This is a genomic window from Variovorax sp. Root411 (assembly GCF_001425205.1).
Classification (GTDB): Bacteria; Pseudomonadota; Gammaproteobacteria; order Burkholderiales; family Burkholderiaceae_C; genus Variovorax.
This window is the reverse complement of sequence record NZ_LMDW01000012.1, coordinates 57,672-113,849: the sequence shown is the minus strand read 5'-3', so window position 1 is coordinate 113,849 and position 56,178 is coordinate 57,672. Positions and strand designations below refer to the sequence as shown.

The 56,178-nt window shown below is 69.6% G+C and carries 49 protein-coding genes (2 of these 49 running past the window's edge); 26 read left to right on the top strand and 23 right to left on the bottom strand.

The window, feature by feature from the left end; all coding sequences use genetic code 11:
* Both rpoN and ASC92_RS11520 read left to right on the top strand, forming a co-directional pair.
* Positions 1-1,171 carry the 3' portion of an RNA polymerase factor sigma-54 gene (gene rpoN, locus ASC92_RS11525; protein ID WP_056514988.1) on the top strand. The gene continues 407 nt to the left of window position 1, outside the view, so the window shows 1,171 of its 1,578 coding nt (coding positions 408-1,578); its start codon lies beyond the left edge, outside the window; its stop codon occupies positions 1,169-1,171.
* 10 nt (positions 1,172-1,181) lie between these two features.
* The gene (locus ASC92_RS11520) at positions 1,182-2,783 is read left to right on the top strand and encodes a phospholipase D family protein (RefSeq protein ID WP_056514984.1); all 1,602 of its coding nucleotides are present in this window, start codon (positions 1,182-1,184) and stop codon (positions 2,781-2,783) included.
* Between the two features lie 37 nt (positions 2,784-2,820).
* Here the strand turns inward: ASC92_RS11520 and ASC92_RS11515 are convergent, their stop codons facing one another.
* The 3 genes from ASC92_RS11515 to ASC92_RS11505 form a co-directional block, all read right to left on the bottom strand.
* Entirely contained in the window at positions 2,821-3,459 is a 639-nt protein-coding gene (locus ASC92_RS11515; RefSeq protein ID WP_056514980.1) for a YceI family protein, read from the bottom strand.
* Between the two features lie 71 nt (positions 3,460-3,530).
* Positions 3,531-4,121 (bottom strand): YceI family protein, encoded by a 591-nt coding sequence (locus ASC92_RS11510; protein ID WP_056514977.1) that lies wholly within the window; start codon positions 4,119-4,121, stop codon positions 3,531-3,533.
* Complete coding sequence (locus ASC92_RS11505; protein WP_056514975.1) at positions 4,118-4,699, bottom strand: cytochrome b; 582 nt, start codon at positions 4,697-4,699, stop codon at positions 4,118-4,120. Before ASC92_RS11505 ends, ASC92_RS11510 begins: the two co-directional genes overlap by 4 nt.
* Before the next feature lie 183 nt (positions 4,700-4,882).
* Between ASC92_RS11505 and ASC92_RS11500 the strand changes: the two genes are divergently transcribed.
* Complete coding sequence (locus ASC92_RS11500) at positions 4,883-6,121, top strand: THUMP domain-containing class I SAM-dependent RNA methyltransferase (protein ID WP_056514970.1); 1,239 nt, start codon at positions 4,883-4,885, stop codon at positions 6,119-6,121.
* On the opposite strand, the gene ASC92_RS11495 is transcribed toward ASC92_RS11500, so the two are convergent.
* Positions 6,107-6,571, bottom strand: a complete 465-nt coding sequence (locus tag ASC92_RS11495) for a surface-adhesin E family protein (RefSeq protein ID WP_056516328.1) — start codon at positions 6,569-6,571, stop codon at positions 6,107-6,109. The two genes, ASC92_RS11500 and ASC92_RS11495, sit on opposite strands and share 15 nt — an antisense overlap.
* A gap of 113 nt (positions 6,572-6,684) precedes the next feature.
* On the opposite strand from ASC92_RS11495, the gene ASC92_RS11490 reads away from it, so the two are divergent.
* Positions 6,685-7,113 carry a putative toxin-antitoxin system toxin component, PIN family gene (locus ASC92_RS11490; protein ID WP_056514967.1) on the top strand — a complete coding sequence of 143 codons (429 nt, stop codon included), beginning with the start codon at positions 6,685-6,687 and terminating at the stop codon, positions 7,111-7,113.
* On the opposite strand, the gene ASC92_RS11485 is transcribed toward ASC92_RS11490, so the two are convergent.
* On the bottom strand, positions 7,110-8,027 hold the full coding sequence (locus ASC92_RS11485; RefSeq protein ID WP_056514964.1) for a hypothetical protein: 918 nt from the start codon (positions 8,025-8,027) through the stop codon (positions 7,110-7,112). The two genes, ASC92_RS11490 and ASC92_RS11485, sit on opposite strands and share 4 nt — an antisense overlap.
* A complete protein-coding gene (locus ASC92_RS11480; protein WP_056514961.1) occupies positions 8,024-9,721 on the bottom strand; it encodes an FMN-binding glutamate synthase family protein in 1,698 nt (565 codons plus the stop codon). Before ASC92_RS11480 ends, ASC92_RS11485 begins: the two co-directional genes overlap by 4 nt.
* A 55-nt stretch (positions 9,722-9,776) precedes the next feature.
* On the opposite strand from ASC92_RS11480, the gene ASC92_RS11475 reads away from it, so the two are divergent.
* The gene (locus ASC92_RS11475) at positions 9,777-10,568 is read left to right on the top strand and encodes a UPF0149 family protein (RefSeq protein WP_056514958.1); all 792 of its coding nucleotides are present in this window, start codon (positions 9,777-9,779) and stop codon (positions 10,566-10,568) included.
* 277 nt (positions 10,569-10,845) lie between these two features.
* Here ASC92_RS11475 and ASC92_RS11470 read toward each other — a convergent pair whose 3' ends face one another.
* The 4 genes from ASC92_RS11470 to ASC92_RS11455 are packed head-to-tail and all read right to left on the bottom strand — an operon-like array spanning position 10,846 to position 12,747.
* The gene (locus ASC92_RS11470; protein ID WP_056514955.1) at positions 10,846-11,163 is read right to left on the bottom strand and encodes a GNAT family N-acetyltransferase; all 318 of its coding nucleotides are present in this window, start codon (positions 11,161-11,163) and stop codon (positions 10,846-10,848) included.
* Entirely contained in the window at positions 11,160-11,654 is a 495-nt protein-coding gene (locus tag ASC92_RS11465) for a nuclear transport factor 2 family protein (protein ID WP_056514952.1), read from the bottom strand. Before ASC92_RS11465 ends, ASC92_RS11470 begins: the two co-directional genes overlap by 4 nt.
* 29 nt (positions 11,655-11,683) lie before the next feature.
* Entirely contained in the window at positions 11,684-12,226 is a 543-nt protein-coding gene (locus ASC92_RS11460; protein ID WP_056514947.1) for a CinA family protein, read from the bottom strand.
* Entirely contained in the window at positions 12,220-12,747 is a 528-nt protein-coding gene (locus ASC92_RS11455) for a phosphatidylglycerophosphatase A (protein WP_082519594.1), read from the bottom strand. The genes ASC92_RS11460 and ASC92_RS11455 overlap by 7 nt, the downstream gene beginning before the upstream one ends.
* 173 nt (positions 12,748-12,920) lie before the next feature.
* Here ASC92_RS11455 and ASC92_RS11450 point away from each other — a divergent pair, with 173 nt between their 5' ends.
* Together ASC92_RS11450 and ASC92_RS11445 are read left to right on the top strand one after the other, a co-directional pair.
* Complete coding sequence (locus ASC92_RS11450; RefSeq protein WP_056514941.1) at positions 12,921-14,369, top strand: MFS transporter; 1,449 nt, start codon at positions 12,921-12,923, stop codon at positions 14,367-14,369.
* A 127-nt stretch (positions 14,370-14,496) separates the two neighbouring features.
* Positions 14,497-15,207 carry a DUF3053 domain-containing protein gene (locus tag ASC92_RS11445; RefSeq protein WP_056514938.1) on the top strand — a complete coding sequence of 237 codons (711 nt, stop codon included), beginning with the start codon at positions 14,497-14,499 and terminating at the stop codon, positions 15,205-15,207.
* Positions 15,208-15,227: 20 nt separating this feature from the next.
* On the opposite strand, the gene thiL is transcribed toward ASC92_RS11445, so the two are convergent.
* A complete protein-coding gene (gene thiL, locus ASC92_RS11440; protein ID WP_056516324.1) occupies positions 15,228-16,184 on the bottom strand; it encodes a thiamine-phosphate kinase in 957 nt (318 codons plus the stop codon).
* 122 nt (positions 16,185-16,306) lie between these two features.
* Here thiL and ASC92_RS11435 point away from each other — a divergent pair, with 122 nt between their 5' ends.
* Together ASC92_RS11435 and ASC92_RS11430 are read left to right on the top strand one after the other, a co-directional pair.
* On the top strand, positions 16,307-17,254 hold the full coding sequence (locus ASC92_RS11435; protein WP_157609047.1) for a hypothetical protein: 948 nt from the start codon (positions 16,307-16,309) through the stop codon (positions 17,252-17,254).
* Complete coding sequence (locus ASC92_RS11430) at positions 17,251-17,475, top strand: hypothetical protein (protein WP_056514929.1); 225 nt, start codon at positions 17,251-17,253, stop codon at positions 17,473-17,475. Before ASC92_RS11435 ends, ASC92_RS11430 begins: the two co-directional genes overlap by 4 nt.
* Positions 17,476-17,506: 31 nt before the next feature.
* Here the strand turns inward: ASC92_RS11430 and ASC92_RS11425 are convergent, their stop codons facing one another.
* The 4 genes from ASC92_RS11425 to apaG form a co-directional block, all read right to left on the bottom strand.
* Positions 17,507-18,724, bottom strand: coding sequence for a YbdK family carboxylate-amine ligase (locus ASC92_RS11425; protein ID WP_056514926.1), 1,218 nt, complete (start codon positions 18,722-18,724; stop codon positions 17,507-17,509).
* Positions 18,721-19,986, bottom strand: a complete 1,266-nt coding sequence (locus tag ASC92_RS11420) for a cation:proton antiporter (protein WP_056514923.1) — start codon at positions 19,984-19,986, stop codon at positions 18,721-18,723. The genes ASC92_RS11425 and ASC92_RS11420 overlap by 4 nt, the downstream gene beginning before the upstream one ends.
* Positions 19,983-21,974 carry a site-specific recombinase gene (locus ASC92_RS11415; RefSeq protein ID WP_056514921.1) on the bottom strand — a complete coding sequence of 664 codons (1,992 nt, stop codon included), beginning with the start codon at positions 21,972-21,974 and terminating at the stop codon, positions 19,983-19,985. Before ASC92_RS11415 ends, ASC92_RS11420 begins: the two co-directional genes overlap by 4 nt.
* A gap of 120 nt (positions 21,975-22,094) precedes the next feature.
* Positions 22,095-22,490, bottom strand: a complete 396-nt coding sequence (gene apaG / locus ASC92_RS11410; protein WP_056514918.1) for a Co2+/Mg2+ efflux protein ApaG — start codon at positions 22,488-22,490, stop codon at positions 22,095-22,097.
* A 59-nt stretch (positions 22,491-22,549) separates the two neighbouring features.
* Between apaG and rpe the strand changes: the two genes are divergently transcribed.
* Positions 22,550-23,245, top strand: coding sequence for a ribulose-phosphate 3-epimerase (gene rpe, locus ASC92_RS11405; protein WP_056514915.1), 696 nt, complete (start codon positions 22,550-22,552; stop codon positions 23,243-23,245).
* On the opposite strand, the gene ASC92_RS11400 is transcribed toward rpe, so the two are convergent.
* Positions 23,235-23,507: a hypothetical protein gene (locus tag ASC92_RS11400; protein ID WP_056514913.1), complete on the bottom strand. Its 273-nt coding sequence runs from the start codon at positions 23,505-23,507 to the stop codon at positions 23,235-23,237. The two genes, rpe and ASC92_RS11400, sit on opposite strands and share 11 nt — an antisense overlap.
* 160 nt (positions 23,508-23,667) lie before the next feature.
* On the opposite strand from ASC92_RS11400, the gene ASC92_RS11395 reads away from it, so the two are divergent.
* The 3 genes from ASC92_RS11395 (at position 23,668) to ligD (ending at position 28,252) form a co-directional block, all read left to right on the top strand.
* Positions 23,668-24,669, top strand: a complete 1,002-nt coding sequence (locus ASC92_RS11395) for a succinylglutamate desuccinylase/aspartoacylase domain-containing protein (RefSeq protein ID WP_056514910.1) — start codon at positions 23,668-23,670, stop codon at positions 24,667-24,669.
* Between the two features lie 73 nt (positions 24,670-24,742).
* On the top strand, positions 24,743-25,696 hold the full coding sequence (locus ASC92_RS11390) for a Ku protein (protein ID WP_056514908.1): 954 nt from the start codon (positions 24,743-24,745) through the stop codon (positions 25,694-25,696).
* Positions 25,697-25,711: 15 nt separating this feature from the next.
* A complete protein-coding gene (gene ligD, locus ASC92_RS11385; RefSeq protein WP_056514905.1) occupies positions 25,712-28,252 on the top strand; it encodes a DNA ligase D in 2,541 nt (846 codons plus the stop codon).
* Between the two features lie 142 nt (positions 28,253-28,394).
* Here ligD and ASC92_RS11380 read toward each other — a convergent pair whose 3' ends face one another.
* The gene (locus ASC92_RS11380; protein WP_056514902.1) at positions 28,395-29,210 is read right to left on the bottom strand and encodes a transglutaminase-like domain-containing protein; all 816 of its coding nucleotides are present in this window, start codon (positions 29,208-29,210) and stop codon (positions 28,395-28,397) included.
* Between the two features lie 225 nt (positions 29,211-29,435).
* On the opposite strand from ASC92_RS11380, the gene ASC92_RS29055 reads away from it, so the two are divergent.
* The 5 genes from ASC92_RS29055 (at position 29,436) to ASC92_RS11360 (ending at position 41,494) form a co-directional block, all read left to right on the top strand.
* Positions 29,436-29,585 (top strand): hypothetical protein, encoded by a 150-nt coding sequence (locus ASC92_RS29055; protein WP_200935974.1) that lies wholly within the window; start codon positions 29,436-29,438, stop codon positions 29,583-29,585.
* 35 nt (positions 29,586-29,620) lie between these two features.
* Positions 29,621-31,816, top strand: a complete 2,196-nt coding sequence (locus ASC92_RS11375; RefSeq protein WP_056516322.1) for a catalase — start codon at positions 29,621-29,623, stop codon at positions 31,814-31,816.
* A gap of 289 nt (positions 31,817-32,105) precedes the next feature.
* Positions 32,106-34,130, top strand: coding sequence for a CHAT domain-containing protein (locus tag ASC92_RS11370; RefSeq protein WP_235505795.1), 2,025 nt, complete (start codon positions 32,106-32,108; stop codon positions 34,128-34,130).
* A gap of 333 nt (positions 34,131-34,463) precedes the next feature.
* Positions 34,464-36,122: a ShlB/FhaC/HecB family hemolysin secretion/activation protein gene (locus ASC92_RS11365; RefSeq protein ID WP_235505794.1), complete on the top strand. Its 1,659-nt coding sequence runs from the start codon at positions 34,464-34,466 to the stop codon at positions 36,120-36,122.
* 2 nt (positions 36,123-36,124) lie between these two features.
* Positions 36,125-41,494, top strand: a complete 5,370-nt coding sequence (locus tag ASC92_RS11360; RefSeq protein ID WP_056514892.1) for a filamentous hemagglutinin N-terminal domain-containing protein — start codon at positions 36,125-36,127, stop codon at positions 41,492-41,494.
* Positions 41,495-41,504: 10 nt separating this feature from the next.
* Here ASC92_RS11360 and ASC92_RS11355 read toward each other — a convergent pair whose 3' ends face one another.
* Positions 41,505-42,137 carry an isochorismatase family protein gene (locus ASC92_RS11355; RefSeq protein WP_056514889.1) on the bottom strand — a complete coding sequence of 211 codons (633 nt, stop codon included), beginning with the start codon at positions 42,135-42,137 and terminating at the stop codon, positions 41,505-41,507.
* Positions 42,138-42,237: 100 nt separating this feature from the next.
* Here ASC92_RS11355 and ASC92_RS11350 point away from each other — a divergent pair, with 100 nt between their 5' ends.
* Positions 42,238-43,215, top strand: coding sequence for a GlxA family transcriptional regulator (locus tag ASC92_RS11350; protein WP_056514886.1), 978 nt, complete (start codon positions 42,238-42,240; stop codon positions 43,213-43,215).
* A gap of 26 nt (positions 43,216-43,241) precedes the next feature.
* Here the strand turns inward: ASC92_RS11350 and ASC92_RS11345 are convergent, their stop codons facing one another.
* The 5 genes from ASC92_RS11345 to ASC92_RS11325 form a co-directional block, all read right to left on the bottom strand.
* Positions 43,242-44,111 (bottom strand): FkbM family methyltransferase, encoded by an 870-nt coding sequence (locus ASC92_RS11345; RefSeq protein WP_056514884.1) that lies wholly within the window; start codon positions 44,109-44,111, stop codon positions 43,242-43,244.
* Positions 44,108-44,905, bottom strand: coding sequence for a hypothetical protein (locus tag ASC92_RS11340; RefSeq protein WP_056514880.1), 798 nt, complete (start codon positions 44,903-44,905; stop codon positions 44,108-44,110). Before ASC92_RS11340 ends, ASC92_RS11345 begins: the two co-directional genes overlap by 4 nt.
* A 19-nt stretch (positions 44,906-44,924) precedes the next feature.
* Positions 44,925-46,913, bottom strand: coding sequence for an ATP-binding protein (locus ASC92_RS11335; RefSeq protein WP_056514878.1), 1,989 nt, complete (start codon positions 46,911-46,913; stop codon positions 44,925-44,927).
* On the bottom strand, positions 46,910-47,941 hold the full coding sequence (locus ASC92_RS11330; protein ID WP_235505793.1) for an ABC transporter substrate binding protein: 1,032 nt from the start codon (positions 47,939-47,941) through the stop codon (positions 46,910-46,912). The genes ASC92_RS11335 and ASC92_RS11330 overlap by 4 nt, the downstream gene beginning before the upstream one ends.
* A 166-nt stretch (positions 47,942-48,107) precedes the next feature.
* Positions 48,108-49,997: a hybrid sensor histidine kinase/response regulator gene (locus tag ASC92_RS11325; protein WP_056514875.1), complete on the bottom strand. Its 1,890-nt coding sequence runs from the start codon at positions 49,995-49,997 to the stop codon at positions 48,108-48,110.
* 160 nt (positions 49,998-50,157) lie between these two features.
* On the opposite strand from ASC92_RS11325, the gene phnD (ASC92_RS11320) reads away from it, so the two are divergent.
* The 7 genes from phnD (ASC92_RS11320) to tssM all read left to right on the top strand — a co-directional run.
* Positions 50,158-51,192: a phosphate/phosphite/phosphonate ABC transporter substrate-binding protein gene (phnD, locus tag ASC92_RS11320; RefSeq protein WP_056514869.1), complete on the top strand. Its 1,035-nt coding sequence runs from the start codon at positions 50,158-50,160 to the stop codon at positions 51,190-51,192.
* Entirely contained in the window at positions 51,189-52,232 is a 1,044-nt protein-coding gene (phnD, locus tag ASC92_RS11315) for a phosphate/phosphite/phosphonate ABC transporter substrate-binding protein (protein WP_056514866.1), read from the top strand. Before phnD (ASC92_RS11320) ends, phnD (ASC92_RS11315) begins: the two co-directional genes overlap by 4 nt.
* 164 nt (positions 52,233-52,396) lie before the next feature.
* On the top strand, positions 52,397-52,885 hold the full coding sequence (locus ASC92_RS11310; protein WP_056514864.1) for a hypothetical protein: 489 nt from the start codon (positions 52,397-52,399) through the stop codon (positions 52,883-52,885).
* Positions 52,886-52,911: 26 nt separating this feature from the next.
* Complete coding sequence (locus ASC92_RS11305) at positions 52,912-53,187, top strand: hypothetical protein (protein ID WP_157609046.1); 276 nt, start codon at positions 52,912-52,914, stop codon at positions 53,185-53,187.
* A 157-nt stretch (positions 53,188-53,344) separates the two neighbouring features.
* Positions 53,345-54,676, top strand: a complete 1,332-nt coding sequence (gene tssK / locus ASC92_RS11300; RefSeq protein ID WP_056514858.1) for a type VI secretion system baseplate subunit TssK — start codon at positions 53,345-53,347, stop codon at positions 54,674-54,676.
* Positions 54,677-54,706: 30 nt separating this feature from the next.
* Positions 54,707-56,038: a DotU family type VI secretion system protein gene (locus ASC92_RS11295; protein ID WP_056514854.1), complete on the top strand. Its 1,332-nt coding sequence runs from the start codon at positions 54,707-54,709 to the stop codon at positions 56,036-56,038.
* Positions 56,035-56,178, top strand: partial view of a type VI secretion system membrane subunit TssM gene (tssM, locus tag ASC92_RS11290; protein ID WP_056514852.1) — the start only. The gene runs 3,459 nt beyond the window's last position; 144 of the gene's 3,603 nt are visible here — the first part of the coding sequence; its start codon is at positions 56,035-56,037; its stop codon lies beyond the right edge, outside the window. Before ASC92_RS11295 ends, tssM begins: the two co-directional genes overlap by 4 nt.

The following is a 56,178-nucleotide window of genomic DNA, read 5'->3' as shown; positions in this document are numbered from 1 at the left end:
CCTGGGCGACGACGAACGCGCCGACGCCACCGAACTCGCGCGCAGCCAGGAGTCGCTGCAGTCGTTCCTGCACCGCCAGGCGCTGAGCCTGCGGCTGAACGAGAACGACAGCGCTGCGCTGCGCTTTCTCATCGAATCGCTCAACGACGACGGCTACCTCGAAGACTCGCTGCCGGCTCTGGCCTCGGGCCTGGCCGGCGACGACAACGACCAGTTCGACGACCTCGTGCATCACTTCCAGGTGGCGCTCGGCCTGCTGCAGAGCCTGGAGCCCGCGGGCGTGGGCGCGCGCGACCTCGGCGAATGCCTGGGCATCCAGCTGCGGGCCATGGCCAGCGAGGACGAGACCGACGAAGAGGCGCTGGTCCGCAAGACCGCCATCACCGTCTGCAAGCAGCCGATGGAGCTGCTTGCGCGCCGCGATTTCAAGCGCCTGGCCACGCTCACCCGCAGCAGCGAGGAGCTGGTGCGCTCGGCGCTGCAGATCATCGCGCGGCTGGAGCCCAAGCCGGGCCGGCGCTTCGTCGACGTCGAGCGCAACATCGTCATTCCCGACGTGATCGTCACCAAGACCGGCCGCGGCACCAACGTGAAGTTCCGCGTCATGTTGAACCCCGAGGTGATGCCGCGCCTGCGCGTGCACGACATCTACGCCGGCGCGCTCAAGTCGCACAAGGGCGAGGGCAGCCAGGCGCTGTCGCAGCGGCTGCAGGAGGCGCGCTGGTTCATCAAGAACATCCAGCAGCGCTTCGACACCATCCTGCGCGTGAGCAATGCCATCGTCGAGCGGCAGAAGAGCTACTTCGTGCACGGCGAGCTCGCCATGCGCCCGCTGGTGCTGCGCGAGATCGCCGACGAGCTGGGCCTGCACGAATCGACCATCTCGCGCGTGACTACCGCGAAGTACATGTCCACGCCTTTCGGCACGGTCGAGCTCAAGTACTTCTTCGGTTCGGCGCTGGGCACCGAGACCGGCGGCAATGCGTCGAGCACTGCGGTGCGTGCGCTGATCAAGCAGTTCGTGAGCTCCGAGAGCATCAAGAAGCCGCTGTCGGACAGCCAGATCTCCGAGATGCTGAAAGAGCAGGGCATCGAGTGCGCGCGGCGCACCGTGGCCAAGTACCGCGAAGCATTGCGGATCGCGCCGGCCAACCTGCGCAAGGCACTCTAGAAGCCGGACGATGAAGAGCCGCCTGCTGTCTCGCTGTGGGCATTGGGCTTGCGTCATGGCGGCGGTGCTGCTGTTTTCCGGCTGCGCCACCCTGCCCGACGAGGCCCCGCGCGCACCCACCAAGGCCATGGGCGTCTCGGCCGACACCGCCCTCGGCAAGCTCGCGCTGGCTTCCCAGCCCGACCCCGACCTGAGCGGCTTTCGCTTGATGCCGGGTGGTGACTTTGCCTTCGACACCCGCATCCAGTTGGCCCGCCGCGCCCAGCGCACGCTCGACGTGCAGTACTACCAGATCGAGAACGACGAGACCGGCCGCTACCTGCTGCGCACCCTGCGCGACGCCGCCCAGCGCGGCGTGCGCGTGCGCGTGTTGATGGACGATCTCTACACCTCCGGTGAAGACGAGTTGCTGCTCGGCTTCGCCGCCACGCCCAACGTCGAGCTGCGCCTGTTCAACCCGTTCCCGGCCGGGCGCAGCAGCCTGCTCAAGCGCTTCACCGCCTCGCTGTTCGACTTCAGCCGCGTCAACCGGCGCATGCACAACAAGCTGTTCATCGCCGACGGCGCGATGGCGGTGGCGGGCGGGCGCAACATTGGCAACCAGTACTTCACGCGCACCGCGGGCGAGAATTTTCTCGACCTCGACACCTTCGTCACCGGCGCGCTCATTCCGCGGCTGGGCAGCCTGTTCGACCAGTACTGGAACAGCATCTACGTGCGGCCGATCCAGTCGGTGGTGCGCAGCGAGCTGTCGGCCGAAGAGCTGCGGCGCCGCTTCGACGTGGCCACCGGCCCCGACACCACGCCGCCGCCGCCGAAGCCCGCGCCCAACGACCTGCTCGGCTACAGCCCGATGGTGGAAGACCTGGACGCCGGCAAGCTCGACCTGATCTGGACCATCGCCGAGGCCTATGCCGATTCGCCCGAGCGCGTGATCGGCAAGACCGCCTCCTACGGCGGCGTGCCGCTGCTCGACGTCGACAGCGTGCGCTACAACGTGGTCGAGCAGATGCGCCGCGCGCGCTCCGAGGTGACCATCGTCTCGCCCTATCTGATCCCGGGCGCCACGGGGCTGGAGGTGATGCGCGAGATCCGCAACCGCAACGTGAAGATCAGCGTCGTTACCAATTCGCTGGCCGCCACCGACGAGCCGCTGGTGCACACCGCCTACCGCCGCTACCGGCCCGACATGCTCAAGCTCGGCGCCGACCTCTACGAGCTGAGCTCCACGCGCACCCGGCGCAGCGTGCGGTTGGGCCTGTTCGGCACGTCGGTGGGCAGGCTGCATGCCAAGTCGGCCGTGATCGACCGGCGCACGCTGTTCGTCGGCTCGATGAATTTCGACCCGCGCTCGGAGTCGGCCAACACCGAGATCGGGCTGATCATCCACAGCCCCGAGATGGCGCAGCAGGCGCTGAAACTCATCGACGTGCTCAAGCAGCAGGGCGCCTACCGGCTGCGCTTTGCCGAGGGCAGCAACGAGTCGCGCATCGAATGGGTCAGCGAGGACGCCGGCAAGATCACCGTGCTGACCGAGGAGCCCGACTCCGGCTTCTGGGACCGGACCATGCTCGAACTGCTGGCGCCGCTGACGCCGGAGAGCCTGCTCTAGCTGGCGCCCGTAGCGCCGGCGAGACCGGGCAGTGGTGTCATTGCACGTTGACCGCTTCGACCTGCACCAGCAGCTTCACCTTGTTCTCGAAGCCGAAGTTCAGCCCCCAGGTGATGCCCCAGTCGCTGCGCTCCACCGTGGTCTCGAAATCGCCGCCGCACACCTGGCGGTTGATCAGCGGACTCAGGTAGCAGTTGAAGCGCACGGCCTTCAGCGTCACCGGCCTGGTCTGGCCCATCAGCGTGAGTGTGCCGGGCACGTCGACCACCTTGCCGCCGCTGAAATCGATGCGGTCGGCCACGAAGCGGCCGGTCGGAAACTCGGCCACGTTGAAGAAGTCCTTGCTCTGCACATGGCGGTTGAGCAGATCGACGCCGGTGTTCACGGAGCTGATGTCCATCGTGATGTCGACCTTGCCGCTGGCGCCGGTGCCGTCGATCAGCACCGAACCGTCCTTGGTGCTGAAGCGTCCGCGGTTGGTGGTGGTGCCGTAGTGGCCCATCTCGTACATCACGAAGGTGTGCGTGGGGTCGACCACGTAGTTGGCGTTCTTCGCCGGTCCGCCTGCGGGCTTGGCGGCCACGGCCGGTGCGAATCCCGGTTGCTGTTGCTGCTGCGCCATGGCGCCGGTGAATGCGGCGGCCGACAGCGCCGTGGCGAGAAGAAGCTTTTTCATGGCGTTGGATGTGTGGGGCATGAAAGAGGGAAATGAGTGAGGAGAAGGAGAGGGCTGGCCAGCCAGGCGCTTCACAGTGCCCCGAAGCCCGCGAGCGTGAACTTGAAGCGCACCTGCACTTCGTTGCCGACCATGGAGGTGTCGGTCCATTCGCCGTCGCCCACCTTGTAGTCGAGCCGCTGGATCGTAAAGCTTCCGGTGGCCACCGCGTCCTTGCCGCCGGCCGCGGCGATGCTGACGGGCACCGTCACGTATTTGGCGATGCCCTTGATGGTGAGCTTGCCCGCCATCTCGAACTTGCCGTCGCCCAGTGCCTTGATGGCGCTCGACTGGAAGCTCGCCTGCGGGAAGTGCGCGGCGTCGAACCACGGCTGCTTGGGCAGTTCGGCGTCGCTCATCGGGACGCCGAAGCCGGCGCTGGCCGTGTCGATCTGCAGCGCGACGGTGCCGCCCTCGGGCTTCTTCGGGTCGAAGGCCACCTGCGCATCGAACTTCTTGAACGTGCCCTCCACCGGTACGCCCATCTGCTTGCTGACAAACACGATCTGGCTCTTGTCCGCCACGAGCTTCGCGGCCGCAGGCTCGGCGCCGGCCGGCAGCGCCGTGGTGGCGAAGGCCAGCGCCGCGAGAGACGGCGCGAGAGGGAAAAACAGGCGCTTCATTGATCGGATTCCTTGCGTGGCCCGGGCCACATGCGTTGCAGAAGATCGTCGCGGTCGATCCAGTGATGCTTGAGCACCGCCGCCACGTGCAGCAGCGCGGCGCCCGCCAGCACGAAGGCGCAGTTGCGGTGCAGTGGCTGCAGCACCGCTTCGGCGAAGGCGTGGTCGACCGGCACGAAGTCGGGCAGCGGCAGCACGCCGAACCACGCCACCGGCATGCCCATGGCCGAGCTGTAGGCCCAGCCGGACAGCGGCACCGCGAAGAACAGCAGGTACATCAGCGTGTGGCTGATGCGGTAGCTCGCCAGCTGGAGCGCCGACATGCCGGGCGGGAGCGCCGGTGGACGATGCCCGAGCCGCCACAGCAGCCGCAGCGCCGAGAGCGCGAGGATCGTGACGCCCGCCCACTTGTGCCAGCTGTAGATCTTCAGGCGCTGCGGCGAGAAGGGCAGACCCGTCATGTAGAGCCCGACGCCGAACGAGCCCACGATCAGGGCCGCGAGCAGCCAGTGCAGCGCCATCGCGAGCGGGTCGAAGCGCGGGGCGGCGAGGGGTGAGGAGGATGCGTCTGCGGACATCGGGAGACAGGGCGGGGCGGCCTGTGCGCGGAGCATATATCGGAAGCGATGACAGCACAGCACGGCCCGTGCCAGCCCGGCGCGGCCGGGGTTGCGGGGCGTTGGCAATCGACCCTATGGAGAAGGTGCCTGGCGCGGCGACAATGGAGGCCCGTAGTCGGGCTTCCCGATGGCCAGCTTTCCGTGAACGATCTCTCCTTCTTCCTGCCTTGCGCCGCCGGCGTCGAGGAATTCCTCGCCCAGGAGGTGCACGCCCTGACCGGCCGCGCCGGGCAATACCTGCTCACGCTGCGCGGCGGCGTGCGCGTGCGCGCCGATTGGCGCGACGCCCTCAAGCTCAACCTGCACTGCCGGCTCGCGCAGCGCGTGCTGGTCGAGCTGGCCCACGCGCCCTACCGCAGCGAGAACGACCTGTACGCCATCGCCAACGGCGTGGCCTGGGAGATCTGGTTCACGCCGAAGCAGACCTTCAAGATCGAGACCACCGCCCAGCACAGCCCGCTGCAGAGCCTGAACTTCGCCACCCTGCGCATCAAGGACGCCATTGCCGACCGCTTCCGCGCCAAGGCGAACGGCGTGCGCCCGAGCATCGAGACCCAGTGGCCCGACTGCCGCGTGTTCGCGCATCTGACCACCGACAGCTGCACGCTCTACATCGACACCTCGGGCGAGCCGCTGTTCAAGCGTGGCTGGCGCCAGGACAAGGGCGACGCCCCACTGAAGGAAACCCTGGCCGCCGCCATGCTGGCCGCCAGCGGCTGGTGGAACCCCGAGACTGGCGCCGTGTCGGAGCAGCCGCTGTACGACCCTTGCTGCGGCAGCGGCACCATCGCCATCGAGGCGGCGCAGATCGCGCGCGGCATCGCGGCCGGTTCGCTGCGGCGCTTCGGATTTGAAAAACTGCTGCCGTTCCAGGCGCATGTCTGGAACGCGATCAGGCAGGAGGCCGAAGACGCTGTACACGAAGGCAGCGTGGCGATCTTCGGTTCCGACGTGTCGCACCGCATGGTCGACTTCGCCGAACGCAATGCCGAGCGTGCCGGTGTCGCGCAAGCGGTCGAATTCCGCGGCGGCGATGCCTTGCAGCGCATGCCCCCGGCCGAGGGCGGCGTGATCATGCTCAACCCGCCGTACGGCGAGCGCATCGAGGTGGGCGGCGTGGCCGGCACGGGCCGCTCCGGCGCGCGCGAATCGGCGCAGACCGCGCAGGGCGAAGGGGGCGACGGCGGCGAGTTCTTCCCGCAACTCGCCACCCACTGGAAGAAGAACTACGCCGGCTGGACCGCCTGGGTGCTCACGCCCGACCTGAAGCTGCCCAGGCAGATGCGATTGAAGGAGTCGCGCCGCGTGCCGATGTGGAACGGACCGATCGAATGCCGGCTGTTCCGCTTCGACATGGTCGCGGGCTCAGCGCGGAAGTAGCGCGCCTTCGGCCCGCGGCTGTTCCCTGGCTTCCTTGGGCCGGACGGCGCAGGCCGCGTTGACCGTGCGCACGACGAGATCGCGCGCGCCGGCCAGCGTTACGGGATGGATGTCGTCCTCCTCGAAATGCCTCACCGCGACGGGCTCGCCGACGAAGTCCGGATGGCCGAAGTAGGTGGCGCTCACGTAGCGCGCGCTGCGGGTTTCGCAATCGACCCTGGCCCGCGCCTGGAAGGAGCGGAACCGGATGCCCTCGCGTTCCGTGCGGTCCTCCGGCAGGCTCATGCGCAGGCTCACGAGCCGGTTCGATCCTTCCACCTCGACGCTGGTCGGTTCCACCTGCACGTAGCTGCTGGCGGCATCGCCGGGCGTGCCCGACAGGGTCAGCCACTCGGCCCGCACTCCCGGGGACGCGAGCGCGACGAGGCAGATCAGCGGGAGACGTTTCATGAAGGAAGAGTGGAGGTGGGCAGGCAACCGGCTATTTTCGTCGGGCAGGCCGACAAGGGCCTGACTCCGGCCCTGCATGGTGCAACATCGGCGATATTCCCCCCGCACATTCCATGACGCTGACAGAATCCGGCCCCGTCGTCATCGACACCAACATCGCGCTTGACCTGCTGGTCTTCGAAGACCCCGCCTGGGGACCGTTGACCGCGCGCCTCGCCGCGGGCGAACTGCGCTGGCTGGCCACGGCCGCCATGCGCACCGAACTCGAACGTGTGCTGGGCTACCCGCTGATCGCCCGGCGCATGGCCCAGCGCGGGCTCGAAGTGCTGGCGGTGCTGTCCGATTTCGATGCACGGGTGCGCATGGTCCAAGGCGTTCCGCCGCGCGCGCCGTGCGTGTGCAGCGACCCCGACGACCAGGTGTTCATCGACCTTGCCGTGGCGCACGGCGCGCTGCTGCTGAGCAAGGACCGGGCGGTGCTGTCGATGAAGAAGCGGCTGGCACTGCGCGGCGTGGCGGTGCAGGCGGTGTTCGCGCCCTAGTTCGGGTGCGCGGAGGGCGCCAGGTGCCACTGCCCCAGTAGCCGCGCCACCGCGCGCACCCGCTGCGTATCCCGACCCCATCGGCGGCTCGCGGGCAGCTTCTGCGCCCACTTCATGCGCCGCGCCGCGTTCGCGATGCGCTCGCGCACCTCTTCGTTCACGCCGGCCAGCGCCGCATGCCAGTGCTGCCCCGCGGCCTGCGGCGCGGCGGCTTCCAGCATCATGGCCGTGGAGTGCAGGTAGCTCAGCCAGTCGCGCGCCTGGCATTCGGCCAGCGTCATGACCTCGGCCGGGTCGTCCTCGAAATCGATGTAGCCGATCACGCCGTCGGGGCACTGCACGAGGTTGCGGTCGAAGGCCTGGCTCAGGTGCTGGCCGCACATGTGCACGGCGGCAATCGCGGCCAGTCCGTCGCGCCAAACGGCCAGCAGCGCGGCGGGGCCGGCGGCGGCGGCCTGGTCGAGCCGCTCCTGCAGCACGACCGTCGCGCGGCCGCTTTCGCCCAGGTCGGAGATCAGCAGGCCGTCCGCCTGCTGCGCCAGCACCAACGGCACGCGCAGGCCCGCGGCCGCGAGCTGCTTGAGCCGCCGTGCCTCGGTCGCGATGGCCGCTTCGCCGCCCGGGTTGGGCACCGGCTTGATGATGTCCAGCCCCGCCATGCGCGCGACCGCCGCCATCACGCGGTAGCCCCATTTGCCGTGCCGGGGCCCGGCCTTCTTGAGCCACACGCGTTCGCTGCCGAAGCGGTGGCTCGCCACGTTCTTCTCCTGCCGCGGCAGGGTGGTGCGCAGGAACTCCGCGTAGTCGCCGGGTGCCGGCGGGTTCGGCAGGAGCGCGTCGAGGGGCGCGGGCGCCGAAGCTGCGCCCTTGCGCGATTGCAGGCGCCCATTGGCGCCTCGTCTCAATGGGTTCATGCGGCCAATGCGAAGCCCGCCACCAGCCCTTGCGGGGCCTGCGTCGCGGGCTGGAAGCTCTCTGCGCTGGCCAGCGGCCAGTAGGTTCGGAAAACATTGTGCTGCTCGTCGAGCGGGCCGAGCAGGGCGCCCGGCTGCACCTGCATCACCAGGTTGCTCAACAGGCGCACTTCGGTGTCGGAAATGCGGCGCACGATGTGGTGCGCGGTGATCTGCTGCGGATGGTCCAGGCCCGCGGCCTGCACCAGCTCCTGCAGCGCATGCAGCGTGCTGCGGTGGAAGTTGCGCACCCGGTCGGCCTTGGTCGGCACCACCAGCGCCTGCTGGCGCAGCGGGTCCTGCGTGGTCACGCCGGTGGGGCAGTGGCCGGTGTGGCAGCTCTGCGCCTGGATGCAGCCCAGCGCCATCATGAAACCGCGTGCCGCGTTGCACCAGTCGGCGCCCAGCGCCATCATGCGGGCCACGTCGAAGGCGGTGATCACCTTGGCGGCGCAGCCGATCTTGATGCGGTGGCGCAGGTTCACGCCGATCAGCGTGTTGTGCACCAGCAGCAGGCCTTCCTGCAGGGGCGCGCCCACGTGGTCGCTGAACTCGACCGGCGCCGCGCCGGTGCCGCCCTCGGCGCCGTCGACCACGATGAAGTCGGGCGTGATGCCGGTGGCCTGCATCGCCTTGACGATGCCGAACCATTCCCACGGATGGCCGAGGCAGAATTTGAAGCCGGTCGGCTTGCCGCCCGACAGCTCGCGCAGCCGGGCGATGAAATGCATCATCTCGGTCGGCGTGGAGAACGCGCTGTGCGACGAGGGCGAGATGCAGTCCACGCCCACCGGCACGCCGCGCGCGGCGGCGATCTCGGGTGTGACCTTGGGGGCAGGCAGCACGCCGCCGTGCCCGGGCTTGGCGCCCTGGCTCAGCTTGATCTCGATCATCTTCACCTGCGGGTCGCGCGCGTTGGCGGTGAAGCGTTCCTCGTTGAAGCTGCCGTCGCCGTTGCGGCAGCCGAAGTAGCCCGAGCCGATTTCCCAGATCAGGTCACCGCCGTGCACACGGTGGTGCTGCGAGATCGAGCCCTCGCCGGTGTCGTGCGCAAAGCCGCCCATCTGCGCGCCCTTGTTGAGCGCGAGGATCGCATTGGCCGACAGCGCGCCGAAGCTCATGGCCGAGATGTTGAACACGCTGGCGCTATAGGGCTGTGTACAGAGTTGCTCCGGGTTGGCGCCGACCGGCTGCGGCGTGCCGCCGATCACGATGCGGAAATCGTGGTTCGCGAGCTTCGTCGGCTGCATCGAATGGTTGATCCACTCGTAGCCCGCGATGGTCACGTTCAGCTGCGTGCCAAAGGGCCGGTTGTCGGGGTCGCCCTTGGCGCGCTGGTACACCAGCGAGCGCTGGGCGCGCGAGAACGGCGCGGCTTCGGAGTCGCTCTCGATGAAGTACTGCCGCATCTCGGGGCGGATGAACTCCAGCAGAAAGCGCAGATGGCCGATGACCGGGTAGTTGCGCAGGATCGCGTGGCGCGCCTGCCGCAGATCGTGCACGCCCGTACCTGTGAGTACCGCGAACACGGCCACGCCGGTCCAGGCCAGCCACAGGTGAGGCGACACCAGCACGAACGCCAGGCAGGCCGCCAGACCGGCCACGCACAGGGCGAAGGCGCTGTAGCGCGCCGGAAACGGAATAATCGTGGGCATAGAAGTAGTCTCGACCGGAGCCTGCTGCATCATAGAGGGCTGCCCCGAACTTGCCATGACGACCATTCCCGACCCCATTTCGCCCTCAGAGGCCACCTCCGCAGCCCCGCAACCCCTCGGCCCCGACGATTTCGATGCCCTCGACCAGGCGCTCGACGCCATGCGCGAGCACGACGAGGAAATCCCCCAGTGGGAGTTCTGCGAGGGCTTCATGGCCGCGCTGATCTGCACCCGCCGGCCCATCATGCCCTCCGAATACTGGCCCGTGCTGCTGGGCGACGGTTTCTCGTCCGCACAGCACATGGAGTTCGTCTGGAACTGGAAGCGCCGCTGGATCGAGATCGAGGAGGGCCTCGACGCCCCGGTCGAAACCCTCGACGACGAACGCAGCTGGCAGCCCGAGGTGCTCGACACCCGCGGCGCCATTGCCTCGCTGCCCGAGGAAGAGCGTGCCGAAGTCGCCGGCGAAGCCATTCCGTCCTTCGCGCAGGTCTGGGCGCTGGGCTTCATGTACGCGGTCGAGAACTGGCCCGAGGACTGGGCCACACCGCGCGACAAGGACGCCGCGCGCATGCTCGACGACGCGCTCGACAACATCGTCGCCCTGACCGAGGACGACACCGCCAAGCCCACGCTGTCGATGTACAGCGACGACGCCCCGCCCAGCGTGAGCCAGCAGCGGCTCGACGATTTCGGCGCCGCCATCTGGGCCGTGTACGACCTGCGCCAGCTCTGGAAGAGCCTGGGCCCGAAGGCCGAGACCATCCGCAAGGAAGCAACCCCGGGCCGCAACGATCCGTGCCCTTGCGGCAGCGGCAAGAAGTACAAGAAGTGCCACGGTGAGTGACCTGGGGGTTTCGACGGGCCTTTTTCGCGAATGTCCCCCGCTTCGCTCCTCCTTTATTTCGCGAAAAAGGTCACCGCATCGGCGTGATCGTTCAGAGCACTTGTTGATCGAGCGGAACGACAGCCGCGCCCATCGTGCTCAGGGCACCGGGTGCTCCCCGCAGCGAAATAAAGGAGGAGCGAAGCGGGGGACATTCGCGGAGGGGAGTACCCGGTGGCCTGTGCACACGCCCTGAACAAGAGCTCCCCGAACACAAACACCCAGGAGCGAGCCCTGTTCAGATCTTGAAGGCGCGTTGAATATCCGGCCGCACGAGGTCAGCGTACTCGCGGTGCTTGCGGATGTAGCCCGCAATGAACTGGCACACCGGAATCACATGCAAGCCCTTCGCGCGAGCCTCGTCGAGCACGTGCCTGGCGATGCCCGAGCCCACGCCCTTGCCCTCGTGCTCCGGCAGCACCTCGGTGTGCGTGAACATGATCGCGTCGGTCAGCAGGTTGTATTCGGCATAGGCCGCGAGCTTGCCGTCGAGCGTGGCTTCGTAGCGGTGCTGCGCTTCGTTGTTGGAAAAGGCGAGGGCGGTGTTGTTGCTCATGGCTGGCGTGCAAGAAAGGTGGCGAGGTTGGCTGCGGCGGTGGCGCGCACCTTGTTGCGCAGCATGGGTGTCCAGCCGAGCAGCAGGCCCGGCGCGCCGAGCGCCTGACGCGACCAGGTCCAGAACGGGAAGCTGTCGCGGTGCGTCGCGATCAGCCCCTCGGGCGTGAAGGTGAAGCGGGAGTCGATGCTGTTGTCGACGAGGCGGCCGGTGGCGCCGAAGCGGTAGTGCGCATCCCAGTGGGCGCTGCCGCTGGTGTCGTCGGCCTTCACGTCGCGCCAGCTCAGGCGCCACACGTCGGCACCCTTGGCCTGGGTGGCCGAGGTCAGCATGCGCCACATGCCGCTCACCTCGCGCCGTCCGCGCAGCGAGAAGGCCTCGTCTTCGAACACCGCATCGCTTGCATAGCAGGCCTTCATGGTGGCGGCGTCGAGCTTCGCGAAGGCGCTGTAGAAGCGCTCGATGGTCTGGGCATTGGTGGCTGCTGTCATGAGTCCTCTCGGGTTGGTGAAAAATCGGGTCAGCGGCCGAGCAGTTCGACCAGCGTCTGCAGTGCGTGCCGCACCGTGGCCGCGCGCACCGTGGCGCGGTCGCCGTCGAAGCGGCGGCGCTCGGTGCGCACGTCGCCATCGACCGACCAGCCGAACCACACCGTGCCCACCGGCTTGTCGGGCGTGCCGCCGGTCGGCCCCGCCACGCCGGTCACGGCCAGCGCCACGCGCGATGGCGGCGAATGCGCGATCGCGCCCGTGGCCATGGCGCGCGCCACCGGCTCGCTGACCGCGCCGTGCGCCGCGATCACCGCCGCGTCCACGCCCAGCAGCTCGGACTTGGCCTCGTTCGAATAGGTGATGAAGCCGCGCTCGAACCAGGCGCTCGAACCTGCCAGCTCGGTGCAGGCCGCGCCGATCAGCCCGCCCGTGCAGCTTTCGGCGGTGGATAGCATCCAGCCCTTTTTTTGCAGCAGGCCGGCCAGCGCCACGACCAGCGCGGGCGTGTCGTGGTCCGCGAGTGTCGGCAACGTCGAAGAAGAGGAGGAGGAAGAATCCATCGGGTTCACCATGCGCGCCAGAGTGCAATGACCAGCAGCGTGCAGAACGCCGCCACTAGGTCGTCGAGGATGATGCCGAAGCCCGCATGCCACCAGCGCACCTGCGCCGCGTCGCGCTGCTTGAACAGCGCGTCGGCCCAGGCCACCGGGCCGGGCTTGGCGGCGTCGAAATAACGGAACAGCGCAAAGGCGATGGCCTGCGCGAGGAGGCCGGCCGGCGTCACCAGCCAGAGCACGATCCAGAAGGCGATCACCTCGTCCCATACCACGGCGCCGGGGTCGGCCACGTTCATGTCGCGCGCGGTCACGGTGCAGGCCCACCAGCCGATGGGCAGCGAGGCCGCGATGATCCAGCCGATGGTGGCCGGCGTGAACCACAACTGCAACACCGAGAACGCGGCCCAGGCCCAGAGCGTGCCCACCGTGCCGGGCGCGATGCGCGGCAGCCCCGAGCCGAAGCCCAGCGCGATGAAGTGCGCGGGATGCGAGAGCAGAAAGCGCAGCGTGGCGCGGCGCATCGAGGGTTGGGGCATGGCGCCGGAGGTGGTGGTCGTGGAGGAAGAAGAAGCGGCTTGCATCGGGGCAGGAGTGTCGCGCATCCGGGCCGGCACCGGTTCGGCGCAGTTTCTATTTATCAAAGCAATAGCTTGTTTAATTGCCGGTCCTCGCCTAGCATCCGGGCTTCTTTCCGACTTTGCTGCCTGCCATGTCCTCCTCTTCCGCCGCGCTGCACCCCCCACCTTCCATCGCCGCCTGGAGCGAGCTGCTCAGCGGCCGCAACGGATGGCGCGCGCTCGCGCTGACCGGCGGCGTGGCGCTGCATGCGGTCAACGTGCACATCGTGACCACCGTGCTGCCCTCGGTGGTGCGCGAGATCGGCGGGCTCGACTGGTATGCCTGGAGCACCACGCTCTTCGTGGTCGGCTCGATCCTCGGCGCCACGCTGTCGGTGCGGCTGCTCGCGGTGCTGGGCCCGCGCGGCGCGTGCCTGGCGGCGCTGGCGGTGTTCGGCGCCGGTTCGGCAGGCTGCGCGCTCGCGCCGGCCATGCCGTGGATGCTCGCGGGGCGCGCGGTGCAGGGGTTGGGCGGCGGGTTGCTCGCGGCGCTGAGCTACGGGCTGATCCAGCTGGTGTTCGAGCAGCGGCTGTGGCCGCGCGCGGTGGCGCTGGTGTCGGGCATGTGGGGCGTCGCCACGCTGTGCGGGCCGGCCGTGGGCGGGCTGTTCGCGCAGGCCGGGCATTGGCGCTGGGCCTTCTGGCTCCTGCTGCCGGTGGCGGCGGCGCAGGCATTGCTGGTGCTCGTGCAATTGCGGCCCGGGATGGGCGTGGAGCATGCGCGGCCCCTCGTGCCGCCGCGTGTGCCGACGCTGCAGATCGGCCTGCTCGCGGCTTCGGTGCTGGTGATCGCAGCCAGCGGTTTGGGGTCCGACCTGCGCTGGCAGGCCGCCGGCCTGGCACTGGGCCTGGCCGTCGGCTTCGCGGCCACCCGCATCGACAGCCGCGCCGCCGTGCGCGTGCTGCCGCGCGGCGCGTATGCGATGAGCGCGCCGCTGGGCGCCATCTATGCGAGCGTGGCGCTGCTGCTGATCGGCACGGAAACCGAGATCTTCGTGCCGTACTTCCTGCAACTGCTGCACGGCCATTCACCGCTCATGGCGGGCTACCTCACGGCCGCGATGGCGGGCGGCTGGAGCGCGGGTTCGCTGCTGTCCTCGGGCCGCAGTGGCGCGGGCGCCGACCGCATGCTGCGCGCCGGCCCGGTGATCTGCACGCTGGGGCTGCTGGCGCTGGCGTGCCTGCTGCCGTCGCAGGAATTCCTCGGTGCCGGTTTCGAGACGCTGCTGATCGCCGTCGCGCTGGCGGCCGTCGGGCTCGGCGTGGGCATCGGCTGGCCGCACCTGATCACGCGCGTGATGTCGCTGGCGCCCAAGGGCGAGGAAGGCCTGGCCTCCGCCTCGATCACCACCGTGCAGCTCTACGGCATGGCCGTGGGTGCGGCAGTGGCGGGGCTGGTGGCGAATGCGGCGGGGCTCACCGTGCCGGGCGGTGTCGAAGGCGCGCAATCGGCGGCCGCCTGGCTGTTCGCGGGCTTCGCGCTTGCGCCGGCCGCGGCGGTGTGGCTCGCGTACCGCGCCATCGCGAGGCGCGGCTGGTGAACGGGCCGGTGAGGGTTCAGGCGACCACGCTTTCCCAGGCCAGCGCCCGCCGGCGCGCGCCTTCATCGATGCCGTGAAGCGCTCCCTATAATTTTTGCCACCACAACACGCGGGAGGGCCTCTGCCCATGAGAACTTTCATTCAACGTCTCGGGGCTCTGTCGCTCCTCATGGCCTTCAGCCTTGCACTGGTCGCCTGCGGCAACAAGGAGGCCGAGCAGCGCAAGGCCTTCACGGCCTTCCTGCAGACCCGCGTGCTCGACAAGCCCGGCTTGCGCGTGCCGATGCCCACGGAGGAAGAGAAAGCCTCCTTCGGCGACTACGCGAAGCACTACGCGGTGATCACCGATTTCAACGAAGGCATGAACAAGTCGGTGAGCCAGCCCATGACGCAGATCATGGCCAAGGGCGCGCTGCGTTCCATCGCCGACCTGGCCTCGCGCCGCGACGACCTCAAGGCCGCGAAGGATGGACTGAACGGCCTGCGCACCGCGCTCGACCAGCAGACCGCCAAGGCCGATGCCGCGCACGCGCAGCTCAAGCAGCCCGACGACCTGAAGCCGGTCTTCGACAAGGCCTTCGACAAGACCGTGACCGCGCCGGCAGCCACCTTCAAGGAAGTGTTCCCTGCGCTCGATACCGTGTTCGACAGCGCGCTGGCCATCGGCGACTTCCTGGAAAAGAACAGGTCGAAGATCCAGGTTTCGGGCACCACCGTCACCGTGAGCGATCCAGCCGTGCAGGGCGAACTCAACAAGATGCTGCAGCAGCTGAACGGGCAATCGGCTGCGATCAATGCTGCACAGCGAAAAATGCAGGCGATGGTGCAAGGCTCCTGAGCCGCGCGCGGCTCAGGGCTTCAGACGAAGTGGTCGAAAGAGCCGAAGCGCTGTGACACCGGCGCGCCGGCTGCATCGACGATGCGCAGGCCGGCAGCGGCCTCGATGCGGCCGATGCGCGTGACGCGCGTGGCGCTGCCCGCACCAGCTTGCGTGACGGCGTCGCGCGCCGATGGCGCAGCGGTGAAGACCAATTCGTAGTCGTCGCCGCCCGAAAGCGCGCAGGTGCGCAGGATCTCGGTGCTCAGGCTGGGGGCCTCCACAGCGATCAAGGCCGTCGCCGCATCGGCATCGAGCGTGGCACCCACGCCGCTCGAGGCGAGGATGTGGCCCAGGTCGCCGATCAACCCGTCGCTCACGTCCACCGCCGACGAGGCGATCCCGCGCAGCGCCAGCCCGAGCGCCACGCGCGGCGTGGGCTGCTCCATGCGCGCGCGGGCCGACTCGAAGGCTTCGGCCGGCAGCGCGACCGTGCCGCGAAAGGCTTCGAGCGCCAGCCGCGCGTCGCCCAGCGTGCCGCTTACCCAGATGTCGTCGCCCGCGCGCGCGCCCGAACGCAGCAGCGCCGCGCCGGCCGGCACTTCGCCGAACACCGTGATGCAGATGTTGAGCGGCCCGCGCGTGGTGTCGCCGCCCACCACCTCGCAGCCGTGCGCGTCGGCCAGCGCGAACAGGCCGCGCGAGAAGCCTTCGAGCCAGGGCTCGTCGACACCCGGCAGTGCCAGTGCGAGCGTGAAGGCCAGCGGCTTCGCGCCACAGGCCGCCAGGTCGCTGAGGTTCACCGCCAGCGCCTTGTGGCCCAGCCGCGCCGGATCGACGGTCGAGAGAAAGTGCCGGCCTTCGACCAGCATGTCGCAGGACACGGCGAGCTGCATGCCCGGTGCTGGTGCGAGCAGTGCGCAGTCGTCGCCCACACCGAGCGGGGAGCGCACGGCGGGGCGCTTGAAGTAGCGTGTGATCAGGTCGAATTCACCCATGCGGCGAGCATAAGCGGTGGCCGTGGCGCTGGCTTGCAGGCCGGCCGGCGGCGTTCGGGTAGATTCGCCGTGGCGCCCGCCTTTCACTGCCGAAGTCTTCTTTAGATAGAAAGTTCGCGACCATGGCTGAAACCCTTTCCGCGTCACCCGCCACCATGTCCACGACCGAGCGCGTCGGCGAGGCGATGCGCAGGGCCTTGCCCCTGCTGCCCGGCGAAGCGCGCCAGACCGTCGAGGCCATGCTGGAGCCGGCGGCGCTGGCCATTGTGGCCGCCACACTGGTCGTGTGGGCCGGCTCGCACTTCTTCGGTGTTGGCGAAGTGGTCGACGTGATCCTGCTCGTGGTGGGGTTCGCCGCGCTCGGCACGGCGGTGTTTTCGGGCGCCAGCGAGCTGTACGACTTCGCGCAGAAGTCGGTCAACGCCGGCTCCGACGCCGATCTCGACGAGGCCGCGAAGCACTTCGCCAAGGCGGTGATGCTGCTCGGCATCTCCACGATCCAGGCCCTGCTGCTGCGCGGCGCGGCCAAGCCGGTGATGGCCCGCGGCATGCCCAGGATCGAGCCGCTGCCCGATGTCGGCCTGCCGCCGCCGCCCGGCGGCCCCCGCCTGCAGCTGAGCCGCCCGCGCTCGCTGGCGGGCGGCGCGCTCGGCGGCACCGACATGTACGGCGCCGTCACCGTCGCGCGCAACCAGAGCCTGACCGAGCAGCGCATCACGCTGTTCCACGAACTCGTGCACCGCTACTTCGCACCGCGCACCGGTCCGCTGCGGCAATTGCGCGCGCAGCTGCGATGGAATGCCTATTCCAAGTCGGCGCTGCTGCGCTACCTCGAAGAGGCGATGGCCGAGGGCTACGGCCAGCTGCGCGTGCACGGGCTGGCGCAGGCGCTCGGGGCCTATCGCTTTCCGGTCCAGTTCGGCTATGTCACCGTCTCGCAGATGCAGGTCGAAGGCATGGCGATCGGCACCATCATCCTGGGCGGCACCAGCTTCTGGGTCAGCGTGAGCGACGGGCCGATCCCGCCGAACGCCGCGCTGCCACCACTGCCGCCACCGGGGTCGCGATGATCGACGAGAAAGACGCCATTGCTCTGGCGCGCGCCGCCGCCATGGCGGCTGGCTGGGCCTTCGTCGAGCCGGTGCAGGCACGGCTGCGCAAGCCCTGGTTCGGCAAGGGCGCGGCGCGTTGGGAGATCAACAGCAACGCGATGGCGTTCGGTGCGCGCGCGCGCTTCGTGATCGACGCGGTCGACGGCCGCATCCTCGACAAGGGATACATCCCGCGCTGAAGGCCGCGCGGCCGGTGCGGTGGGTTCGCGCTCAGGCCGCCGCGCCCCTGAACCGCAGCGCCGCCTGCCGCACCACCTCTGCCAGCAGCCGCTCCTTGCCCTGTTTCTCGCGCAGCCAGCGCGCATCGTTGCGGTTGGCCTCCACGCTGGTGCGCAGCTCGCCCAGTGCCTGCGTGGCGTTGAGCGCCTCGCTGTGCCATTCGAGCTGCGTCATCGTCATCAGGATGTGGTCGCGCAGCGGCATGTGCTGGCCGGTGGCGGGGTCGACGTACACCGCGTCGAGGCCGAAGCGGCAGGCCTGGAAGCGGTTGTAGGTGTAGACGAGGTAGTCGTCCTCGGTCGGTGCGAAGGGCTGCTCCTGCAGGAACCATGCGGCCAGCGACTGCACGTAGCCCGCGAGCGCGGCGGCGCGCTCCACCGTGAGCGGCGTGTCGAACACGCGGATCTCGATGGTGCCGAACTCGGGCTTGGGGCGGATGTCCCAGTAGAAGTCCTTCATGCTGCGCACGACGCCGGTGCGGGTCATGCGCTCGAAGTAGGCCTCGAACTCCTTCCAGCTCGTGGTGAAGGGCGCGCGGCCCGACAGTGGGAATGCGAACACCGAGTTCAGCCGCGCCGAGTCGAACTGAGTGTCCTGCCCCTGCACGAACGGCGAAGACGCCGACAGCGCGATGAAGTGCGGGATGTAGCGCGACATGCGATGCAGCATCAACAGCGCCGAGTCGGCATCGGGGCAGCCGATGTGCACGTGCTGGCCGAAGATGGTGAACTGCTTGCTCAGGTAGCCGTACAGCTCCGACAGCTCGCGAAAGCGCGGCTTGTCGTAGATGCGCCGCTCGTGCCACTGCTGGAACGCGTGCGTACCGCCGCCGACCACCGCGATGTTGAGCTTGTCGGCATTGCGGATCAGCGCCTCGCGGATCGGCGAGAGCTGCGTGATCACGTCCTGCGCCGAGTGGCAGATGTCGGTCGAGATCTCGATCATGCTCGACGTCATCTCGGGCACCACGCTGCCGGGCAGCGGGGTCTGCGCCATCAGCCGCAGCATGTCTTCGGCGTACGGGGCAAGGTCGTAGTCGTGCGTGTTCACGAGCTGCAGCTCGAGCTCCACGCCGAGCGACAGCGCCTCCGACTTGTTGAAGGGTTCGAGCTTGACCGCGCGGCTCTCGGGGTCCGATGGCAGCGGCGCCGAGCGGACGTCGTCGCTGTCCGGGTCGACGGGGATGTTGTTGTTGGCTGCGGCGCTCATCGCTGCGTGTCCTCGGTGATGCTGAAGGCCTGCGGCGCCCAGGGCACCGAACTCTCGCCCACCGCATGGATGGCCACCGTGGCGAGCACCGCGCCCACCACTTCCATCAGCAGGATCGAGGGCAGGGCCACCTGCGTGATCATGGTGCCCAGCAGCGGCGAGGCGGTGGCGAAGTTGGAGGCGATGAGCAGCGCGATCGACGACAGCGGCGACATCGCGCAGCCGACCCAGAAGGCCTGCTTCCAGCTCGCGCCGCTGCCCGGGTTGGCAATGGCCACGCCGGAGATCTTGGCCAGCAGGCGCACGCCGATCACGGCGATCACCACGCTGGCCACCGGCAGCGTCCAGTCGGCCTGCGCTGCCACGATCGACACCAGCACGAACATCAGCATGGTGAGCAGCGAGGCCGCCGTGCCCAGTTGCCGCTGCCAGGCCCAGGGCTTGGGGTTGAGGGTCTTGAGCAGCACGCCGCCGATCAGGGCCGCGAGCGGCGCCGAGCCGCCGACGTGCGCGGTGAGCGCAGCGCCCGCCGCGATGATCGCCAGCAGCAGGATCGACGTGTTCTCGCTCGACGGGCTCATCACCCGCAGCGCCGAGCGCAGCGCCAGCGCCATGATCGCGCCGACCACGAACGACAGGCCCAGCACCACCGCCACCGGATAGAGCTTCTGCAGCATCGTCTGCGGCGCGCGCTCGATCAGCCCGGCCTGCGCGTAGCCCAGTGCCAGCGCATAGAAGGTGTTCAGCGTGGCCAGCGTCATCGCGCGCTCGGTCACGGGGCCGGCAGCGCGCGTGTCGATGATCACGCGGCTCAGCACCGCGGGCGAGGCGACGATGGCCATCAGCGCGATCGGGTTGGCCACCGGCTCGGGCAGGCCCAGCAGCGTGAGCACCCAGTACACGCCGAAGTAGGTCAGCGTGGCTTCGAGCAGGCTCTGCACCAGCACCATCGGGTTGTGGCGGAACCAGCGCAACGGCAGCCGCCCGCCGGCCTCGAACAGCACCACGGCCACGCCGAGCTCGAGCAGGAAGAGGCTGATGCCGCGCAGCGGCCAGATCGCGCCTTCAAAGCCGGCGAAGCCCACTACCGCGCCCACCAGCGAATAGCCGATCACCTTGGGCAGCCCCAGGTAGCGCTGCACGAGGTGGCCGGAAGCCGCCGCCGCCGCCAGCAGCAGCGACCACAGCACGGTGGGCAGGCCCGCAGAGGGGCGAACCCATTCGGACCAGAAGCCCAGCAGATCGTTGAAGAAGCTAGTCAAATTCGTCCAGGAAGGAAAAAGCTCACCGGCCGGCTGCGCCAGCGGGCCCAGATCGCGCTGCGGATGCGCGCGCGGTCACCGAGGCTCACGCTGTGCGCGCGCAGCGCCAAGCGGAAAGCGAAGTAGAAACTCACGCTCACATTGAGCGCGCCAATGACCGGGATCGCCGCCACCGCCCACCACAGCGCAGGCTGCTGCAGCACCGCGAGGCCGGTGGATGCCGCCGCCGCGGCGATCTGTCCGGCCGATAGTGTCACGTGTCGCACGTCCAGGCCGAGCCCGAAGAAACCCGCGAACGCGGGCAGCAGCCCGAGCATGAGTCCCAGCGAGATGTTGGAGGCGAAGCCTGAAATGTTTGTGCGCATGAAATCGGCCCAGCGGCGAGCCCGTGCGGCACCAAGAAAGGCGCCGATGCGAGGGTTGTAACGCATGGCCGAGTCCATGCGGTGCAGGACAAAGGCATTTTCTGTCCATCCGGCGATGATGCTGGCCGAAAACAGCAGGATGCCGGTGATTGCCGCATAAAGCGCGGTCGGGCCGGCCAGCGACAACGATTTCAGCGTGGCCGCCGCGGGGGCTGCGTCGAGCAGCGGCCGACCCAGCGCAAGCTGCGCCAGCAGCGCGATGGCCGCCACCGCCGGCACCACCGCCAGCACGTTGCCCAGCACCGCCGCCACCTGCGAGCGCACGAGGTTGGCGACTTCGTCGACGAAATCGTCCACTGCCGCGTCCGACTTGATGTCCCGCAGCCGCGCCGCCATGGCGGGTGCCGTCATCGCGGGCTGCTTGGTGGCCAACGTCAGGTGCAGCAACTGGATCGCGACGAAGCTGGCCGCGTACATCAGCCCCGAGCCCAGCCCGCTCCAGAAGGCCGACAGGCCCAGCGCGTAGATGCCGAACTTCAGCAGCACCGTGATGGCCGTGAACGCGCCGCCGCCGGCCGCCTTCTTCACCATCTGCACGTAGCTGGCGCGGTCGCGGGTGATGTAGTGCTCGCCGGTCTCGGCGCTGCGCTCGGTCACCTTGGCGGCCAGCATCGACGAGTTGGAGGCGATCAGCGCGCGGATGCTATTGCGCTCGCCGCCGGCCAGCACCAGCCGGCCGACCAGCCGCGCCGCGCTGGGCCCCGGGGTGGGCGTCATCAGGCAGTCGAGCAGCTCGCGGATGCGCAGCACCCGCTCGCGCAGCTGGCGCAGCCGGAACACCAGGCCGACCGAGATGCCGTTGTCTTCCAGGTGCGTGTAGACCGAGGCGGCGCCGGCGCGGCAGGCGTCGAGCCGGTCGCGGAAGGCCACGAAGGCGGCCTGCAGAGCCTCTTCGTCGCGATGTTCTCCGGGGCGCTCGAACATCTGCTCGCGCAGTTCGTCGAGGTCGGCCATCAGCGAGTGGAAGGGGCGCGTCTCGCCCACTGCGTCGGTGCTCATGCGCAGGCGCAGTTCGGGCGAGAAACCGGCCGCCACCACCTGGCTGCTGCAGTACGTGACGGCGTCCATCACGGTGTGGCGCCAGCGCGGCGCGCCGTTGGCGTCCAGCGCAGCGTCGGCCAGCAGGGCGCCGATACGCGAGAGCTGCGTCTCGTCGAGCAGCGCGATCCAGCCCGCGTCGAACACGCCGGGCAGCACCATGCGGAACAGGTCCGACGCGTCGGTGGTTTCGGGCGTGCCGGGCAGGATCTTGCGGCGCAGCCGCTCGCCGAGCTCGCTCGCGAAGGCCGTGCGCGGGGCGAAGCCGTAGTCGGCCAGCAGCGTGGTCAGGTCGACCGTCTGCGTGAAGGTGCGCCACCAGGCGCGCAGCCGCTCGCGCAACTCGGGCCGTGCCTCGATGGCGTCGAGCAGCAGCTGCACGCGGCCGATGGCTGCCTGGGGCGAAGCGCGGTCGCCGCGCACCCAGTCGAAGAGGTTGATGAGCCAGATGTGGCGCTGCGCCACGTCGGCCGTCGGGTCGAGGCCGGCAAGCAGCCCCTGCAAGTCGCGCGATGCGGCAGCCATGGGTGTGAGTGGGGATCTATGCGGTGAACACCGCGGAACCGGCTTTGCCGGGCCGCCGGTGTTGCCCCCGGCTAGGGGGAAGGAGGAGCGACACGAAGTGCGCGAAGCCTGGGGGAGTACTCAATGCAGGACGCGGGAGACGGGGGCTCCTCCGATGTCTGCCTCGAGCACGAACATCGGGATCGGCACGTCGAAGCGATTGCCTTCCTCCGTCACCACGAAGTAGCTGCCGTGCATCGTTCCGCTGGGCGCCTGCAGGCGGCAGCCGCTCGTGTAGCGGAAGGATTCACCGGGCGCCAGCAGCGGCTGCTGCCCGATCACGCCCAGGCCCTTGACCTCCTGCGCATGGCCCGAGGCGTCGTTGATGAGCCAGTGGCGCGCGATCAACTGGGCGGCCACCGAACCCGTGTTCGTGATGGTGACCGTGTACGAGAAGGTGTAGATGTTGTCCTTGGCCGAAGACTGTTCGGCCAGGTAGCGCGGCTCTACTTGTACGCTGAAGGGGCTGTGCGGCATGGGCGCATGGTAACGGAGGCCTTTGGTCGGACTTGCGGCGGCTGCGAGAATCGGGGGTTATGAGCACCCCGTTCCGCATCGCGCCCTCCATCCTGTCCGCCGATTTTGCGCACCTCGGCAAAGAACTGACCGACGTGATCGCGGCCGGCGCCGACTGGATCCACTTCGACGTGATGGACAACCACTACGTGCCGAACCTGACCTTCGGCCCGATGATCTGCCAGGCGCTCAAGCCCTACGCCAGGAAGGCAGACGGCACCCCGGTGCCGGTCGACGTGCACCTGATGATCCAGCCGGTCGACGCACTGGCGGCCTCTTTCGCGCAAGCGGGCGCCGACTACATCAGCTTTCACCCCGACGCTTCGCCCCACACGCACCGCAGCATCCAGGCCATCAAGGCGGCCGGCTGCAAGGCGGGGCTGGTGTTCAACCCCGGGCTGGGGCTCGAATCGCTGGACTGGGCGATCGACGACATCGACCTGATCCTGATCATGAGCGTGAACCCCGGCTTCGGCGGCCAGAGCTTCATCGACTCGGCGCTGCGCAAGATCGAACTCGCCCGCAAGCGCATCGAGCAGAGCGGGCGCGACATCCGCCTCGAGGTGGACGGCGGCATCAAGGCCGACAACATCGCGCGCGTGGCCTCGGCCGGCGCCGACACCTTCGTGGCCGGCAGCGCGATCTTCAACGCCAAGGAATACGGCGCCGTGATCGCCGACATGCGCAGGCAGCTGGCCGGCGTCGTCAGCGCCTGACCTTCCCGCCGCCTTCGACGCTGTCGGCCTGCAGGCCGCGGTCCGTGTCGACCAGGCCGCGTTCGACGTCTTCATGGGCCTGACGGCCCACCTCGGGCGGACGGCCGTCCTGGGTCTGCTGGCTGTCTGACGACTGGTCGCGCTCGTGCGGCAGGCGCGGCGCCGATTCGCCGCCTTGCTCCACCTTGGTCTTGCCGCCACCGGCGTCCTTCAGGGGATCGGCCGGCGGGGTCTTGCTCTTGCTGCTCTTGCTGGGGGTCATGCGTGGCTCCTTCGATGAGGAACGAGCCTGCGTCGCGGCTGCCGCCGGGCCGGTAGGAAATACGAGGCAGCCCCTGTAGGTGCCCGCTCGGTGCTATGAGGCGCTATTAAATGGGTAGCGCCTTTGCGCGCATGGAAGGGCCTCCGCAATAATCCCCAGGATGTCCTCCGATCCTTTTGCCGGCGTGGCCACCGACAGCCTGCGCATCCACGCCTTCGCCTCGCTGAACCCCGGCCCCCGGCTGCTCGTGATGGGCGGCGTGCACGGCGACGAAATCTCCGGCACCCTGGGCATCGAGCGCATCCTGGCCGAGTTCGCTGCCGGCACGCTGCAGCTGCGGCGCGGTGAGCTGACGATGGTGCCCGTCGCCAATCCATTGGCCCGGCGCCGCATGCAGCGCGAGGGCGAGCGCAACCTCAACCGGCTGTTCCGCCCCTCCGAGGCGCCGGCCGACTACGAAGCCCGCATCACCAACGTGCTGGCCCCGCTGATCGCGCGCCATGAGGTGCTGCTCGACCTGCATTCCTTCCAGAGCGAGGGTGAGGCCTTCGCGATGATCGGCCCGCGCGACAACACCGGCACGCTGGAGCCCTTTGCACGCGCATACGAGGAAGGCCAGCTCGCGCTGCACATCGGCACGCCCGTTGTGGTGGAAGGCTGGCTCGACATCTACGCCGCCGGCCTCGCGCAGCGCGCGGGCGGCGTGCCGGCCGACGAGGCCGCGCTCGACTTCGGCCGCGGCACCAACGAATACATCCGCAGCCGCGGGGGCTACGGCGTGACGCTCGAATGCGGCCAGCACCTGGACCCGCAGGCGCCGGAAGTGGCATGGCGCGCCATCCGCCGCGCGCTCGCGCTGCTGGGCATGGCGGCGCTGCCCGAAGGCCTGCCGGGCGCGCCCGCGCAGCCGCCGAAACTGCTGCGCCTGGCCAGCGTGACCGACCGCCTGCACGAGGAAGACAGCTTCGTGCGCGACTGGGCCACCTTCGACGAAGTGCTGCGCGGCGAGCCCATCGGCATGCGCCACGACGGCACGCTGGTGAGCGCGCCCGACGACGGCTTCATCGTGTTTCCCAACGCGGTGGCGCTGCCGGGCGCCGAGTGGTTCTACTTCGCGCGCCCGAGCGAGCGCCAGCTCGGGCCGGCGACCGGCGCGGCCTGACGGCGCCTGGGGCCGCGCTCCTACATCGCCCGTCCATGGGCGGCGCACATTCCCAGCCTGAAGGAGTGCGCCCATGCCCATCTCGAAAAAATCCCCTGCGCCGCGCGTCCTCTGGAAGGGCGCCATCAGCTTCGGCCTCGTCCACATCCCGGTCGCGCTGTACTCGGCGACCACCGACCACGGCATCGACTTCGACTGGCTCGACAAGCGCACCATGGACCCGGTCGGCTACAAGCGCATCAACAAGAGAACCGGCAAGGAGATCGCGCGCGAGCAGATCGTGAAGGGCATCGAGTACGAGGACGGCGAGTACGTCGTGCTCAGCGACCAGGAGATCGCGGCGGCCTACCCCAAGACCACGCAGACCATCGAGATCGAGACCTTCGTGCCGGCCAACGGCATTCCCTTCGTGTACCTGGAGCGGCCGTACTACGTGGCGCCGATCAACCGTGGCGCGAAGGTGTATGCGCTGCTGCGCGAAACCCTGCAGCGCAGCGAGCGCGTGGGCGTGGCGCGCGTCGTGATCCAGACCAAGCAGCACCTCGCGGTGCTGGTGCCCGTCGGCCCCGGCCTCGTGCTGAACCTGTTGCGCTGGGGTGCGGACATCCGGCCGTGGGCCGACCTGCCGCTGCCCTCGGAAGATGCGAAGAAGGCCGGCCTGAGCGAGCGCGAGCTCAAGATGGCCGAGCAGCTGGTCGCCGACATGAGCGCCGAGTGGGACCCGGACGGATTCAAGGACGAGTTCAAGGACGAGATCCTGCGGCTGGTGGACAGGAAGGTGAAGGCCGGCCAGACCGAGACCGTGACGCAGCCCGAGCCCGAGGAAGACCAACGCTCGGGCGCAGGCAGCGGTGCCAAGATCATCGACCTGACCGAATTGCTGCAGCGCAGCCTGCGCAAGGGTGGCGGCAAGCCGAAGGACGACGAGGAAGACGAAGCGCCGCCGTCCCGGGCCGCGGCGAAGAAGCGCAAGCCCGCCGCGAAAGCCGCGCGCAAGGCCCCCGCCCGCCACCGCCGCGCGGCCTGACGCAGGCGAACCGCGATGGGCACCGCCACCGCATCGACCGCGCGCAAGGCGCTTGAGCGCTACCTCGGCAAGCGCGATTTTTCGCGCACGCCGGAGCCCAAGGCCGGCGGCCGGCAGGGCAGGGGCGTGCTGTCCTTCGTCATCCAGAAGCACCACGCGAGCCACCTGCACTACGACTTCCGGCTCGAACTCGACGGCACGCTCAAGAGCTGGGCCGTGCCGAAGGGGCCGTGCCTCGACCCGTCCGTGAAGCGCATGGCCGTGCACGTCGAGGACCACCCGATCTCGTACGCGGATTTCGAGGGCACGATCCCGCCGAAGCAGTACGGCGCGGGCACCGTGATCGTATGGGATCGCGGCGACTGGCTGCCCGATGGCGACGCGCGCAAGTCGCTCGCCGCCGGCAAGCTCAAGTTCGAACTGCGCGGCGAGAAGCTGCACGGCCACTGGACGCTGGTGCGCATGCACGGCAAGGGCGACGAGAAGCACGAGCCCTGGCTGCTCATCAAGGAACGCGACGGCGAGGCGCGGGCGATCGGCGAGTACGACGTGGTCGAGGAACAGCCGGCGAGCGTGATTACCGGGCGTGGCGTGGACGAGGTGGACCAGGCGCCGAGGAAAGTCGCCACCAAGGCGGCGCCCGTTAAAAAAGCAGAGAAAAAGACCACGAAAAAGTCCCCGCTGCCGGCCACCTTCCTGCCCCAGCTCGCCACGCTCGCGGCCTCGCCGCCTTCATCCCCCGGCGACTGGCTTTACGAACTCAAGTTCGACGGCTACCGCCTGCTGGCGCGCATCGACAAGGGCAAGGTCCGCTGCTTCACCCGCAACGGCCATGACTGGACCGCGAAGTTGTCGGCGCTCGAGGAAGCACTGGCCAAACTGCCCACGGCTTCCGCGTGGCTCGACGGCGAGATCACCGTCGAAGGCGAGAACGGTGCGCCCGACTTCCAGGCGCTGCAGAACGCCTTCGATCGCGGCAAGACCTCGTCCATCGTCTACTGGCTGTTCGACGCGCCCTTCCTCGATGGCGAAGACCTGCGCGACAGGCCGGTCGAGGAGCGCCGCGCGCGGCTCGCGAAACTGCTCGGCCGAAAGCCGCCCGCGCCGCTGCGCATGAGCGAGGCCTTCGACGCCTCGCCGCGCGACCTGCTCGCGTCGTCGGCACAACTCGGCTACGAGGGCATCGTCGGCAAGCGCAAGGGCTCGCCGTACGTGTCGCGCCGCTCGCCCGACTGGATCAAGCTCAAGAACCAGCAGCGGCAGGAATTCGTGATCGGCGGCTTCACCGCGCCGAAGGGCTCGCGCACCGGCTTCGGCGCCTTGCTGCTGGGCGTGCACCACGAGGCCACCGGCCGGCTGCGCTACTGCGGCAACGTGGGCACCGGCTTCGACGCGGACCGCCTCACCGACATCAAGGCCCGCCTCGACAAGCTGGTCACCGACGCCTGCCCCTTCGAGCCCGCGCCGCGCGGCGTCAGGGCGCAGTGGGTCAAGCCCACGCTCGTGGCCGAAATCTCGTTCGGCGAATGGACGCGCGAAGACCGCGTGCGCCAGGCCGTGTTCCAGGGGCTGCGCGCCGACAAGCCCGCGCGCGACATCCGGCGCGAGCGGCCGCAGCGGGCCAGGGAGATCGAGGCCGCACCGAAGCCGAACAACGAGCAAGCAAAGGCACCCATGACCCTGAAGATCACCCACGCAGACCGCGTGATCGACAAGCACAGCGGCATCACCAAGGGCGAACTCGCGGTCTACTACGACAGCGTTGCGAAGCTCATGCTGCCGCACCTGCGCGGCCGGCCGGTGTCGCTGGTGCGCGCGCCCGAGGGCGTGGGCGGCGAGCTGTTCTTCCAGAAGCACATGCAGAACAGCGAGATCGCCGGCCTGCGCCTGCTCGATCCCGCACTCGACCCGGGGCACGATCCGCTGCTGCAGATCGACACGAAGCAGGGCCTGCTCGGCGCCGCGCAGATGAACGTCATCGAGCTGCACACCTGGAACGCCACCTCGCGCGCCATCGGCAAGCCCGACCGCATGACCTTCGACCTCGACCCCGGCGAGGGCGTCGCATGGCCGCAGATCCAGGAGGCCGCGACGCTGGTGCGCACGCTGCTCGAGGAACTGGGCCTGCCCTCGTTCCTCAAGACCAGCGGTGGCAAGGGGCTGCACGTGGTGGTGCCGCTGCGGCGTCAGTACGACTGGGACACCGTCAGGGGCTTTTCGCAGGCCGTGGTGAAGCATCTGGCGCAGGCCATTCCCGACCGCTTCGCAGCCAAGAGCGGGCCGCGCAATCGCGTGGGCAAGGTTTTCGTCGACTACCTGCGCAACGGCTTCGGCGCAACCACCGTCAGCGCATGGTCTGCGCGTTCGCGCCCCGGGCTGGGCGTGTCGGTGCCGCTCGCGTGGGACGAATTGCCGGCCTTGACCAGTGCCGCGCAATGGACCGTCGCCAACGCGGCCGAACGCTTCGAGACCGGCAACAAGCCCTGGGCCGCCATGGAGCGCAGCCGCAAGGGGCTTGCTGCGGCGATGAAGCTATTGGGCTTCAGCAGCAAGTAGGCGTCCCCTTGCATTTCTCCCTCCCCTCCCGGGGGAGTGTCGGGGTGGGGGCACGACGGCCTTAAAAAAACGCAGCGCCTCATCGAAGGCCTGCCCCCATCCCAGCCTTCCCCCGGGAGGGGAAGGAGCAAACCCGAGGCCACTACAGCACTTCCTCGGTCGTCACCTCGAAGCGCTCCAGCGTGTTCGCGCCGAACACCATCGTGATCGGCACGTCCGCCGCGTCGCGCCCGCGCGCGATCACCACGCGGCCGATGCGCGGCGTGTTGTGGCGCGCGTCGAAGGTGTGCCAGCGGTTGCCCAGGTACACCTCGAACCATGCACTGAAGTCCATCGGAAAGGGCACCGGCGGAATGCCGATGTCGCCGAGATAGCCGGTCACGTAGCGCGCCGGAATGTTCATGCAGCGGCACAGCGTGATCGCCAGGTGCGCGAAGTCGCGGCACACGCCCGTGCCTTCGCGGAAACCTTCCAAGGCGGTGCGCGTGGCTCGCGCGCTCCCGTAGTCGAAGCGCAGGTGCCGGTGCACGAAGTCGCAGATCGCCTGCACGCGCGGCCAGCCCGGCGCCACGTTCGAGAAGTTGGCCCAGGCGAACTCCAGCAGTTCGCTGTCGACCTCGCAATAGCGGCTCGGCAGCACGAAGGGCAGCGTGTCCACCGGCAGGTCGGCCGCCGCGTGCCCGTGGGCACCGAAGTCCACCGGGTCCGGCCAGCCCGTGTCGTACACCACCGCGTGGTTGCGCAGGCGCACGCTGCCCACTCCCTCGGGGACGTGCACGCGCGCGCAGTGGTTGCCGAAGCCGTCCAGGTAATGGTCGGTGGGCAGCGGCGGGCCGAGGGTGATGTGCTCGCCGCCTTGCAGATCCCCGGCGCGCGAGGGGTGCACCTGCAGCATGTAGATCACGGCCGTGGGGGCGGTGACGCCGAGTTCGATGTCGAAGCCGATTCTGATCAACATGGTTTTCTTTTCTTTCTTCCCTGGGAGTTGACCCATGCTATGCGACGGCGCTCGCCGATCCCACGGCCTGGGCACGCGAAACTTCGTAGGCGGGCGCGATGTGCTGTCGGCGCGCTCCTACCTCGTCCGCGTGCCTTCTCCCACACCGGTGGAAGGGCGGCCACTACGGGGTGCGGGCGCCGCGAAACATAACCTTGCATTTCGCTTGCAGCCCCGGAGTGATTCATGGAGTTCTCATCGCTTTTCGACTCGTTCATCGGCACCTGGGGCGATGAAATCCTGTTGTGGACCGTCGCGGCCGCGGCGGGCTGCATCTGTCTGATCGCCCTGGTCAACGTGCTCGACATGTTCCTCGACACCAACGAACCGGGCTGAACGCCCACCCCATGAAAGACTCCAGCAAATCCGCGATGACGCCGCAGAACAAGGCCGCCGCAGGCCGCCGCGCCAGCGCTGCCAGGGCGGGCGATGGCAGCAACGCCAAGCAGCTGCAGCTCGAAGGCTTCACCGTCGAACACCCGACGACCCTCACCACCAACCAGGGCCTGCAGATACCGGACAACCACAACTCGCTGAAAGCGGGCGTGCGCGGTCCGACGCTGCTGGAAGACTTCATCCTGCGCGAGAAGATCACCCACTTCGACCACGAGCGCATTCCGGAGCGCGCCGTCCACGCGCGCGGCTCGGCCGCGCACGGCTACTTCCAGGTCTACAAATCGATGTCGCAGTTCACCTGTGCCGACTTCCTGCAGGAGCCGGACGTGAAGACGCCCGTCTTCGTGCGCTTCTCGACCGTGGCCGGCTCGCGCGGCTCGGCCGATACGGTGCGCGACGTGCGCGGCTTTGCCGTCAAGTTCTACACGCGCGAGGGCAACTACGACCTCGTGGGCAACAACATCCCGGTGTTCTTCATCCAGGACGCGATGAAGTTCCCCGACCTCATCCACGCCGTGAAGCCCGAGCCGCACCACGAGATGCCGCAGGCCGCGAGCGCGCACGACACCTTCTGGGACTTCGCCTCGCTGATGCCCGAAAGCACCCACATGCTGATGTGGGCCATGAGCGACCGCGCCATTCCGCGCAGCCTGCGCATGATGGAAGGCTTCGGCGTGCACACCTTCCGCTTCGTCAACAGCCGCGGCGAGAGCCACTTGGTGAAGTTCCACTGGAAGCCCAAGCTCGGCATCCATGGCCTCGCGTGGGACGAGGCGCAGAAGATCGCCGGCAAGGACCCGGACTTCCATCGCCGCGACCTGTGGGAAGCCATCGAGCACGGCGACTTCCCCGAGTGGGAGCTGGGCGTGCAGATGATCCCGCAGGACAAGGAGCACTCGCTCGGCTTCGACCTGCTCGACCCCACCAAGCTGATTCCAGAAGAAATGGTGCCGGTGCAGAAGATCGGCAGGCTGGTGCTCAACCGCAACCCCGACAACTTCTTCGCCGAGACCGAGCAGGTAGCCTTTCACCCCGGCCACGTGGTGCCCGGCATCGACTTCAGCAACGACCCGCTGCTGCAGGGCCGCCTCTTCTCGTACACCGACACGCAGATCTCGCGCCTGGGCGGCGCCAACTTCCACGAGCTGCCGATCAACAAGGGCGTGTGCCCGTTCCACAACTTCCAGCGCGACGGCATGCACAGGCAGACCATCGCGCGCGGCCAAGTGGCCTACGAGCCCAACACGCTGGGCAGCGGCACGGAGTTTCGCGTGGACGGCGGCAGCCACGGCTTCCAGTCGTTTCCCGAAGAGATCGAGTCGCCCAAGGTGCGCCGCCGCAGCCCGTCGTTCGACGACCACTTCACGCAGGCGCGCCTGTTCTTCAACAGCCAGAGCGCGGCCGAGAAGGAGCACATCATCGCGGCGTTCCGCTTCGAACTGTCGAAGCTCGACGTGCCGGCGATCCGCCAGCGTATGGTCGACAACCTCGCGCACGTGGACGAGAAGCTCGCGCGCCGCGTGGCCGAGCCGCTGGGCATCGGCGAGCCCGATGCCAAGGCGGCGGCCGGACGGGCGGGCTTTCGCGACCATCGCATATCGCTGCCGATCGACGAGTCGCCGGCACTGCGCATGGTCGACACGGGCGACGGTTCCATCCGCACGCGCAAGGTCGCGATCCTCGTGGCCGACGGCATCGATTCGGCTTCGCTGAAGCCGATTCGCGATGCGCTCGAACAGGCCGGTGCGCAATGCAAGACCGTGGGCCCGAAGCTGGGCACCGTCGCCAGCGCGTCGAAGCGCCAGATCGACGTCGACATGACCTTCGCCAACACGCCCTCGGTGATGTTCGACGCCGTGCTCGTGCCGGCCGGCCGCGAGAGCGCCGCCGCGATGTCGGGCATCGGCGACGCGGTGCACTTCGTGCTCGAGGCCTACAAGCATTGCAAGGCGATCTGCACGGTGGGCGAGGGCGTGCGGCTGCTGGCCACGCTCGGTATCGCGGCGGACACGCTGGCGGCCGATGCGCCGGCCGGCGTGGTGGTGGCCGCGACGCCGGTCACCAACCTGGGCGACGCGACGGCGGCGATGCAGGTGGCGAACGATTTCATCGCGGCCATCGCCAAGCACCGGCACTGGGACCGGGCGAATGTAGACGCGGTGCCCGCGTAGTCCATTTGCGCTAGACCGTATTGCGAATAGGCGCGGCAGGAGGCCGCTCCTAGACTTTCCCCCCGAGGCCTGAACGGCGCGCACTCTCGCGACGTCGATGGTCCGCTGACTGCGGGCTCACAGGGCCGCGCACGGGGGTCCAATGGCTTGGTTTTCGAGATGGGGATGGCAGCGCCCGGCACGTTGTCGTGCAGCTGTCGCGAGTGCTCTCGGTCTTGCAGGCACTCTTTTCCTGGGCTTCGGCCCTTCGGCATCGGCACAGCAGCAGCAACGTCCAGCAGCACCGGCGGTGTCGTCGAATGCCGAAGCCGCGGCCAGCAAGATGGAGCAGGCCCGCCTGGACGACACCGACACCTTGCTGGCATTGACGAGCGAGGGCGCGGTGCTCTACGGGCAGGACGCGGTCAAGCTCTCGGGTTACCAATACTGCAGCCAGGCCGTGGCGCTGGCCGAGGCCGGCGAGTTTCGCCAGAGCGTGCGTGCCGCGAGCAAGGCGCTGCACCTGGCCAACGCCACCAACGACCCGAACCTGATGGCCATGGCCAACCGCGACCTGGCCATCGTCTACAGCTACTCGGGCCAGCTCGAGAAGGCCGAGGAGTTCGCGCGCGAAGCGCTCAAGCACCAGGCGCGCGACCCCAGGCTGGTGGTCGGTCCGGCGCAGAAGGTGATCGGCGACGTGCGCACGCGCCGCGGCGATTTTTCCGGCGCAGTGCTCAGCTACGACGAGGCGCTGGCCAACAGCTCGCCGCGCTATGCGCCGCTGGTGCAGGCCTCGCTGGTCAATGCGCTGATTGAATCGGGCGACCCGGTGCGGGCGCGCGAAGTGCTCGGCACCATGGCGCCGCCCAAGGACGCACCGCTCACCGCGCAGCTCGACCGCACCCGCGCGCGGCTGCTGCTGGCCGAGAACAAGCCCGCCGAGGCGCGCGACATGTACCGCGCGCTCACCGCGCGGCAGGTCGGCGCCGACACCGAGTACTACCGCCTCTGGGCCTGGGACGGCGTGGCGCGCAGCGAACTTGCGCTGGGCCAGAAGCAGGCCGCGGCCGAAGCCGTGGGCCGCGCGCTCGGCGACGTCGACAAGGTGCGCGCCAAATTCCGCAGCGAGGAATTCAAGATGGGCCTGTTCTCGGACCTGCAGACGGTGTTCGAGCGCGGCGTGGCCATCTACAGCGACGCGGGCGATGCGCGCCAGGCCTTCGAGGTGAGCGAGCACAGCCGCTCGCGCGCATTGCTCGACGCGGTGCGCGGCCGCGCGAAGATCAACGAGCAGGCCGCCAACACCGTCGACCTCGCCGCACTGCAAGGCATGCTGGCACCCGACGAGCGCGTGGTGCAGTTTCACTCGCTGCCCGACCGGCTCGTGGTGTGGGTCGTGAGCTCCAGCAGCATCACCGAGAAGACGGTGGCCGTGAAGCGCGACGACCTCAACGAGCTGGTCGAGACTTTCCGCAACTCCATCGTGCGTGGCCGCCGCGCCGCCATCACCAACGCCGACAAGCTGGGCGCCGCGCTGCTCGGGCCGCTCGGCCTTGCGCCGGGGCAGCGGCTGATCGTGGTGCCGCACGGGCCGCTGCACTACCTGCCGTTCCAGGCGCTGCGGCTGGACGGCCGCTACGTCATCGAGACGCACCCGGTGGCCGTGGCGCCGTCGATCAGCATCGCGGTGCAGCTCGCGCAGCGCACGCCGCGCGTGAACGCATCGCTCACCGCCTTCGGCAATCCGCGCATCGAAGACAAGTACGACCTGCCCGGCGCCGAGACCGAGGTGAAGCAGCTCGCGCAGCTGTTCCCGCGCAACACGGTGTACATGGGCGCGGCCGCCACCAAGACGCAGTTCCGCGACGTGGCCGCGCGCTCGCCGCTGATGCATGTGGCGGCGCATGCCGAGGCCGATGCGGTCGATCCGCTGTACTCGCGCATCCTGCTGGCCAACGAAGGCGGCAAGCAGAATTTCCTGGAGGCGCACGAGATCCTCGGGCTGCCGATGGACGGCACCGCGCTGGTGACGCTGTCGGCCTGCGAGTCGGGCCTCGGGCGCATCGCGCAGGGCGACGAGGTGCTGGGCTTCACGCGCTCGTTCCTCTCGGCCGGCAGCTCCAGCCTGATCGCTTCGCTGTGGCCGGTGTCGGACGACGCAACCGCGGTGCTCATGAGCACGCTCTACGGCGAACTGGCCAAGGGGCGCGACATCCAGAAGGCCATGCAGGCCGGACAACTCGCGGTGTTGAAGGACCCCAAGATGTCCCATCCCTTTTTCTGGGCGCCGTTCAACCTGATCGGCAACTGGCGTCTTACGGTGGGGGGATGAGATGACTTGGCTTGTTTTTGAAGAGCGCTGTTCGGGGGGTGATCACGCCGACGCGGTGACCTTTTTCGCGAATGTCCCCCGCTTCGCTCCTCCTTTATTTCGCGAAAAAGGCCCCCGCATCGGCGTGATCGTTCAGNNNCAGGGCGTCGGGTGCTCCCCGCAGCGAAATAAAGGAGGAGCGAAGCGGGGGACATTCGCGGAGGGGAGTACCCGGCGGCCTGTGCACGCGCCCCGAACGAACCACCCAGAAGCATCCCGCAGCACAACGCAAGGTGGAGCACTGAGATGCGCGCCAGTCAACGGACTACACCGATTGCCTTCGCAGTCACAGCCATGGTCAGTGCAACCTTGCTGGTCGCAGCCCAACGCACGCACGCGGCCGATACCAACACTTTGCTGCCGACCCAGGACCCCTGCGGCACCTGCGACCGCCCGCTCGCGCAAGCCCCCACCGGTGCCGTTGCGCCGCAGAGCCTGCCCGCGCCCCCGCGCCCCGCCGGCTCGACGTTCAGGCTCAACGACCTGCGGCTCAACGGCGTCAAAGCGCTGAGCAACGAAGAGCTGCAGTCCATCACCGCCCCCTACATCGGCCGCGACGTCACCCTCGGCGACCTCGAAGAACTCGCGAAGGCCATCACTGCACGCTACAAGGAACGCGGCTACTTCCTCGCGCAGGCCGTGGTGCCCGTGCAGACCGTGCGCGACGGCGTCGTCGAGATCAGCGTGATCGAAGGCCGCCTCGGCAAGGTCGACGTCGTCGTCGCGCCCGATGCACCGATCAGCGAATCTCGCGTGCGCGGCTTCCTCGCGCCCCTGCAGCCCGGCGAGGCCGTGAGCGCGCCGGCCTATGAGCGCGCCATGCTGCTGCTGTCCGACCAGCCCGGCGTCAAGGTGTCCTCGGGCCTGCAGGAAGGCACGCAGCCCGGCACCACCGATCTTTCGGTCGAAGTGGCGGCCGCGCCGCGCTGGGCCTTCACGGCCGAAGCCGACAACCACGGCACCAAGGAGTCGGGCCGCTACCGCGTCGGCGGCACCGCGCGCTGGCTCAGCCCCTTCGGCATCGGCGACAACCTCGACATGCGACTGATGGTGTCCGACAGCAATGCGCTGCAGTTCGGCCGCATCGCCTACGAGGCGCCCATCGGCACCAGCGGGCTGCGCGCGGGCGTCGGGCTGTCGCGCGTCAACTACGAGCTGGGCGGCGAGTTCTCCGAGCTCGGCGCGCAGGGCCGCGCCGACGTGTTCGACCTCTCGCTCAGCTACCCGCTCATCCGCCAGCGCCAGCAGAACCTGTTCCTGCGCCTGGGCGCCGACATCAAGGACCTGACCGACGAGATCGGCGTGGCCGACGTGCGCGTGAAGAAGCGCGTGCGCGGCCTGGGCCTCGGCTGGACCTGGGAGCGGCGCGACGAAGTGCTGGGCGGCGGCTATTGGGCCAGCTCGGGCACGCTGTACCACGGCCGGTTGTCCATCGACGACCCGGCGACGCGGGAGGCCGACCAGGCCCTGGGCGGACGGCGCACCGAAGGCGGCTTCTCCAAGCTGAGCTTCCAGCTGTCCCGCCTGCAGGCCATCGTTCCCAGGCATTCGCTGTACCTGTCCGTCGGCGGCCAGTGGGCCAGCAGGAACCTCGATCCGTCGGAGAAGCTCGCGCTCGGCGGCGCACGCGCCGTGCGGGCCTACCCGTCGGGCGAGGTGCTGGTCGACCAGGGCGTGATCGGCACCGTCGAGTGGCGCTGGTCCTTCAACGAAGAGCTCACGCCCTTCCTGTTCTACGACGCCGCGCACGGCAAGCTCTCGCGCAGCCCCACGCCCTTCGACGGCAGCAACAGCCGCAGCCTGCGCGGCTACGGCGTCGGCGTGAGCTGGTCGCGGCCCGGCAACTTCTCGATCAACGCGACGCTGGCCTGGCGCGATGGCACGGCACCGGCGCAGACCGACGGCGGCGGGCGCAATCCGCGGCTGTACGTCCAGCTTCAAAAGGCGTTCTGACCATGACGCACCGCACACCCCCCTCGTTCCGGCTGCCGCTGCGGCCGCTGGCGCTCTCGCTGATCTGCGCAGGCGCGCTCCCCGCCATTGCCCAGACGCTGCCCACCGGCTTCCAGCCCATTGCCGGCAACGTCACGATGTCGCAGCTCGCGAACGTGATGACCATCAACCAGGGCCTTGCGCGCGGCATCGTCAACTGGACCGGCTTCTCCATCGGCGCGGGCGGCGTGGTGAACATCGCGCAGCCGGGCGCGTCGAGCGTGCTGCTCAACCGCGTGACGGGCAACGAGCTTTCCACCATCGCGGGCCAGCTCAACGCCAACGGGCGCATCGTGTTGGTCAACCCCAACGGCGTGCTGTTCAGCCAGGGCGCGGCGGTGAACGTGGGCGGCCTCATCGCTTCCACGCTGGCCATGACGACGAGCGACGCCGACTTCCTCAACGAAAACACCAGGCGGTTCACGTTCGAGCGCGCCGACGACAACGTCGCGACGGTGATCAACGCCGGACGCATCACCGCAACAGGCGGCGGCCCCGTGGTGCTGATGGGCGCGACGGTGGCCAACACCCGCGTGGGCGACGACGCCAACAGCGGCCGCATCACCGCCGACGGCGGCACCGTTGCGCTGGCGTCGGGCCGCAAGGTCACGCTCGACCTCGCGGGCGACGGGCTGACCAACATCGTCATTTCGACGGACACCATGGCCACCCATGCGAGCGTCGGCAACACCGGCACGCTGCAGGCCGACGGCGGCCGCGTGGCGCTCATGGGGCGGTCGGCCACCGTGGGCGAACTGGTCGTCAACCAGCGCGGCACGGTGCGTGCGCGCACGGTGGGCACGCGCAACGGCGAGATCTTCCTGGGCGGCGGCCAGGACAACGAGGTCCAGGTGACCGGCGGCACGCTCGACGCCACGGGCGCCGCGGCCGGCGAGCGCGGTGGCGACATCCGAATCACCGCCGGGAAGGTCACCCTGCAGGGGACGGGTGACGGCACCAAGGCGGTGGCCGATGCCAGCGGCGAGGCCGGCGGTGGCTCGGTCACGGTGCAGGGCTACGACGTGGCGCTGTCGGCCGGCTCGGTGCTGAGCGCCGATGCCAGGAGCGCGGGCGCGGGCGGCACGGTCAGCGTGGGCACGGCCGGCGGCACGGCCTTTCCGGGCGATGCGGAAAACCTCCTGCCGGTGCGCGAATCGCACCTGCAGGCCTTCGGTGAACTCACGGCACGCGGCGCCGGCAGCGGTGCGGGCGGCAACATCGCGACCTCGGGCGATTTCTTGCGCATCGACCCCGCGCGCGTGGACGCCGGCGGCGGCGCACAAGGCGGCGCCAACGGCCGCTGGACCGTGTCGACCAGCGCCGACCTGGGCGTGGACCAGACCCTGCCGGCCTACGACGGCGGCTACCCGCAGCTGTCTTCCAGCAATGTGAGCGCCGGCGCGGTGGGCGCCGCGCTGGGCCGGGGAACCGACGTCACGCTGGCCAGCACACGCACGGGCGACAACGCGGGCGTGACCTTCGGCACCGGCGCCCAGGTCGTGAAGAACGAAGGCGGCACCGCCACGTTGCGGGTCGACTCGGGCGGCGGCATCGCCATGGCCAGCGGCTCGGCCATCGACGCGCGCACCGGCGCGCTCAATGTCGACTTCAACGCCGACGCCAGCGGCGTGGTGGCCAAGAACGCCACGCAGGTGAACGCCGGCGGCGGCAACCCGAGCTACGAGCTCGACTACGGCGCCTCGATCGGCCTGACCGACGCCACCATCAACGCCAACGGCGGCAACATCCGCTTCTTCGGCCAGGGCGATGCCGTCAACGGGCGCGCCGTCGGCGGCTCGGTGTCGAACAGCGAGGACACCTGGCGCGACGGCATCGCGCTGAACGGCAGCACGCTGACCACCACCGGCAGCGGGCAGGTTTCGCTGCGCGGCCAGGGCCGCACCCGGGTCGACACGCAGGACAGCAGCACCAACTTCGTCTACCGGGCCACCGACGGCGTCACGCTGCAGGGCAGCGAGGTGCAGGCCGGCAGCGGCGGCGTCACCATCGACGGACTGGCCGCGCTCGGCGGCGGCGGTGTGCGGATCGGCAATGGTTCCAGCCTGGAGACGCCGGGCAACGTGTCGATCACGGGCCGCGGCGCGACCTGGACCGACAACACGCTGCCGGCCGGCTCGATCGGCACCACCACGGCCGTCGACATCGACAGCTCGTTCATCAACGCCGGCGGCGACGTGCGCATGGAGGGCACGGGCGCGAACCTCGAGGCGCTGAACAAGTACCTCGGCTTCGCGGCCAACGGCCGCACGGCGGGCGGCGGCAACGGCGTCGCGTTGTCGGGCGGCGTGACGGCGGGCGACGGCCGCCGCATCGACGTGGTGGGCAAGGCGGGCAGCGCGGGCTTCACCGCCGCGCTGGACGGCGGCGGCGGCATCGTCACTACGCCCACCGGCGAGTCGATCTACGGCGTGGCGGTGAGCGCCGACGCGTCGCAGCCCAACCCGCTGCGCACGGCGGGCGGCACCATCGCCATCGACGGGCAGGGCACCGACGTCGCGCTGCGCATGAACACCTTCGGCTCGGGCCTGAGTGCGCCCGTGGGCGCGATGCTGTCCGTGGCCAGCAGCGGCGGCCGGGGCGGCAGCATCTCGATCAGCGGGCGCAACGTGCTCGTCGATGGCTCGCAGAACTTCGACGGCACGCCGCTGGTCGCGCGCCTCGACGCCAGCGGCGCCACGGGCGGCGGCAGCATCGACATCGCGGCCACCAACGTCATCGCGCTCGGCACGAACACCGCCCTGGACGCCAGCGGCACCTCGGCATCGGGCAACGGCGGCAGCGTGAAGGTGGTGGCGGGCGACACGCTGCGTGCGCATGGCAGCCTGTCGGCGCGCGGCGGTGCGGGCACGGGCAACGGCGGCATGGTGGAAACCTCCGCGCCGCACTTCGACCTGTCGGGTGTGCAGGTGGATGCTTCGACGGCGGGCGGCACGGCGGGCACGTGGCTGATCGACCCGTTCGACGTCACCATCAACCATGGCACGGCGGCGGGTTCGCTGCCCACCAACCCCTTCGACCCGCTGGCCACGTCGGTGGTGCTGGACGGCGACATCAACAATGTGCTGAACGGCAACACCAGCGTGATCATCACCACCGGCACGGGCGGTCCGCCCGGCGCCGGCACCATCACGCTGGGCACCGGCGTGCTGATCGACCGCAACACCGGCGCCACGCCCGTTACCTTCCGGCTCGACGCGGCCGCGAACATCAACAGCTTCGATGCGGCGACGGTGATCCGGTCCGACCGCTCGGTGGCCGGCGTGGGCGCGCTCAACGTGGAGTTCAACGCGGGGCTGGGCGTCAACGGCGGCAGCATCTTCTTCACCGGTGCCATCAACACCAACGGCGGCAACGTCTCGATGACCGCGAACGCCTTGAACAGCGGCTCCGTCATCTCGCTGAACAACGCGACCATCGACACGCGCACCGCGCTGCTCGACGCGGGCACCGGGGGCGCGGTGTCCATCGACGGGCGTTCGACCGCGACCGGCGCCACCTTCTCGGGGCCGGTGGTGAATATCGGCAATTCCAGCATCAACACGGCCACGGGCAACGTGTCGATCGCGGGGCGCGGGCTGGTCGACACGGGCGTGGCGATCAGCGGGACGACGGCGACCCATGGCGTGTTCACCACCGGCGGGCGCATCGGCATCGTGGGCGTGGGCAGCGCGGGCTTCTCCAGCTTCGCGCCGCTGGCGGGTTATGGCGTGCTCATCAACGGGGCCACGGTGCGCAGCGTGGACGGCGACATCCAGGTCGACGGGCTGGTGCGCACCGGCGGCAACACCGCGCTGGGCAGCGGCGTGCGCATCGGTGCCGGCAGCCTCGTGACCTCGCTGGGCAACGGCAACATCACGGTGACGGGCGAATCGCAGGCCGACGGTGCCGGCGTCACCATTTCACCCATACCGCCGTTGAGCACCTTCGCACAGCCCGGAGGGCGCATCGACAGCAACAACAACGTGGTGCTGCGCGCCGCCAACGACGGCTCGACCGACGCGCTGGTGATCGGCGGCACGGTGCGCGCGGCCAATGTGCTGAACCTGCGTCCTGGCGGCGTGGACACGGCGGGCAACGCCAGCGACCGCACGGGCAACCCGATCACGCTGGGCGGCACCGCGGCCACCGGCTTCGCGGTGTCGGCCGACGAGTTCACGCGCCTGAGCGCGGGCACCATCGTGGCGGGCAGCAACGCGCACGCGGCGGGCATCACCGTGGTGGCGCCGCTCGCCGTGTCGTCGCCGCTGACCCTGCAGAACGGCGGTGGCGGCAACATCCAGCTCAATGGCGCGGTGAGCACGCCGCAGCTCGGCCTGGTGAGCGCGGGCGACATCCGGCAGGCGGCGGGCGCGGCCATCACCGCGGGCACGCTGCTCGCGCGTTCCAGCGGCGGCAGCGTGGTGCTCGACGACCCGGGCAACCGCGTGGGCACGGTCGGCGGCGGCGCGGCGGGGCGCTTCGCCTACGTCGATGCCGATGCGCTCACGCTCGGCGCGGTGTCGGTCACCGGCTTCGATGCGGCGGGCAACCTGCCGCAGACACTGTCGGCGACCTCGATGGCGGCCGACACGGTGTTCGTGCGCACGCTCGCCGGCGACCTCACGCTCGCTGCGCCCGTGACCAGCGCCAACGGCACCGACCTCGTGGCGGCCGCGCGCTTCCAGAACCCGGGCGGCAACGGCATCGGCGGCGCCAGCTGGCGCGTGTGGGCCGACACCTGGGTGGGCGAAACCCGCGGCGGCCTGGCGGGCTCGGCACCGCTGCCGAACTTCTATCACTGCGCCTACCTGGGCCTGTGCACGGTGACCGTGCCGGCCACGGGCAACCACTTCATCTACGCGCAGCAGCCGCTGGCCACCGTGACCATCGGCAATGCGCAGCGCGCCGGTGGCCTGCCCAACCCGCCGTTCGTCTACAGCATCTCCGGGCTGATCCTGGGCGACACCGGCGCGGGCATCTTCGGCGTGCCGGGTTCGCCGGCCACGCGCTCCAGCCCGCCGGGCTTCTATCCCATCGACGGCAGCTTCACCTCGGCCGAGGGCTACGCGGTGCGCGTGGTGCCGGGGCAGCTGCAGGTCAGCGGCTTCGTGTCGCTGCCCAGCGTGGACGTGGTGCGCGACCAGCCCACCACATGGCTGTACGACCGCAACATCGGGCAGGCGCCGATCTGCCTGGCGACCGGGCCGCTCGATGGCGACCGCGCGCAGCAGGGCGCGGACGTGCTGGCGCGCGAATGGTCGCGCGTGCGCTCTCGGCCCAACCTGCTGAGCTGCGTGGACACCGAGAAGCGCAACGGCTGCGCGGACTTCTGAACGAAGCCGCTCAGACGCCGCGTGCGCGGCGGTTGGACATCACGACGTTGTCCTTCGGGATCGCCTGGCCTTCCTGCATCGCAGCGATCCATGCCGCGGTTGTGGTCACGGCCGCGAAGTTGCTGTGGAACACCACACTGAAGACGCGATGGATCTCCTCGGTCGTGACCTTGCCCGCGGCGTTCTCGTACGGCAGCGCGCCGCTGGCGTCGGACAGGAATTCCACGTTCAGGCCGCGGTGCATGGCCTCGTACACGGTGGAGGCATCGCAGTTCTGCGTCATGTAGCCGGCCACGCTCAGCGTATCGATCTCGTGGCGCGCGAGCCAGTCGGCGAAGTCGGTGCCGGTGAACACGCTCGGGAAGCTCTTGGTCACGAGGTGGTCGCGCGGCCGCTTCGCGATCTCGGGGTGCAGCTGGCCGTTGTGGGTGTCGGCCTGGAACACCGGCGCGCCCTTGGGTGCATGGTGGCGCACCACGACGACGGGTGCGCCGGCGGCGCGTGCCGCGTCCATGGCCTTCGTCACGTTCGGCAGCGTGTCTTCGATGGGCGGGTACTCGATCGGCAGGCCGCCGCCTTCGAAGTATTCGTTCTGCACGTCGATCACGACGAGGGCGCGGCGCGGGGCGGTGTTGCTGCTCATGAAAGGCTCCTTCTCTTGTGTGGTTCGGATGGCCTGATTCTTCGCGGTTGCGCTGTCTCGAGAAAGTGGCCCGAAAGCCATTCATCGATAAGATCGGGCCATGCGCCAACCAGCCACCGAAACCATTGCCGTCGTCGCCTTCGACGGCATCAGCCCCTTTCACCTGTCCGTGCCGTGCATGGTCTTCGGCGAAGACCGCACGGATACCGGCGCGCCGCGTTTCCGCCTGCGGGTGTGCGCGCCGGAGCCCGGCCCGCTGCAGACCAACGCGGGCTTCACGCTAGGGGTGCAACACGGGCTGGAGGCCATCCGCCGCGCGCACATCGTGGTGGTGCCTTCATGGCGTGACGACGGCAGCGCGGCGCCGCCCGCGTTGATCCGCGCGCTGCAGGCGGCGCAGCGGCGCGGCGCCACCGTGGTCGGCCTGTGCCTGGGCGCCTTCGTGCTGGCCGAGGCGGGCTTGCTCGACGGCCGGCCCGCCACCACGCACTGGAAGCTGGCTGCGGCCTTCGCGAACCAGTACCCGCAGGTGCGGCTGCAGCCCGAGGTGCTGTACGTGGACGACGGCAGCGTGCTCACCTCCGCCGGCACGGCCGCGGGCATCGACTGCTGCCTGCACCTGCTGCGTGTGCGCTACGGCGCCGAGACGGCCAACCGCGCCGCGCGGCGCATGGTGGTTGCGCCGCACCGGCAGGGCGGGCAGGCGCAGTACATCGAGCAGCCCGTGCCCGCCGCGGCTGAGCGCGATCGCCTTGCGCCACTGCTGGAGTGGCTGGGCAAGCACCTCGATGCGTCGCATGAACTGGACGACCTCGCGCGGCGCGCGCTCATGAGCCGACGCAATTTCACGCGGCGCTTTCGCGAATCCACCGGCACGACCGTGGGCCAGTGGGTGCAGAACCAGCGCCTCGCGCTGGCGCAGCGGCTGCTGGAGACCACGGACCATCCGGTCGAGCGCGTGGCGACCGGCGCCGGCTTTGGTTCGGCGGTGTCGCTGCGCAAGCATTTCACCACCGCGTTCAAGGTGTCGCCGACGGCGTATCGCCGGCAGTTCTCGCGGGCCGAGACAACGGCCTGAGCCTTCACTGATTGCCGCCCAGCGCTTCAGTCGGCCGCCGGCGGCAGGGCCGCGCGCGCGGCCAGCCGCAGGTAGCGCGCCTGCGTGCCTTCGGCCAGCGCGCCGCGCTGCTCCAGCAGCAGCACGCAGCGCAGCGCCAGGTCGAAGGAGCGGAAGCACCAGTGCGCCAGCATGGCCAGCTGCTTGAGCTGTGCGTCGCTCATGGCGTCGGGCCGGGTGATGTCGCGCACGTAGACCAGGTCGGCTTCGAGCAGCTGGCGCAGCGGCTGGCACGGATCGCCGTTGACCACGCACGGCGCCACCGGCCAGTGCTTGAGTTCGGCCAGGCAATGCGGCAGGAAGCCCTGGCGGCGCAGCTCGAGGTCGATGTCGCCGATCGATGCCTGCCCCTGGTAGAGCGGCACGAACGACACCTCGGTCTGCACCGCGACGGCCTGCGCCAGCCTGGCCGTGCCCGCGCGCAGCACCGCCAGCTCGCTGCCCTGCGCATCGATCTTCAGGAAGTCGAGGTGCTCGACTTCTTCCATGTCGTCGAGCCGGCGCGTCTGCACCGCGACGCGCGCCACCACCTGGGCCATCGGCCGCAGCAGGTCGAACAGCGCGAGCGCGGCCGGGTCGGGTTCGAGCAGGCTGGTCATGCCGGGGGCGGCGCACACCTGGAGCGTGTGCGCCCGGCCATCGCCCACGGCCCACGGGAAGTAGCGCTCCAGCGTGCCCCGCCGCTGCCGCAGTGCGCGCAGCGCGTCGGGCTGCGGCTCGAAGCCGGTCACGCGGCACTGGCCGGCCGCCAGCATCGCGCGGTAGGGCGGCTCGCCGTCGATCGGGTTCGCGCCGACGTCGATCACCTCGGTGGTGCGATCGAGCGCAAGCAGCCTGGCCAGTGCTTCGTCGTTCATGCCGGGGGCCCGCCGCGCGCCGCCAGCGCCTGCCCGAAATGGCCCGTGTAGGTGCGAAGGCCCTGGTGCGACAGGTTCGAACGCGCATCGATCCAGACCTTGCCGCCGATCGACTGCCAGCGGCGGCAGAAGGCGAAGTCCTCGGCCAGGTAGGCGCCGTTGCCGGGCTCGGCGAGCACGTCGAAAAAGCGGTAGTGGAACGCGGCGCGCGCGCGGTCGGCCGGGTCGGCGTGGCGGTCGGGCGCATAGCGCAGCTGGGGAAAGGCGGTGGCCATGCGCTCGAACACGCTGCGCGCGATCAGCATGAAGCCGGTGGGCGCGTCGAGCATCTCGGCGAAGCCGTCCGCATCGATGGCCAGCCGGGGCCCCGCGGCATTCGCGGCGAAGCGGGCATGGCGTGCCTCGAAGTCCTGCCGCGTGCTGCCGGCCGGCAGCGGCGCGTCGAGCCCGGCCTCGGGCCAGCCGTCGGTCTTGTGCGGATAGATGCCGGCCACCACGTCGCGGTCCGCCAGCAGCAGCCGCAGGGCCGCCTCGGGTTCGAAGCCGATGTCGGCGTCGATCCAGAACAGGTGCGTCCAGCGCGCATCGGCCATGAACTCGGCCACCAGCCGGTTGCGTGCGCGCGTGATGAGGCTGTCGCCGTCGAGAAAGCGCGTCTGCATCGCGAAGCCGTGCGTCCAGGCCAGATTGACCAGGCCGAGCAGGCTGCGCACGTAGTTGCTGCTCATGGTGCCCGCGTGGCTGGGCGTCGCGACGAAGGGGCGGATGTCTTTCAGGGCGGCGAGTTCGAGCATCGGCAGGTTTCCTTGGTGGTCAGTTCGCGTGCACGTGCCGCCGCGTGGTCAGCAGCGCGCGCAGCTTGGCCGGCGCAACCGGCTTGGTCAGCAGCATCACGCCGCCCTGGCGCAGTCGCTGCAGCACCTCGGGCCCGGTGGCGCCCGACACCAGCACCGCGAGCGCGTCGGGCTGCAGGCGCCTGGCGGCGTCGATCACGTCCACGCCGTCCCCATCGCCGGCCAGCTGCAGGTCGCACAGCACGGCGTCGTAGCGGATGTCGCCGGTGCCCAGCCGCGCGATGGCCTCGGCGCCGGTGTTCACGCATTCGACCTCGCAGCCCCATTGCGCCAGCAGCGCGCGGCTGCCGTCGAGGATGGCGGGGTCGTCGTCCACCACCAGGCAGCGCAGGCCGGCCAGGGGCGCGGGGGCCGGCGGTGGCGCGTCGGGCGGCGTCACGTCGGCCAGGCGCGCGGCGGGCAGGGTGAAGGCGAAGGTGCTGCCCGCCTGCAGCGCGGAGCGCACCGTGATGCGCGTGCCCAGCAGCGTGGCGATGCGCGCGCAGATGGCCAGCCCCAGCCCGAAGCCGCGGCGCCGGTCGCGCTCGGTGTTGGCCACCTGGTAGAACTCTTCGAAGATGCGGCCCTGGTGGATCGGCGCAATGCCCACGCCGTTGTCGCGCACCTCGATGCGCACGCCGGCCGTGCCGCGCCGCGCGGCCACCAGCACCGTGCCGCCCTCGGGCGCATGGCGCAGCGCGTTGGCCACGAGGTTGCCGACGATGCGCTGCAGCATCGCCGCGTCGGTGCGAACGGCCAGGCCGCGGCCGCTCCAGCGCAGCCGCACGCGCGCCTCGAAGGCGGTGGCGGCATGCTGCGCATCGAGCTGGTCGAACAGCGCGGACAGCGCCACATTGGTGATCGCCGGTGTCAGCACCTGCGCATCGAGCCGCGAGATTTCGAGCAGGTCGTCGAGCAGCACGCCCATGAACTCCGTGCTCTCCTGGAGCCGCAGCACGGCCGGGCGCTGCGCGGGCGAGGCACCGGGCAGCAGGCCGTCGATGAACAGGCCCATGGCATGCAGCGGCTGGCGCAGGTCGTGGCTCGCGGCCGCGAGGAAGCGCGCGCGCGACAGCGCGGCCTGCTCGGCCTCGGCCATGCGCTGCAGCGCGACGGCGGTGGCCTCGCGCACGCGCTCCTCGCTGAGCTGGCGGTTGCTCTGCAGACGCTCGGCCAGCCGGTCGATGTCGTGCGCGAGCACCGCGAGCTCGTGCGTGCCGCGCGTGCCGCCCTCGACCACGTCGCAGCGCACTTCGAAATGCCCCGCCTCCAGCGCGGCGACCGTGCGCGACACGCGCCGCAGCGGCCGCGCCACCGTGCGCGCCATGTGCCGCACCGAGGCCCATGCCGCCACCAGTGCGACGAGCGCGATGCCGATGCCCGCGAACAGCGAGCGGCTGCGCTCGCGCGTGTAGGCGGTGGTGTCGCGGAAGGTCTGCACCAGGCCGATGGGCGTGTCGCCCGCCGCGGTGGAGCCGGCGGGCGCGAAGGCGCTGGCGCGCGAGGCTTCGCGCAGCGTGACCGGCGCGGTGAACATGCGCAGCTGCGCCAGCGGCGGCGTCTTGGGCCCGGCCGTGACGTAGACGCCCGCGCTGTTGCTGATTTCCACGCGCGTCACCTGGCCGCCGCGCAGCGCGGCATTGGCCACGTTCTGCAGCGCCGGCAGGTCGCCGGCATAGAGGCTCAGGTCGGACATGGCCGCCACCTGCCGCGCCACGGCCTGGCCTTCGGCATCGAAGGCGGCTTCGAGGGTCTGCAGCCGGTTGTGCGTGAACCAGCCGGTGAGCGCCAGCGCCACCGCCGCGCACGGCACCACGCCCAGGCGGAACAGGTCGCGCTGCAGGTTGCCGCGCACGACCAGGGTGTGGGGAGACTGGAGCGGCGGCGGTGTTGGGGACGACACCGGTGCGCCGGCCCCGTCTGTCCCCGCGGGCGCCACCGGACCATGGGTAGACGGTACGGTGCTCATCGGAGGGGCGCGAGCCGATCGGCCAGTTCCCGTTCCTCCGGCAGTCGCAGGCCGAGTCCGCGTGCCACGTTGGCGTTGACGCGCACGGTGGCAGGCGTTGCCGCTTCCACCAGCGGCAGGCCGCTGCCGCTCGCACCCGCCACCTTCTGGCCGAGCAGCCGCGCCTGCTGTGCGAGCTGCGACGGCGTCGAGACCGCCGCAGCCAGGCCGCCCGAGCGCACCAGCCCTTCGCTGGCGCCGAACACCGGCAGGCCCGCGCCCGCGCCGGCGCGCAGCACCGAGAGCGTGGCCGCCTGGCTGTCGCCGATCAGGTCCGGCAGCACCATCAGCGCGTCGCTCTGCGGCACCACGAGGCGCAATGCGGCGGCGAGCGACCTGGCGTCGGGCGCGTATTCCACGCGCAGCTCCCAGGCCGGGTTCGCGCCCTGTGCCGCGCGCTGCAGCTCGCGCACCAGCGGCTCCGATTCGGGCGTGGCGACCACGCCCACACGGTGCTTCTGCGGCAGCACCGCGTTGATCAGCGCGAGCTGGTCGGCCATGGCCGGGTCGCGCAGCAGCACGCCCACGCGCCGGTCGCCGCGCCGCAGGGCGGGGCTGGCGGCCTTCAGGGTTTCGTACTCGAGCCGGCTCAGCATCGCCAGCACCAGCGGCTCCTGGCCCGGCCGCTCGACGGCGGCGCGCGCGGCGGCGGGGCCGACAGCCATGGTGAGCGGAGCATCGGAGGCGGTGCGCAGGCTGCGCGTGCGCACGCCGGAGTTGGCAGCGCGCTCGGCGTCCGCGGCTTCCGTCGACGCTTGCGGATCGGCGCCGCCCGGCGCGAGGCGCACCAGCTCGAACCTGCCGCCCGGCTCCTGGTCCGCGCGCAGCCGCTGCACGAATTCGGAAGAGGCCGCAACGTCGTCCCCCATCAGCACCGTGAGGCTGGCCGCCGCGGCGCTGCCGCTGGCGCCCCAGGCCAAGCCCGCGGCCAGTGCGGCACCGGCCGCGCGGCGCAACCTTCCGGAGAAGGGCGAGAACAAGGATTTCACGGCAACAAACATGGACTGCTTCCGCAGCAAGGGAGCGATGGTCCAATGTAAGGACGGCCCCCGCTTCGCGCGATAAGGCAGAGGGCTTATGTCAGCGCCGGCAGGGCCTGCCCGTGCGACGAAATCCCCACCATTGCAGCCGCTCGGCCTATGTCCGACGGACTACCTATGCACCTACCATTTGCGCGGCGGCCGCGCGCTGCGCTTGAATGGCCTGCCGCAGCACGCGCGGCGACACCGGCTTGTAGAGCACCGCGATGCCTGCACTCGCCACTTCGCGCAGCCGGTCGGGCTTGGTCTCGCCGGTGACGAGAAGGCGCGCGGTGCCGGCGCCGATGCCGCGCGGATGGCGCTCGAGCGCGCCGATCACGTCGAGCCCGTTGTCGCCGCCCTGCAGCAGCAGGTCGCTGATCACCATGTCGGGCGGCTGCGCCCAGGTGTCGGCGAGTGCCAGCGCCTCGGCGCGGGTCTGCGCGGGCAGCACTTCGGCGCCCCAGTTCGAGAGCACCACCGTCAGGCCTTCGAGGATGGTGCGTTCGTCGTCGATCACGAGGATGCGCACGTTGGCCAGGCTCTCTTCTTCCTCGATGGCGGCGACGCCGGGCGACGCCGCCGGTCCCGGCAACGCGGGTGGCGCCGAACGCACCGGCACCCGCACGCAGGTGCCCTTGTGCAGTTTCGAGCTCAGTTCCACGCGGGTGTTGAGCAGCTCCGCCAGCCGCTGCACCGTCGCCAGGCCCAGTCCCATGCCGCGCGCGCCGCGCGCCGCCTGGCGCCCGGTGGGCTCCACCTGGTAGAACTCCTCGAACACCCGCGGCTGGTGATGCGTGGCGATGCCCACGCCGGTGTCGACCACGTCGATGCGCACGCTCCGGCCGCGCCGCCGCGCGCCGATCAGCACGCCGCCCTCGATGGTGTGGCGCAGCGAGTTCGACACCAGGTTGTTCAGGATGCGCGAGAGCATCACGTAGTCGCAGCGCACCCACAGGTCGGTCTTGCGCGCCACCAGCCGCAGGCCCTGCTGCTCGGCCACCGGGCGGAAGTTGCGGCTGATTTCCTCGAACAGCCGGTCGAGCGGGAAGTCGATCCACTGCGGCTGCAGCACGCCGGCGTCGAGCTGCGACAGGTTCAGCAGCTCGGAGAACAGCCGGTCCAGCGAATCGACGCACTCGCGGATGTGGCCGATGCGCTGCAGCTTCACCGGGTCGGTCTCGCCGTTGGCCAGCCCGTCGGAAAACAGCGTGAGCGCGTGCAGCGGCTGGCGCAGGTCGTGGCTGGCGGCGGCCAGCAGGCGGGTCTTGGCCTGGCTCGCCACCTCGAGCTGCTGGTTCTTGCGCGCCAGTTCGGCCGTGGCCTCGTTGATGCGGCTTTGCAGCAGCCGGTGGCTTTCGGCGAGCGCACGCGCGGCCTGGTTGAAGCCGTGCTGCAGGTGGCGCACCTCGGACGTGCCCTCGACGGCCACGCTCGCGTCCTCGCCCGCGCCGAGGCGGTCGACCGCATCGCCGAGCGCGCGGATCGGCTCGCTGATGCGGCGCGCCGCCCACCAGCCCGCCAGGCCCACGCCGGCCAGGCTGATCGCCAGCACCAGCCCCACGTTGAACCAGACCGAGCGCCGTGCGCTCTGCACCGCGGCCAGGCTCATCTCGACCATCACCTGGCCGCTGTGGCGGCCGTCGTCGCCCACGATGGGCACCACCACCTGCAGGCCGTCGCCGCGGGCGCGGTCGATGGTTTCGGAATTGGCCACGATCTCGCCGTCCTCCGTCCAGATCTGCACCTGCTGCACGTTGGGCTGGTAGGTGCCCGACTGGGCGGTGCGCGCCAGCGCGCGGCGGTCCATGCGCGCCAGCGGCGCCTGCGCCACCGTGGCCACCTGCAGGGCCACCGTCTGCGCATTGGCGCGCATCAGCTCGGTGAGGTTGCTCAGGTGCTGCCGCGTCAATACGGTGATTGCCGCGAGCGTGGCCAGCGTTGCCGGCACCAGCGCCAGCAGGATCAGCTGCTGGGCGAAGGTCAGGCGGGCCAGGCCGCGCAGGACGCGGAAGTTCCAGTTCATGAGGGCATCGCAAGCATGGGCGCCGAGCTTAGAGGGGCAATCCGGAACTGGGAAGACAGGAAAACATCACGAAACTTGCGTGTATTTGATATTTAATGGCGTCCGCGCTGCCCATGTTAGACCCGCCGCTGCGCAACGGCCCTCTGTCACAGGCCCAGAAATGCAGGCTTCCATGCGCCGATTTGCCGATTTGCCAGGCGCCCTCCGTGCGGCGGCGCTGGCATTGTTCGTGGGGCTGCCGCTGTGGGCCCCGGCCCAGGCCGGCGCGCTGGACGGGCCGGTTCGCTTCGGCATCCTGCCGCTCGGAGGCGCCTTCGAGTCGCGCAGCGACTGGGACCCGCTGCTGGCCGAGCTGAGCCGCGCCATCGGCCGCCCGGTGAGCGTGCTGTCGGTCAACTCGTACGAAGCGCTGGAGCAGGCCATCCAGCGCGACGAGGTCGACATGGCCTTCCTGTCGGGGAAGATGGCGCTCGACGCCGTGACCCAGCGCCGCGTGAACGTGGTGGCGCAGGTGGTGCGGCACGACGGCCTGCCCGGCTACCGGGCGCTGCTGCTGGCGCGCAAGGCGCCCCCCTTCAATTCGCTGAAGAACATGCTGGAGCAGCCGGAGCGCTGGCGGCTGGCGCGCGGCGAGAAGCAATCGGTGTCGGGCTTCATCGTGCCGCAGCTGCAGCTCTTCCTGCCGAACCACATCGCGATGGAGACGCGCTTTCGCAGCGAAACCGTGGGCACCCACCAGACCAATGCGTTGGCCGTGGCCAACAGCGAGGCCGACGTGGCCACCAACAACTCGGCCGACTTCGAGCGCTTCAGGCTGCGCTTTCCGGCCGAGGCGGAGCGCCTGCAGGTGCTGTGGGAGTCGGAGCTGATCCCGCATGCGCAGATCGTGGTGCGCCGCGAATACCCGCCCGAACTGCGCAAGCGCGTGCAGGCCTTCCTGGTCGGCTACGGCCGCGCCAAGGGGCCGCGCGGCGACGCCGAGCGCGCGGTGCTCAAGTCGCTGCACGACCTGGCCGGCTTCGTGGCCGCCGACAACAGCTCGCTGCAGCCCGCGGCCAAACTGGCCTACCAGCTCGCCAGGCAGAACGCCATGACCGCGCAATGGGTGAACGACGCCGCGCGCCAAGCCCGCCTGCAGCGCATCGAGAGCGGCTATGCGGACCAGGTCAGCGTGCTCAGGGACGCGACGCCATGATGAAGCCTTCGTGGATGGTCGTTGTGCTGCTGGCTTGCGCTGCCTTGCTGGCCGGCTCCCTGCCGGCTGCGGCGCAGGGCGCTGCCGCACCGCACGAGAAGACCGTGCCGCCCACCATCAAGGCCGTCCGCTTCGGCGTGCTGCCGCTGGGCGGCGCCGTCGAATCGCGCGCGCTGTGGACCCCGCTCATGGCCGACATGAGCCGAAGCCTTGGCATTCCGGTGAGCGCCTATTCGGTGCCGACGTACGAGGAGCTCGATCGCGCCATCGGCCGCGATGAGATCGACATGGCCTTCCTCTCGGCCAAGATGGCGCTCGACGCCGTGATGCAGCGGCGCATGAAGGTGGTGGCGCAGATCGCGCGGCACCCCAGCGTGCCCGAGCACCGCGCCGTGCTGCTGGTGCGCAAGGATGGACCGCTCAACACACTCGAAGGCGTGCTCACGCAACCGGAGAGATGGCGGCTCGCGCGCGGCGACAGCCGTTCGGTCACCGGCTTCATTGTGCCGCAGAGCCAGCTCTTCCTGCCGCACAACATCGAGATGGAGACGCGCTTTCGCAGCGAGTTCGTCGGCACCCACCAGGCCACCGCGCTGGCCGTGGCGAACGGCGATGCCGACGTGGCCACCAACAACACGACCGACTTCGAGCGCTTTCGCCAGCAGTTCCCGGTAGAGGCCGAGCGGCTGCAGGTGGTCTGGCAATCGGAGCAGCCGCCCGGCGCGCCGATGGTGGTGCGGCGCGATTTCCCGCCGGAGTTCCAGGCGCGGCTGCAGAGCTTCCTGACCGGTTACGGAAGAGGCAAGGGCGCTCGCGCCGACGCCGAGCGCGAAGTGCTGAAGACCCTGCGCGCGGCCTACGGCTATGTCGCGGCCGACGACAGCGCACTGCTGCCGCAGGCGCGGCTCGACTACCAACTGGGCAGGCAGCGCGCCATGTCGGCTTCGTGGGTCAACGAGGCGGCACGCGAACAGCGGCTGCAGCGCATCGAGAAGGCCTACGCGGAGCAGGTCGAGACCTTGCGCGCGGCCGCTCGCTGAGCTCTGCAGGTGAGGCATCGAGCCGATCGCCCTAACTGGCACCGCATATCCAAGTCGATATCATGCGGCGGGCCTGCCAGGGTAACTGGCCGATCTAAGGGAGAACAATATCGTCGAACACGAATTCGGTTGCGCATGCGCAGCACTCGAAGCCCGATGTCACCTTGTACGGGCGCATCGCGGCAGATCCCGTCGGCTATGTCAGTTGGCCAAATCCCGACCTGCATTTTTCGATCATCATCGACGACGCTTACAGCGGTATCACCGTGATCGATGGTCAGCCCTCCTTCTTTGAAGCAGGCATGCAAAATTTTGGTTTGATCCGATCGAACCGATACACGAACTCGCTTCCTGGCGGGGTGTTGGTCAAGATTCCTTTGACTCCCCCGCAGGGCATGAGTCGACAAGAGTTCGCACGCCAACTCGTCGTCAACTCTCAGAAGTTCGCGAGCTACGTTTCTCCGTACTCGGCGCCGAAGAACATCCGGGGCTCACGCATGCGTCCCGGTGAGTACAACAGCAGCTCATACGTCGCAGGCTTGCTCAGGAGCGTGACGGGCTACGTGCCTTTGGTGTCCGTACCTGGATATCAGTCACCGGGTTGGGAGAACCCCATGCCGGCGCATTACTACAAGGGCGAGGCGATCCGATGAGAGCGGAGTGGCGGCTGCCGCTGAACATGTTGGTCTGGGCCTTGGCGATGCCTTTGCTCAGCGTTGGCCTGCGCTTCCTGGACCAACATCGAATCCTGGCAATGTCGGGGAGTGTCGTGGCGGCCGGAGCGCTTGCGCTTGTGCTGTGGGCTGCCCTGATCTACGTGAGGTGCGTTCCAGCAACGCCCCAGCTTTCGCGCCGCATCGGGTACTTCGTGGTGTTCTTCGCCGCGATGCTTGCGCTCGGTGCAGGAGCCCTTGGGCTGACCTTCTGGGCCATCGTCGCGATCTACGGCCTGTAACTCCCGTCGAGACGCAGGGCACCGCCAGCCTCGCGTCTACTCCCTTCGCCGTAGTTCCAAAACCCCGCATCTAGGCCGTTAGGCGGATTTGCCCGCCGTGCTCCGCGCCGGAAACTTCATGTTTCTTTCAGGCACCCTTGCCGTTGACGGAGTGCGGATGAGTTGGCGAACAAAAGTGGTCTGGAGCGAGGGGATGCTGTTGCAGCCTCAGCACCTGCAGCAGAGCGAGCGTCATGCCGATCATGCGCGGCATGTGCTGCTGCGTTCGACCACCCCCTACGCCTGGGGCTTTGCCGAGCTGGAGATCGACTCCGCCGCGCTCACGCTGGGCAAGCTCGCGCTGGTGCGGGCGGTCGGCGTGTTCGGCGACGGCACGGTGTTCGACATGCCGGCGGTCGATCCGCTGCCCGAGCCCATTGACATTCCTTCTTCCATGCGCGACGAGGCCGTGGTGCTCGCGCTGCCGCTGCGCCGCGCCGGCGCGCGCGAGGCCGATGCCGAGGAATATGAAGAGCTGGTGCGCCACCGCGTGCTCGAGTCCGAAGTGCCCGATTCGAACACCGCCGGCGAGCGCACCGCCATGCTGCAGCTGGGCCGGCTCCACACGCGCCTGATGCGCGCCGGCGAAGCCACCGACGCCTGGACCACCATCGGCGTCGCCCGCGTGGTCGAGCGCCGTGCCGACAACCAGGTGCAGCTCGACCGCACGATGCTGCCGCCGCTGCTCGACGTGGCCGGCCATGCCGTCATCCGCGCCTGGCTCGACGAGCTGCTGGGCCTGCTGCGCCAGCGCGGCGAAGCGCTCGCGGGCCGCATGACCCAGGGCGGCACCGGCGGCGTGGCCGAGATCGCCGACTTCATGCTGCTGCAGGCCGTGAACCGCAACGAAGCCGTCTTCGCGCACCTGGCGAAGAGCGCGGTGCTGCACCCGCAGCACTTCTTCGAGCATGCGCTGGGGCTGGCCGGCGACCTCGCGAGCTTTCGCGACTCGCGCCGCGTGGCGCACTTCGGCCCCTACGTCCACGACGACCTCGCGATGAGCTTCCGCCCGGTCATGGACGACCTGCGGCGCAGCCTCTCGATGGTGCTCGAACAGTCGGCCATCCGCATCGACCTGCACGACCGCAAGCACGGCGTGCGCGTGGCGATGGTGACGGACGTGGAACTGCAGCGCAAGGCGACCTTCGTGCTCGCGGTGAACGCGAGCATGCCGAGCGAGGCGCTGCGCGCGCGCTTTCCGACGCAGGTCAAGATCGGCCCGGTCGAGCGCATCCGCGATCTCGTCAACCTCGCCCTGCCGGGTGTCACGCTGACGCCGATGCCGGTGGCGCCGCGCCAGATTCCGTTCCACACGGGCGCCAACTACTTCGAACTCGAAACGCGCAACAGCGACCTGTGGCGCCAGCTCGAACAGTCGGGCGGCATCGCGATGCACATCGCCGGCGACTTCCCTGGGCTGGACCTCGCGTTCTGGGCAATACGTTCCTAGCCAACCGGCCGACGGAAACGGAACACCATCATGAGCACACCTCCCGATCCCTTCGCCGCCTTCGAGTCGGAGCGCACGGTCATCAAGCCCAAGCCGCGCACGCCGGCAGGAACGCCGCCGGCCGCATCGCCTGCGCCTTTCTTCGGCGGGACCGATCCGACGCCTGCGGTCGATGTCGGCGAACTCGGCCTGCTCAACCCGCTCGTCTCCGCAGCCGGCAAGCTGCTGGTGCTGATCGGCAAGCTGCGCAACCTCGCGCAGCCGCCGAACGTGCCGGCGCTGCGTGCCTCCACCGCCGATGCCGTCAACCAGTTCGATGCCGGTGCCCGGCGCGCCGGCGTCAGCAACGAATCGGTACTCGCCGCGCGCTACGTGCTGTGCACCGCGCTCGACGAGGCCGTGGCCAACACGCCGTGGGGCGTGCAGGCCGGCTGGAACAAGCAGAGCCTGCTGGTGCAGTTCCACAACGAGACCTGGGGCGGCGAGAAGGTGTTCCAGCTGCTGGCCAAGCTCGCGCAGGACGTGCCCACGCACCGCCAGTTGCTCGAACTGATCTACAGCGTGCTCGCGCTCGGCTTCGAGGGCCGCTACCGCGTGGTCGACAACGGCCGTGCGCAGCTCGACTCGGTGCGCCAGCGCCTCGCGGACCTGATCGCGAAAGACCGCCCGGCCGTCGAGCCCGAGCTCTCGCCGCACTGGCGCGGGCAGGGCGCGGGCACGGTGCGGCTGCGCGAGTCGCTGCCGCTGTGGGTGTTCGCGGCGGGCTTCGCGCTGCTGCTCGCGCTCGCATGGTTCGGCCTGCGGCTCACGCTCAACTACCGCTCCGACACCACCTACGCCGCGGTGTCGAGCCTGCGCGCGCCCAACATCCAGATCGCGCCGCCCGCGCTGCCGGCGAAGGCGCCGCGCCTCGCGCGCTTCCTCGAACCCGAGGTGAAGCAGGGCCTGGTCACGGTGACCGACGAGGCCGACCGCAGCGTGGTGCGACTGCGCGGCGACTCCTTCTTCGGTTCCGGCAGCGCCGAGCCGATGGCGCAGTCGCTGCCGGTGCTGCGCCGCATCGGCCAGGCGCTGGCCGAGGTGAAGGGCGAGGTGCTGATCACCGGCCATTCCGACAACCAGCCGATCCGCTCGCTGCGCTATCCGTCGAACTGGCACCTCTCGGCCGCGCGGGCCGATGCGGTGAAGGGTGCGCTGTCGACGCTGGTGGATCCGGCGCGCATGCGCTCCGACGGCAAGGCCGACGCCGAGCCTGTGGCTGCCAACGACACGCCGGCCAACCGCGCGAAGAACCGGCGCGTCGACATCGTGCTGCTCACGGAACCCGACCGCGTCGCCGCGAACACGGGAGCCACGAAATGATCAAGAAAATCTTCGGCTTCCTGTTCAGCCCGCTGCTGCTGACGCTGCTCGCGCTGCTCATCGTCGCGCTGCTGATCTGGTGGATCGGGCCGCTGGTGAAGATCGGCTCGCTCGCGCCGCTCGAAAGCGAAATGGTGCGC

Excerpts from the sequence above, each read along its gene's own strand:
- ASC92_RS11425 (WP_056514926.1), bottom strand. The coding sequence starts at position 18,724 with ATGAGCGCCGCAGCCAACAACAACATCCCCGTCGACCCGGACAGCGAC.
- ASC92_RS11510 (WP_056514977.1), bottom strand. The coding sequence starts at position 4,121 with ATGAAGCGCCTGTTTTTCCCTCTCGCGCCGTCTCTCGCGGCGCTGGCC.
- apaG (WP_056514918.1), bottom strand. The coding sequence starts at position 22,490 with ATGCCGCACAGCCCCTTCAGCGTACAAGTAGAGCCGCGCTACCTGGCC.
- rpe (WP_056514915.1), top strand. The coding sequence starts at position 22,550 with ATGAGCACCCCGTTCCGCATCGCGCCCTCCATCCTGTCCGCCGATTTT.
- ASC92_RS11305 (WP_157609046.1), top strand. The coding sequence starts at position 52,912 with ATGTTGGTCTGGGCCTTGGCGATGCCTTTGCTCAGCGTTGGCCTGCGC.
- ASC92_RS11450 (WP_056514941.1), top strand. The coding sequence starts at position 12,921 with ATGTCCTCCTCTTCCGCCGCGCTGCACCCCCCACCTTCCATCGCCGCC.
- ASC92_RS11460 (WP_056514947.1), bottom strand. The coding sequence starts at position 12,226 with ATGGTGAACCCGATGGATTCTTCCTCCTCCTCTTCTTCGACGTTGCCG.
- ASC92_RS11325 (WP_056514875.1), bottom strand. The coding sequence starts at position 49,997 with ATGAACTGGAACTTCCGCGTCCTGCGCGGCCTGGCCCGCCTGACCTTC.
- ASC92_RS11340 (WP_056514880.1), bottom strand. The coding sequence starts at position 44,905 with ATGCTCGAACTCGCCGCCCTGAAAGACATCCGCCCCTTCGTCGCGACG.
- ASC92_RS11430 (WP_056514929.1), top strand. The coding sequence starts at position 17,251 with ATGATCGACGAGAAAGACGCCATTGCTCTGGCGCGCGCCGCCGCCATG.
- ASC92_RS11360 (WP_056514892.1), top strand. The coding sequence starts at position 36,125 with ATGACGCACCGCACACCCCCCTCGTTCCGGCTGCCGCTGCGGCCGCTG.
- ASC92_RS11355 (WP_056514889.1), bottom strand. The coding sequence starts at position 42,137 with ATGAGCAGCAACACCGCCCCGCGCCGCGCCCTCGTCGTGATCGACGTG.
- tssK (WP_056514858.1), top strand. The coding sequence starts at position 53,345 with ATGAGTTGGCGAACAAAAGTGGTCTGGAGCGAGGGGATGCTGTTGCAG.
- ASC92_RS11465 (WP_056514952.1), bottom strand. The coding sequence starts at position 11,654 with ATGACAGCAGCCACCAATGCCCAGACCATCGAGCGCTTCTACAGCGCC.
- ASC92_RS11485 (WP_056514964.1), bottom strand. The coding sequence starts at position 8,027 with ATGAACCCATTGAGACGAGGCGCCAATGGGCGCCTGCAATCGCGCAAG.
- ASC92_RS11445 (WP_056514938.1), top strand. The coding sequence starts at position 14,497 with ATGAGAACTTTCATTCAACGTCTCGGGGCTCTGTCGCTCCTCATGGCC.
- ASC92_RS11380 (WP_056514902.1), bottom strand. The coding sequence starts at position 29,210 with ATGTTGATCAGAATCGGCTTCGACATCGAACTCGGCGTCACCGCCCCC.
- ASC92_RS11515 (WP_056514980.1), bottom strand. The coding sequence starts at position 3,459 with ATGAAAAAGCTTCTTCTCGCCACGGCGCTGTCGGCCGCCGCATTCACC.
- ASC92_RS11295 (WP_056514854.1), top strand. The coding sequence starts at position 54,707 with ATGAGCACACCTCCCGATCCCTTCGCCGCCTTCGAGTCGGAGCGCACG.
- ligD (WP_056514905.1), top strand. The coding sequence starts at position 25,712 with ATGGGCACCGCCACCGCATCGACCGCGCGCAAGGCGCTTGAGCGCTAC.
- ASC92_RS11505 (WP_056514975.1), bottom strand. The coding sequence starts at position 4,699 with ATGTCCGCAGACGCATCCTCCTCACCCCTCGCCGCCCCGCGCTTCGAC.
- ASC92_RS11455 (WP_082519594.1), bottom strand. The coding sequence starts at position 12,747 with ATGCCCCAACCCTCGATGCGCCGCGCCACGCTGCGCTTTCTGCTCTCG.
- ASC92_RS11365 (WP_235505794.1), top strand. The coding sequence starts at position 34,464 with ATGGTCAGTGCAACCTTGCTGGTCGCAGCCCAACGCACGCACGCGGCC.
- thiL (WP_056516324.1), bottom strand. The coding sequence starts at position 16,184 with ATGGGTGAATTCGACCTGATCACACGCTACTTCAAGCGCCCCGCCGTG.
- ASC92_RS11350 (WP_056514886.1), top strand. The coding sequence starts at position 42,238 with ATGCGCCAACCAGCCACCGAAACCATTGCCGTCGTCGCCTTCGACGGC.
- ASC92_RS11475 (WP_056514958.1), top strand. The coding sequence starts at position 9,777 with ATGACGACCATTCCCGACCCCATTTCGCCCTCAGAGGCCACCTCCGCA.
- ASC92_RS11415 (WP_056514921.1), bottom strand. The coding sequence starts at position 21,974 with ATGGCTGCCGCATCGCGCGACTTGCAGGGGCTGCTTGCCGGCCTCGAC.
- ASC92_RS11335 (WP_056514878.1), bottom strand. The coding sequence starts at position 46,913 with ATGAGCACCGTACCGTCTACCCATGGTCCGGTGGCGCCCGCGGGGACA.
- ASC92_RS11480 (WP_056514961.1), bottom strand. The coding sequence starts at position 9,721 with ATGCCCACGATTATTCCGTTTCCGGCGCGCTACAGCGCCTTCGCCCTG.
- ASC92_RS11395 (WP_056514910.1), top strand. The coding sequence starts at position 23,668 with ATGTCCTCCGATCCTTTTGCCGGCGTGGCCACCGACAGCCTGCGCATC.
- ASC92_RS11495 (WP_056516328.1), bottom strand. The coding sequence starts at position 6,571 with ATGAAACGTCTCCCGCTGATCTGCCTCGTCGCGCTCGCGTCCCCGGGA.
- ASC92_RS11390 (WP_056514908.1), top strand. The coding sequence starts at position 24,743 with ATGCCCATCTCGAAAAAATCCCCTGCGCCGCGCGTCCTCTGGAAGGGC.
- ASC92_RS29055 (WP_200935974.1), top strand. The coding sequence starts at position 29,436 with ATGGAGTTCTCATCGCTTTTCGACTCGTTCATCGGCACCTGGGGCGAT.
- ASC92_RS11520 (WP_056514984.1), top strand. The coding sequence starts at position 1,182 with ATGAAGAGCCGCCTGCTGTCTCGCTGTGGGCATTGGGCTTGCGTCATG.
- phnD (WP_056514866.1), top strand. The coding sequence starts at position 51,189 with ATGATGAAGCCTTCGTGGATGGTCGTTGTGCTGCTGGCTTGCGCTGCC.
- ASC92_RS11345 (WP_056514884.1), bottom strand. The coding sequence starts at position 44,111 with ATGAACGACGAAGCACTGGCCAGGCTGCTTGCGCTCGATCGCACCACC.
- phnD (WP_056514869.1), top strand. The coding sequence starts at position 50,158 with ATGCAGGCTTCCATGCGCCGATTTGCCGATTTGCCAGGCGCCCTCCGT.
- ASC92_RS11490 (WP_056514967.1), top strand. The coding sequence starts at position 6,685 with ATGACGCTGACAGAATCCGGCCCCGTCGTCATCGACACCAACATCGCG.
- ASC92_RS11375 (WP_056516322.1), top strand. The coding sequence starts at position 29,621 with ATGACGCCGCAGAACAAGGCCGCCGCAGGCCGCCGCGCCAGCGCTGCC.
- ASC92_RS11435 (WP_157609047.1), top strand. The coding sequence starts at position 16,307 with ATGGCTGAAACCCTTTCCGCGTCACCCGCCACCATGTCCACGACCGAG.
- ASC92_RS11400 (WP_056514913.1), bottom strand. The coding sequence starts at position 23,507 with ATGACCCCCAGCAAGAGCAGCAAGAGCAAGACCCCGCCGGCCGATCCC.
- ASC92_RS11470 (WP_056514955.1), bottom strand. The coding sequence starts at position 11,163 with ATGAGCAACAACACCGCCCTCGCCTTTTCCAACAACGAAGCGCAGCAC.